Source organism: Agromyces sp. Y782 (assembly GCF_059445405.1).
In genome coordinates this window covers 853,920-908,915 of record NZ_JCAIUG010000002.1, presented here as the reverse complement: position 1 = coordinate 908,915, position 54,996 = coordinate 853,920, and the positions used below count along the sequence as shown (strand labels likewise).

General features: G+C 65.4%; 59 protein-coding genes and 1 pseudogene (1 of these 60 cut by a window edge). 27 read left to right on the top strand and 33 right to left on the bottom strand.

Annotated elements, in window-relative coordinates; genetic code table 11:
• Nucleotides 1–177: 177 nt before the first annotated feature.
• Genes ctaC through AC1C2S_RS18445 form a run of 3 tightly spaced genes read left to right on the top strand, consistent with a single transcriptional unit; the run spans nt 178 to nt 3,245 of the window.
• On the top strand, nt 178–1,071 hold the full coding sequence (ctaC, locus tag AC1C2S_RS18455) for an aa3-type cytochrome oxidase subunit II (protein ID WP_495354056.1): 894 nt from the start codon (nt 178–180) through the stop codon (nt 1,069–1,071).
• Nucleotides 1,072–1,077: 6 nt separating this feature from the next.
• Nucleotides 1,078–2,814 (top strand): aa3-type cytochrome oxidase subunit I, encoded by a 1,737-nt coding sequence (ctaD, locus tag AC1C2S_RS18450; protein ID WP_495354055.1) that lies wholly within the window; start codon nt 1,078–1,080, stop codon nt 2,812–2,814.
• Nucleotides 2,814–3,245, top strand: coding sequence for a cytochrome c oxidase subunit 4 (locus AC1C2S_RS18445; protein ID WP_495354054.1), 432 nt, complete (start codon nt 2,814–2,816; stop codon nt 3,243–3,245). Before ctaD ends, AC1C2S_RS18445 begins: the two co-directional genes overlap by 1 nt.
• Nucleotides 3,246–3,317: 72 nt before the next feature.
• On the opposite strand, the gene AC1C2S_RS18440 is transcribed toward AC1C2S_RS18445, so the two are convergent.
• From AC1C2S_RS18440 to ctaE, 5 genes are all read right to left on the bottom strand, one after another.
• Nucleotides 3,318–4,058: a methyltransferase domain-containing protein gene (locus AC1C2S_RS18440; RefSeq protein WP_495354422.1), complete on the bottom strand. Its 741-nt coding sequence runs from the start codon at nt 4,056–4,058 to the stop codon at nt 3,318–3,320.
• A gap of 203 nt (nt 4,059–4,261) precedes the next feature.
• Nucleotides 4,262–5,878 (bottom strand): cytochrome bc1 complex cytochrome b subunit, encoded by a 1,617-nt coding sequence (gene qcrB, locus AC1C2S_RS18435; RefSeq protein ID WP_495354053.1) that lies wholly within the window; start codon nt 5,876–5,878, stop codon nt 4,262–4,264.
• On the bottom strand, nt 5,875–6,951 hold the full coding sequence (gene qcrA / locus AC1C2S_RS18430) for a cytochrome bc1 complex Rieske iron-sulfur subunit (protein ID WP_495354052.1): 1,077 nt from the start codon (nt 6,949–6,951) through the stop codon (nt 5,875–5,877). Before qcrA ends, qcrB begins: the two co-directional genes overlap by 4 nt.
• Nucleotides 6,952–6,989: 38 nt before the next feature.
• A complete protein-coding gene (qcrC, locus tag AC1C2S_RS18425; RefSeq protein ID WP_495354051.1) occupies nt 6,990–7,784 on the bottom strand; it encodes a cytochrome bc1 complex diheme cytochrome c subunit in 795 nt (264 codons plus the stop codon).
• A gap of 49 nt (nt 7,785–7,833) precedes the next feature.
• Entirely contained in the window at nt 7,834–8,466 is a 633-nt protein-coding gene (ctaE, locus tag AC1C2S_RS18420) for an aa3-type cytochrome oxidase subunit III (RefSeq protein WP_495354050.1), read from the bottom strand.
• A gap of 133 nt (nt 8,467–8,599) precedes the next feature.
• Here ctaE and trpD point away from each other — a divergent pair, with 133 nt between their 5' ends.
• Entirely contained in the window at nt 8,600–9,652 is a 1,053-nt protein-coding gene (gene trpD, locus AC1C2S_RS18415; RefSeq protein WP_495354049.1) for an anthranilate phosphoribosyltransferase, read from the top strand.
• A 25-nt stretch (nt 9,653–9,677) separates the two neighbouring features.
• Here trpD and glpK read toward each other — a convergent pair whose 3' ends face one another.
• The gene (gene glpK / locus AC1C2S_RS18410; protein WP_495354048.1) at nt 9,678–11,192 is read right to left on the bottom strand and encodes a glycerol kinase GlpK; all 1,515 of its coding nucleotides are present in this window, start codon (nt 11,190–11,192) and stop codon (nt 9,678–9,680) included.
• A gap of 93 nt (nt 11,193–11,285) precedes the next feature.
• Nucleotides 11,286–12,062: an MIP/aquaporin family protein gene (locus AC1C2S_RS18405; RefSeq protein ID WP_495354047.1), complete on the bottom strand. Its 777-nt coding sequence runs from the start codon at nt 12,060–12,062 to the stop codon at nt 11,286–11,288.
• Between the two features lie 217 nt (nt 12,063–12,279).
• Here AC1C2S_RS18405 and dhaK point away from each other — a divergent pair, with 217 nt between their 5' ends.
• Genes dhaK through dhaM form a run of 3 tightly spaced genes read left to right on the top strand, consistent with a single transcriptional unit; the run spans nt 12,280 to nt 14,689 of the window.
• Entirely contained in the window at nt 12,280–13,281 is a 1,002-nt protein-coding gene (gene dhaK / locus AC1C2S_RS18400; protein WP_495354046.1) for a dihydroxyacetone kinase subunit DhaK, read from the top strand.
• Between the two features lie 24 nt (nt 13,282–13,305).
• A complete protein-coding gene (dhaL, locus tag AC1C2S_RS18395) occupies nt 13,306–13,953 on the top strand; it encodes a dihydroxyacetone kinase subunit DhaL (RefSeq protein ID WP_495354045.1) in 648 nt (215 codons plus the stop codon).
• A 1-nt stretch (nt 13,954) separates the two neighbouring features.
• Nucleotides 13,955–14,689, top strand: coding sequence for a dihydroxyacetone kinase phosphoryl donor subunit DhaM (gene dhaM / locus AC1C2S_RS18390; protein WP_495354044.1), 735 nt, complete (start codon nt 13,955–13,957; stop codon nt 14,687–14,689).
• A gap of 18 nt (nt 14,690–14,707) precedes the next feature.
• Here dhaM and AC1C2S_RS18385 read toward each other — a convergent pair whose 3' ends face one another.
• Entirely contained in the window at nt 14,708–15,472 is a 765-nt protein-coding gene (locus AC1C2S_RS18385; protein ID WP_495354043.1) for an SDR family NAD(P)-dependent oxidoreductase, read from the bottom strand.
• 89 nt (nt 15,473–15,561) lie between these two features.
• On the opposite strand from AC1C2S_RS18385, the gene AC1C2S_RS18380 reads away from it, so the two are divergent.
• Nucleotides 15,562–15,894, top strand: coding sequence for a hypothetical protein (locus AC1C2S_RS18380; protein ID WP_495354042.1), 333 nt, complete (start codon nt 15,562–15,564; stop codon nt 15,892–15,894).
• A 13-nt stretch (nt 15,895–15,907) separates the two neighbouring features.
• Here AC1C2S_RS18380 and AC1C2S_RS18375 read toward each other — a convergent pair whose 3' ends face one another.
• Both AC1C2S_RS18375 and AC1C2S_RS18370 read right to left on the bottom strand, forming a co-directional pair.
• Complete coding sequence (locus AC1C2S_RS18375; protein ID WP_495354041.1) at nt 15,908–16,117, bottom strand: hypothetical protein; 210 nt, start codon at nt 16,115–16,117, stop codon at nt 15,908–15,910.
• A gap of 3 nt (nt 16,118–16,120) precedes the next feature.
• Complete coding sequence (locus AC1C2S_RS18370; RefSeq protein ID WP_495354040.1) at nt 16,121–16,552, bottom strand: winged helix-turn-helix transcriptional regulator; 432 nt, start codon at nt 16,550–16,552, stop codon at nt 16,121–16,123.
• Nucleotides 16,553–16,634: 82 nt separating this feature from the next.
• Between AC1C2S_RS18370 and AC1C2S_RS18365 the strand changes: the two genes are divergently transcribed.
• Together AC1C2S_RS18365 and helR are read left to right on the top strand one after the other, a co-directional pair.
• A complete protein-coding gene (locus AC1C2S_RS18365) occupies nt 16,635–17,426 on the top strand; it encodes an SDR family NAD(P)-dependent oxidoreductase (RefSeq protein WP_495354039.1) in 792 nt (263 codons plus the stop codon).
• Between the two features lie 324 nt (nt 17,427–17,750).
• Nucleotides 17,751–19,916 (top strand): RNA polymerase recycling motor ATPase HelR, encoded by a 2,166-nt coding sequence (gene helR / locus AC1C2S_RS18360; RefSeq protein ID WP_495354038.1) that lies wholly within the window; start codon nt 17,751–17,753, stop codon nt 19,914–19,916.
• Between the two features lie 140 nt (nt 19,917–20,056).
• On the opposite strand, the gene AC1C2S_RS18355 is transcribed toward helR, so the two are convergent.
• Nucleotides 20,057–20,578 (bottom strand): DUF1269 domain-containing protein, encoded by a 522-nt coding sequence (locus AC1C2S_RS18355; RefSeq protein WP_495354037.1) that lies wholly within the window; start codon nt 20,576–20,578, stop codon nt 20,057–20,059.
• A 205-nt stretch (nt 20,579–20,783) separates the two neighbouring features.
• Entirely contained in the window at nt 20,784–21,128 is a 345-nt protein-coding gene (locus tag AC1C2S_RS18350; protein WP_495354036.1) for a VOC family protein, read from the bottom strand.
• Between the two features lie 59 nt (nt 21,129–21,187).
• On the opposite strand from AC1C2S_RS18350, the gene AC1C2S_RS18345 reads away from it, so the two are divergent.
• A complete protein-coding gene (locus AC1C2S_RS18345) occupies nt 21,188–21,751 on the top strand; it encodes a TetR/AcrR family transcriptional regulator (RefSeq protein ID WP_495354035.1) in 564 nt (187 codons plus the stop codon).
• Between the two features lie 18 nt (nt 21,752–21,769).
• Here the strand turns inward: AC1C2S_RS18345 and AC1C2S_RS18340 are convergent, their stop codons facing one another.
• Both AC1C2S_RS18340 and AC1C2S_RS18335 read right to left on the bottom strand, forming a co-directional pair.
• Nucleotides 21,770–22,648 (bottom strand): alpha/beta fold hydrolase, encoded by an 879-nt coding sequence (locus tag AC1C2S_RS18340; protein ID WP_495354034.1) that lies wholly within the window; start codon nt 22,646–22,648, stop codon nt 21,770–21,772.
• Between the two features lie 124 nt (nt 22,649–22,772).
• Complete coding sequence (locus AC1C2S_RS18335) at nt 22,773–23,150, bottom strand: winged helix-turn-helix transcriptional regulator (RefSeq protein ID WP_495354033.1); 378 nt, start codon at nt 23,148–23,150, stop codon at nt 22,773–22,775.
• Nucleotides 23,151–23,331: 181 nt separating this feature from the next.
• On the opposite strand from AC1C2S_RS18335, the gene AC1C2S_RS18330 reads away from it, so the two are divergent.
• Nucleotides 23,332–23,835, top strand: coding sequence for an SRPBCC domain-containing protein (locus tag AC1C2S_RS18330; protein WP_495354032.1), 504 nt, complete (start codon nt 23,332–23,334; stop codon nt 23,833–23,835).
• Between the two features lie 96 nt (nt 23,836–23,931).
• On the opposite strand, the gene AC1C2S_RS18325 is transcribed toward AC1C2S_RS18330, so the two are convergent.
• Entirely contained in the window at nt 23,932–24,501 is a 570-nt protein-coding gene (locus tag AC1C2S_RS18325) for a dihydrofolate reductase family protein (protein ID WP_495354031.1), read from the bottom strand.
• 217 nt (nt 24,502–24,718) lie between these two features.
• Here AC1C2S_RS18325 and AC1C2S_RS18320 point away from each other — a divergent pair, with 217 nt between their 5' ends.
• Nucleotides 24,719–24,862: a hypothetical protein gene (locus tag AC1C2S_RS18320; RefSeq protein ID WP_495354030.1), complete on the top strand. Its 144-nt coding sequence runs from the start codon at nt 24,719–24,721 to the stop codon at nt 24,860–24,862.
• Nucleotides 24,863–24,959: 97 nt separating this feature from the next.
• Nucleotides 24,960–25,676 carry an NADPH-dependent F420 reductase gene (locus tag AC1C2S_RS18315; RefSeq protein ID WP_495354029.1) on the top strand — a complete coding sequence of 239 codons (717 nt, stop codon included), beginning with the start codon at nt 24,960–24,962 and terminating at the stop codon, nt 25,674–25,676.
• A gap of 219 nt (nt 25,677–25,895) precedes the next feature.
• On the opposite strand, the gene AC1C2S_RS18310 is transcribed toward AC1C2S_RS18315, so the two are convergent.
• Entirely contained in the window at nt 25,896–26,291 is a 396-nt protein-coding gene (locus tag AC1C2S_RS18310; protein ID WP_495354028.1) for a hypothetical protein, read from the bottom strand.
• A gap of 670 nt (nt 26,292–26,961) precedes the next feature.
• On the opposite strand from AC1C2S_RS18310, the gene AC1C2S_RS18305 reads away from it, so the two are divergent.
• The 4 genes from AC1C2S_RS18305 (at nt 26,962) to AC1C2S_RS18290 (ending at nt 30,384) form a co-directional block, all read left to right on the top strand.
• On the top strand, nt 26,962–28,401 hold the full coding sequence (locus AC1C2S_RS18305; protein WP_495354027.1) for a threonine/serine exporter family protein: 1,440 nt from the start codon (nt 26,962–26,964) through the stop codon (nt 28,399–28,401).
• 89 nt (nt 28,402–28,490) lie between these two features.
• Entirely contained in the window at nt 28,491–28,637 is a 147-nt protein-coding gene (locus AC1C2S_RS18300) for a hypothetical protein (RefSeq protein WP_495354026.1), read from the top strand.
• Nucleotides 28,638–29,436: 799 nt separating this feature from the next.
• Nucleotides 29,437–29,880, top strand: coding sequence for a hypothetical protein (locus AC1C2S_RS18295; RefSeq protein WP_495354025.1), 444 nt, complete (start codon nt 29,437–29,439; stop codon nt 29,878–29,880).
• Between the two features lie 6 nt (nt 29,881–29,886).
• Complete coding sequence (locus AC1C2S_RS18290; protein WP_495354024.1) at nt 29,887–30,384, top strand: hypothetical protein; 498 nt, start codon at nt 29,887–29,889, stop codon at nt 30,382–30,384.
• 139 nt (nt 30,385–30,523) lie between these two features.
• Here AC1C2S_RS18290 and AC1C2S_RS18285 read toward each other — a convergent pair whose 3' ends face one another.
• The 4 genes from AC1C2S_RS18285 to AC1C2S_RS18270 all read right to left on the bottom strand — a co-directional run bounded on the left by AC1C2S_RS18285 (nt 30,524) and on the right by AC1C2S_RS18270 (nt 34,933).
• The gene (locus tag AC1C2S_RS18285; protein WP_495354023.1) at nt 30,524–31,435 is read right to left on the bottom strand and encodes a LysM peptidoglycan-binding domain-containing protein; all 912 of its coding nucleotides are present in this window, start codon (nt 31,433–31,435) and stop codon (nt 30,524–30,526) included.
• Between the two features lie 325 nt (nt 31,436–31,760).
• On the bottom strand, nt 31,761–32,828 hold the full coding sequence (locus AC1C2S_RS18280; RefSeq protein ID WP_495354022.1) for a site-specific integrase: 1,068 nt from the start codon (nt 32,826–32,828) through the stop codon (nt 31,761–31,763).
• A gap of 430 nt (nt 32,829–33,258) precedes the next feature.
• The gene (locus AC1C2S_RS18275) at nt 33,259–33,588 is read right to left on the bottom strand and encodes a helix-turn-helix domain-containing protein (protein WP_495354021.1); all 330 of its coding nucleotides are present in this window, start codon (nt 33,586–33,588) and stop codon (nt 33,259–33,261) included.
• Entirely contained in the window at nt 33,572–34,933 is a 1,362-nt protein-coding gene (locus AC1C2S_RS18270; protein WP_495354020.1) for a tyrosine-type recombinase/integrase, read from the bottom strand. The genes AC1C2S_RS18275 and AC1C2S_RS18270 overlap by 17 nt, the downstream gene beginning before the upstream one ends.
• A gap of 557 nt (nt 34,934–35,490) precedes the next feature.
• Here AC1C2S_RS18270 and AC1C2S_RS18265 point away from each other — a divergent pair.
• A complete protein-coding gene (locus AC1C2S_RS18265; RefSeq protein ID WP_495354019.1) occupies nt 35,491–36,204 on the top strand; it encodes a class I SAM-dependent methyltransferase in 714 nt (237 codons plus the stop codon).
• A gap of 157 nt (nt 36,205–36,361) precedes the next feature.
• Here AC1C2S_RS18265 and AC1C2S_RS18260 read toward each other — a convergent pair whose 3' ends face one another.
• From AC1C2S_RS18260 to AC1C2S_RS18240, 5 genes and pseudogenes are all read right to left on the bottom strand, one after another.
• Nucleotides 36,362–37,096: a hypothetical protein gene (locus tag AC1C2S_RS18260; RefSeq protein ID WP_495354018.1), complete on the bottom strand. Its 735-nt coding sequence runs from the start codon at nt 37,094–37,096 to the stop codon at nt 36,362–36,364.
• A 418-nt stretch (nt 37,097–37,514) separates the two neighbouring features.
• Nucleotides 37,515–37,946 carry a 2'-5' RNA ligase family protein gene (locus tag AC1C2S_RS18255; RefSeq protein ID WP_495354421.1) on the bottom strand — a complete coding sequence of 144 codons (432 nt, stop codon included), beginning with the start codon at nt 37,944–37,946 and terminating at the stop codon, nt 37,515–37,517.
• Nucleotides 37,947–38,144: 198 nt separating this feature from the next.
• Complete coding sequence (locus AC1C2S_RS18250; protein WP_495354017.1) at nt 38,145–38,888, bottom strand: nucleotidyltransferase domain-containing protein; 744 nt, start codon at nt 38,886–38,888, stop codon at nt 38,145–38,147.
• 9 nt (nt 38,889–38,897) lie between these two features.
• Nucleotides 38,898–40,391, bottom strand: a complete 1,494-nt coding sequence (locus AC1C2S_RS18245; RefSeq protein WP_495354016.1) for a hypothetical protein — start codon at nt 40,389–40,391, stop codon at nt 38,898–38,900.
• Nucleotides 40,388–40,969 (bottom strand): annotated as a pseudogene (locus AC1C2S_RS18240) (ABC transporter ATP-binding protein); the annotation flags it as partial. The pseudogene AC1C2S_RS18240 and the gene AC1C2S_RS18245, both read right to left, overlap by 4 nt.
• A gap of 222 nt (nt 40,970–41,191) precedes the next feature.
• On the opposite strand from AC1C2S_RS18240, the gene AC1C2S_RS18235 reads away from it, so the two are divergent.
• Nucleotides 41,192–42,346 carry an epoxide hydrolase family protein gene (locus AC1C2S_RS18235; RefSeq protein WP_495354015.1) on the top strand — a complete coding sequence of 385 codons (1,155 nt, stop codon included), beginning with the start codon at nt 41,192–41,194 and terminating at the stop codon, nt 42,344–42,346.
• Nucleotides 42,347–42,376: 30 nt separating this feature from the next.
• Here the strand turns inward: AC1C2S_RS18235 and AC1C2S_RS18230 are convergent, their stop codons facing one another.
• Complete coding sequence (locus AC1C2S_RS18230; protein ID WP_495354014.1) at nt 42,377–42,787, bottom strand: VOC family protein; 411 nt, start codon at nt 42,785–42,787, stop codon at nt 42,377–42,379.
• Nucleotides 42,788–42,791: 4 nt separating this feature from the next.
• On the bottom strand, nt 42,792–43,427 hold the full coding sequence (locus tag AC1C2S_RS18225; RefSeq protein ID WP_495354013.1) for a M23 family metallopeptidase: 636 nt from the start codon (nt 43,425–43,427) through the stop codon (nt 42,792–42,794).
• A gap of 242 nt (nt 43,428–43,669) precedes the next feature.
• Here AC1C2S_RS18225 and AC1C2S_RS18220 point away from each other — a divergent pair, with 242 nt between their 5' ends.
• Both AC1C2S_RS18220 and AC1C2S_RS18215 read left to right on the top strand, forming a co-directional pair.
• Nucleotides 43,670–44,920 carry an amidohydrolase gene (locus tag AC1C2S_RS18220; RefSeq protein WP_495354012.1) on the top strand — a complete coding sequence of 417 codons (1,251 nt, stop codon included), beginning with the start codon at nt 43,670–43,672 and terminating at the stop codon, nt 44,918–44,920.
• Nucleotides 44,921–45,352: 432 nt separating this feature from the next.
• Nucleotides 45,353–45,871 carry an FBP domain-containing protein gene (locus AC1C2S_RS18215; RefSeq protein ID WP_495354011.1) on the top strand — a complete coding sequence of 173 codons (519 nt, stop codon included), beginning with the start codon at nt 45,353–45,355 and terminating at the stop codon, nt 45,869–45,871.
• 9 nt (nt 45,872–45,880) lie between these two features.
• Here AC1C2S_RS18215 and AC1C2S_RS18210 read toward each other — a convergent pair whose 3' ends face one another.
• Nucleotides 45,881–46,219, bottom strand: coding sequence for a hypothetical protein (locus AC1C2S_RS18210; protein ID WP_495354010.1), 339 nt, complete (start codon nt 46,217–46,219; stop codon nt 45,881–45,883).
• A gap of 28 nt (nt 46,220–46,247) precedes the next feature.
• Nucleotides 46,248–46,484, bottom strand: coding sequence for a hypothetical protein (locus tag AC1C2S_RS18205; protein ID WP_495354009.1), 237 nt, complete (start codon nt 46,482–46,484; stop codon nt 46,248–46,250).
• A gap of 164 nt (nt 46,485–46,648) precedes the next feature.
• Between AC1C2S_RS18205 and AC1C2S_RS18200 the strand changes: the two genes are divergently transcribed.
• The gene (locus AC1C2S_RS18200; protein WP_495354008.1) at nt 46,649–47,257 is read left to right on the top strand and encodes an HdeD family acid-resistance protein; all 609 of its coding nucleotides are present in this window, start codon (nt 46,649–46,651) and stop codon (nt 47,255–47,257) included.
• A gap of 83 nt (nt 47,258–47,340) precedes the next feature.
• On the opposite strand, the gene AC1C2S_RS18195 is transcribed toward AC1C2S_RS18200, so the two are convergent.
• On the bottom strand, nt 47,341–48,114 hold the full coding sequence (locus AC1C2S_RS18195; RefSeq protein ID WP_495354007.1) for an SDR family oxidoreductase: 774 nt from the start codon (nt 48,112–48,114) through the stop codon (nt 47,341–47,343).
• Nucleotides 48,115–48,251: 137 nt separating this feature from the next.
• On the opposite strand from AC1C2S_RS18195, the gene AC1C2S_RS18190 reads away from it, so the two are divergent.
• The 4 genes from AC1C2S_RS18190 to AC1C2S_RS18175 all read left to right on the top strand — a co-directional run bounded on the left by AC1C2S_RS18190 (nt 48,252) and on the right by AC1C2S_RS18175 (nt 50,882).
• Nucleotides 48,252–48,725 carry an NfeD family protein gene (locus AC1C2S_RS18190; protein WP_495354006.1) on the top strand — a complete coding sequence of 158 codons (474 nt, stop codon included), beginning with the start codon at nt 48,252–48,254 and terminating at the stop codon, nt 48,723–48,725.
• On the top strand, nt 48,726–49,667 hold the full coding sequence (locus AC1C2S_RS18185; protein ID WP_495354005.1) for an SPFH domain-containing protein: 942 nt from the start codon (nt 48,726–48,728) through the stop codon (nt 49,665–49,667).
• Between the two features lie 9 nt (nt 49,668–49,676).
• Complete coding sequence (locus AC1C2S_RS18180) at nt 49,677–50,432, top strand: glycerophosphodiester phosphodiesterase family protein (RefSeq protein ID WP_495354004.1); 756 nt, start codon at nt 49,677–49,679, stop codon at nt 50,430–50,432.
• Nucleotides 50,433–50,516: 84 nt separating this feature from the next.
• The gene (locus AC1C2S_RS18175) at nt 50,517–50,882 is read left to right on the top strand and encodes an RNA polymerase-binding protein RbpA (RefSeq protein WP_495354003.1); all 366 of its coding nucleotides are present in this window, start codon (nt 50,517–50,519) and stop codon (nt 50,880–50,882) included.
• Here AC1C2S_RS18175 and lnt read toward each other — a convergent pair.
• The 3 genes in view from lnt to tatC are tightly spaced (at most 30 nt apart) and all read right to left on the bottom strand, a layout consistent with a single transcriptional unit that may run on beyond the window.
• Nucleotides 50,879–52,441: an apolipoprotein N-acyltransferase gene (gene lnt / locus AC1C2S_RS18170; protein ID WP_495354002.1), complete on the bottom strand. Its 1,563-nt coding sequence runs from the start codon at nt 52,439–52,441 to the stop codon at nt 50,879–50,881. The genes AC1C2S_RS18175 and lnt overlap by 4 nt on opposite strands.
• A 30-nt stretch (nt 52,442–52,471) precedes the next feature.
• Nucleotides 52,472–54,901 carry a DEAD/DEAH box helicase gene (locus AC1C2S_RS18165; RefSeq protein ID WP_495354001.1) on the bottom strand — a complete coding sequence of 810 codons (2,430 nt, stop codon included), beginning with the start codon at nt 54,899–54,901 and terminating at the stop codon, nt 52,472–52,474.
• Nucleotides 54,902–54,913: 12 nt separating this feature from the next.
• Nucleotides 54,914–54,996, bottom strand: the 3' portion of a protein-coding gene (gene tatC / locus AC1C2S_RS18160; protein WP_495354000.1) for a twin-arginine translocase subunit TatC. Its footprint extends 715 nt past the window's final position; only the last 83 of its 798 coding nucleotides appear in the window; the start codon falls outside the window, past its right edge; it ends in the stop codon at nt 54,914–54,916.

Genomic DNA, 54,996 nt, shown 5'->3' with positions numbered 1-54,996 from the left:
GGGAGGCCGCGAGAGCGGCCTCCCTTCGTCATTTGCGCCGGTCGAGCGGGAATTCCGTGGAACGGCGCACCCGACACCGCCGTCGGGTGCACACCCCGGGGGTCGAGTCGGAGTAGGCTAGGCAACGATCAACGCGCTTCGCTGTGAAGCGCCTTCGAGTCTCCCGAAAGGTCACCGGTGCGCCACAATCGCCGACTCCGATGGGCTGCAATTCCGATCGCAGCGTCACTCAGCCTCGTCCTCGCAGGGTGCACCCAGGCTCAGTTGAACGGATTCCTCCCCGGATTCGTTGAGGGGGAGGCGCCGGTCACGAACCATACCGATCTCGTCTCCGGACTCTGGGTCACCTCGTGGATCGTGCTGCTGATCGTCGGTGTCATCACTTGGGGTCTCACGATCTGGGCAGTCATCGCATACCGTCGCCGCAAGGGCCAGACCGGCCTGCCGGTGCAGTTGCGCTACAACATGCCGATCGAGGTGTTCTACACGATCGTCCCGCTCATCCTGGTGCTCGGATTCTTCGCCTTCACGGCGCGCGATCAGGCCGAGATCGAGCAGCGCTTCGCCGAAGACCAGATCGACGTCCAGGTCGAGGTCATCGCGAAGCAGTGGGCCTGGGACTTCAACTACGTCAAAGAAGACGTGTACTCGCCGGGCATCCAGGGCCAACTCTCCGACGAGGGTCCGAGGGGCTCACTCGTGCAGTCCGAGCTGCCGACCCTCTACCTGCCGGTCGGGGCGAACGTCGAGATCGAACTTGAATCCCGTGACGTCATCCACTCGTTCTGGGTTGTCGACTTCCTCTACAAGAAAGACATGTATCCGGGCAAGACGAACTACATGTCGTTCGTGCCCGAACGTGAGGGCACCTACGCCGGCAAATGCGCCGAGCTCTGCGGCGAGTACCACTCGCTCATGCTCTTCAACGTCGAGGTCGTCTCTCAGAGCGAGTACGACGACTACATCGAGTCGCTTCGCGACGCCGGCCAAGAGGGCCAGTTGTCCAGCGAGTACGACCGTAATCAGAACCTGCCCGGAACGGGCGCGCCCGAACTGAAAGAGGAGCACTAAGCCGCGATGAGCACCACGACCGCACCGGCTCGCCCCTCAGCGAGCGCGCTTCCGTTCGGCTCTTCCAAGGTCGAACACAAGGGCAACATCCTCGTCAAGTGGATCACGTCCACCGACCACAAGGTCATCGGGTACATGTACCTGATCACCGCGTTCATCTACTTCTGCATCGCCGGCGTGATGGCGCTGATCATCAGGGCGCAGCTCTTCGAGCCGGGCCTCGAGATCATCCAGACCCGTGAGCAGTACAACCAGCTGTTCACGATGCACGGCACGATCATGCTGCTGATGTTCGCCACCCCGCTGTTCGCGGGCTTCGCGAACGTGATCATGCCACTCCAGATCGGTGCTCCCGATGTGGCGTTCCCGCGACTGAACGCATTCGCGTACTGGCTCTTCAACTTCGGTTCGCTGATGGCCGTCGCGGGCTTCTTCACTCCGCAGGGCGCTGCGTCGTTCGGATGGTTCGCCTACCAACCACTCGCCTCGACGACGTTCTCACCAGGCGTCGGCGGCAACCTCTGGATGCTCGGCCTCGGCCTCTCCGGATTCGGCACGATTCTCGGTGCGGTCAACTTCATCACCACGATCATCACGATGCGCGCGCCCGGCATGACCATGTTCCGCATGCCGATCTTCACGTGGAACACGCTCGTCACGTCGATCCTCGTACTGATGGCCTTCCCGGTGCTCGCCGCGGCGATCCTGGCCGCCGGCGCCGACCGTATCTTCGGTGCTCACGTGTTCGATCCAGCCAACGGTGGCGTCATCCTCTGGCAACACCTCTTCTGGTTCTTCGGCCATCCAGAGGTGTACATCATCGCCCTGCCGTTCTTCGGCATCGTCTCCGAAATCTTCCCGGTGTTCAGCCGAAAGCCGATCTTCGGATACAAGACGCTCATCTATGCGACGATCGCGATCGCTGCGCTCTCGGTCACGGTGTGGGCGCACCACATGTACGTCACGGGCTCGGTGCTGCTGCCGTTCTTCGCCTTGATGACGATGCTCATCGCAGTGCCGACCGGCGTGAAGATCTTCAACTGGATCGGCACGATGTGGCGAGGCTCGATCACGTTCGAGACGCCGCTCATCTGGTCGCTCGGCTTCCTGATCACGTTCGTCTTCGGCGGTCTCACGGGCGTGATCCTCGCGTCGCCACCGCTGGACTTCCACGTCTCCGACACGTACTTCGTCGTCGCCCACTTCCACTACGTCGTCTTCGGCACCGTCGTGTTCGCGATGTTCGCCGGCTTCTACTTCTGGTGGCCGAAGTGGACCGGCAAGATGCTGAACGAGACGCTCGGCAAGTGGCACTTCTGGCTGCTGTTCATCGGCTTCCACACGACGTTCCTCATCCAGCACTGGCTGGGTGTCGTCGCGATGCCACGACGGTACTACTCGTATCTGCCGGAAGACAACATCACGTGGATGAACCAGCTGTCGACGATCGGTGCCGGCATCCTGGCGGTCTCGATGATCCCGTTCCTCCTGAACGTCTACATCACGGCTCGACGCGCACCGAAGGTGACCGTCAACGATCCATGGGGGTACGGTGGTTCGCTCGAATGGGCAACCAGCTGCCCGCCGCCGCGGCACAACTTCACGTCGATCCCACGCATCCGTTCGGAGCGACCCGCGTTCGACCTGAACCACCCCGAGGCCGGCATCCCGGTCGGCATCGGGCCCGCGAAGGATGCCCCGCAGGCGCCCACGTATGATGCCGCGTCGGAGGAGATCAAGTAATGCGCGCGAACGCCAATCTCTTCTGGATCCTCACGGTCTTCCTCCTGCTGGTGGCGGGAACATACATCGGGTGGAGCTGGGCTGACAACGCTTCGCATGGACGCGACCACCCAGAATGGGCCGGTTCCGTCGCCCTCACGCTGACTGCCGTGCTGAGCGCGTTCATCGCCTTCTACCTCGGCCGAGTGCACAAGGCGCAGGGAGCAGAACTGCCCGAAGACCGCCTCGACGCGAACATCGACGACGGCGACGCGGAGCTCGGCTTCTTCAGCCCCTGGAGCTGGTGGCCGATCATGTTGGCCGGCGCTGCCGCCCTGATGTTCCTCGGCCTCGCCATCGGGGTCTGGATCTCGTTCATCGCCGTCGGGCTCGGTGTCATCAGCCTGGTCGGTTGGGTCTACGAGTACTACCGCGGGAACTTCGCTCGCTGATATCGTCCGACGCTCTGAGACAGCCCCCGTGCCCTTGCGGCCACGGGGGCTGTTTCCTTCGCTCGGTTTCGATCAGTCGGCGATGGGGCCGCGCGTCGCGGCAGCAGATGCCGCGCGGAGGAATGCGACGACGTCGACCGAGACCGTCACGGTCATGGCCTCGGGCGCCCCGACATCGCCTGGGGCTGCACGATGGTGCGCCGCGGGTCCCATGTCGACCAGCAGGTTCCGCATCGCAGAGTCCGTGGCGAGCTCGTACTCGACCCGTGTCGTGGTGACCAGGTCGAATCCGACGCTGCTGAATTGACCGATCACCAACTCCGCCTTGCCGTCGGGTACGTCGAGTGCGGCCCCGAGTCGACGGAGCTCGACGAAATGCGACGCCGTCGGCACGACGACGACGAGCGCGCCGTTCACACGCACGATGCGAGCGAACTCGGCGGGGTTTCGGGGTGCGAACACGTTGATGGCGGCATCGGCGGATGCATCACGGATCGGGAGTGGGCGCCAGAGATCGACCACGACGCCTGTCGCTTCTGGCACGTGACGCATGGCCATACGCACCGCCGTCGGCGATCTATCGGCTAGCAGCACTGAGGTGGTGCCGATGGACTCAGCGAGTCGCCGTGCATAATATCCGGTACCGCAGCCGAGATCGGCGATCCGAATCGCCTGCCCTGAGCCACCCACGGCCGTGTTGGGTTCTGGATGGCCCGGTCGATCACCAAGAGCCAACCGGGTCGCGTCGACGATGGCAGACGCGATCGGGTCGTACGCCCCGGACTCCAGCAGCGACGATCGAGCCTCGAGCATGCCGCGATCGTCGCCCATCGTGCGCGGCGCTCGAGGGGGGAGGAGTGTGACGCCGCCGCGCTTGGAGAGGTCGAACCGGTGTCCGCTCACGCAACCGAGCACAGCATCGGCGACGGTTCCGAGGTCCTGCATGCAGTTCGGGCACCGCAGCCAAGTCGAATCGATCGACATGGCGCGGTGCCCGAATCCGTCTACTGGTTTTCTCAGTGGTGGGTGTCGTGCCCGGCCTCGAGCTCGCCCTTCGTGACCGGCGCGATGCGGTCTTCGAAGAACCAGCGCGAGAGTGCCGCGCGCGTGCGCTGACCGAAGGTGATCTTGCCACGAGCGTTCGGGCGCAGCATGAGCGGCTCGTACGTCTCTTGGCTCACGAGCCTCCAGCGGTCGTACTCGTCGAGCGGCTGGTGCACCTCGATGAACTCGCCGCCGGGCAGCTTCACGATGCGACCCGACTCATAGCCGTGCAGCACGATCTCGCGATCCTTCTTCTGCAGGGCGATGCACACGCGCTTCGTGATGAAGAACGCGATGAACGGCCCGATGATCACCGCGGCTTGGAGGGCGTGGATCACACCCTCCATGGTGAGAGAGAAGTGCGTGGCCAGGATGTCGGAGCTTGCTGCGGCCCACAGGCCGGCGTAGAACGTCACGCCTGCCGCACCGATGGCGGTACGCGTGGGGGCGTTCCGCGGACGATCGGCGATGTGGTGCTCTCGCTTGTCGCCCTTCACCCAGGCCTCGATGAACGGGTAGATCAGCGCCAGCACGATGAAGATGCCGATGGCGATGAGCGGGACGAGGATGTTGAACGACCACGTGCGGTCGAGCCAGACGAACTCCCAACCCGGCGGGATGAGACGGAGGGCGCCGTCGGCGAAGCCGATGTACCAGTCGGGCTGTGTACCGGCCGAGACGGGCGACGGGTCGTAGGGGCCGTAGTTCCAGATCGGGTTGATCGTGAACAGCGCCGCGATGAGGGCGACCACGCCCCAGATGATGAACATGAAGCCGCCGGCCTTCGCCGCGTAGATCGGCAGGATGGGCGGGCCGACGGAGTTGGTCGGTTCTCGACCGGGACCGGCGAACTGCGTGTGCTTGTGGATGAACACGTACACGACGTGAACCGCGATGAGCGCGACGACGAGTGCCGGAAGCAACAGGATGTGCAGCGTATAGAGGCGTCCGACGATGGCATCGCCGGGGAACTCGCCGCCGAAGAAGAGGAACGAAGCCCACGTGCCCACGAGCGGCATGCCCTTGAGAATGCCGTCGATGATGCGGAGTCCGTTGCCGGAGAGCAGATCGTCGGGGAGGGAGTAGCCCGTGAATCCTTCGGCCATCGCGAGGATGAAGAGGATGAAGCCGAACACCCAGTTGATCTCACGGGGCTTGCGGAACGCGCCGGTGAAGAACACGCGCAGCATGTGCAAGCCGATGGCGGCCACGAACAGCAGAGCCGCCCAGTGGTGCATCTGACGAACGAAGAGCCCGCCTCGGATGTCGAACGAGATGTCGAGCGTCGATGCCATGGCCACCGACATCTCGACGCCCTTCAGGGGAACGTACGAGCCGTTGTAGTGCACCTCGGCCATCGACGCCTGGAAGAAGAACGTCAAGAAGGTACCGGAGATGAGAATGACGATGAAGCTGAAGAGCGCGACCTCGCCGAGGAGGAAGGACCAATGGTCGGGGAAGGCCTTGCGCCCGAGACCCTTGATCGCGACGGCGATGCCCGTGCGGTCGTTGACGTACTCGGATGCCTCTGCCGTGAATGAGCGCTTGACAGGCGCAGGCGAGGGCGTTCGCGTCGATACGGTGCTCAATGGCGCTCCCAGAAGCTCGGGCCGACGGGTTCGGTGAAGTCGCTCCGCGCGATGAGATAACCCTCGTCATCGACCGCGATCGGAAGCTGAGGAAGGGGTCGGGCCGCGGGGCCGAAGATGACCTCGCAGTTGTTCGCCACATCGAACTGCGACTGGTGGCACGGGCAAAGCAGGTGATGCGTGTGCTGCTCATACAGTGCGACGGGGCATCCGACGTGCGTGCAGATCTTCGAGTACGCGACGATGCCGTCGTACGCCCAGGACTCACGGCCCGGGGCCGGATGCAGCTCACTCGGCTCGAGCCGCATGAGCAGTACCGCGGCTTTCGCCTTCTCATCGAGTCTGCCGTGCTCGAGATCGTTGAGTCCTTCGGGGATCACATGGAACGCGCTGCCGATCGTGACGTCGCCGGCCTTGATCGGCACGCCGGAAGGGTCGAGCGCGAGGCGAGTACCCTTCGCCCACATCGTGTGGCTGAGGAGCTCGACCGGGAGTTGATCCTGTGGCGCCAGCCCGCGGAACAGCACGATCGCCGGCAACGGGAACACGAGGAGTGCACCGATGAGGCTGTTCCGAATGACGGAGCGGCGAGAGAAGCCCGACTCCTCGTCGGCCTCGCGGAACACCTCGATGGCGCCCAGCTTCGTGGCCTCGCTCCCACCGATCGGGTGACGGGTGTCGACCGACTCGGGGGAGGTCATGAGCGACTTGCCCCAGTGCACCGCACCGAAACCGATTGCGAGAAGTGCGAGGGTGGCGCCCAAGCCGAAGAACAGGTTGTTGAGACGTACTGCACCGACGTCGTTCGACTCGATGGGGAAGAGCATGTACGCGGCGATGGCCCACACGCTGCCGATCACCGAGAGGTAGAAGAGCGTATAGACCGTTCGCTGGGCTCGGTTCTCGCGCTTCGGGTTCTCATCGGTGACGCGAGCGCGGTGCGGCTCGAATCCGGGATTCTCGAACCCGTCGTGCGGGATGACCGCTGTGCCGGGCGATCCGGCGTATTCGTGCGCGGCGTGCGACGAGTCGGCAGCGACGAGCTCTTCGCCGCTGTGGTCGTCCTGTGCCATGGTTCTCCTTCTTCAGCTACTTCAGTGCTGGGCGTGCGCTAGTTGGATTTCGCCGTGATCCACACGGTGATCGCGACGATCGCGCCGAGACCGAAGATCCAGATGAACAGGCCCTCTGCGACCGGTCCGAGCGAGCCGAGCTCGATTCCGCCGGGCGAGCGATTGTCTTGCACGTACTTGAGGTACGTGATCACGTCGCGCTTGTCTTCCGGCGAGATGTTCAGGTCGTTGAAGACCGGCATGTTCTGGGGGCCGGTGACCATGGCCTCGTAGATGTGCACGCCCGAGACATCCGTCAGCGGGGGAGCGAACTTTCCCTCGGTGAGGGCGCCACCCGCGCCGGCCACGTTGTGGCACATCGCGCAGTTGATGCGGAAGAGCTCCGCGCCGTTGGCTGCGTCGCCGCCGCCATTGGTGAGGTGATCGTCGGGGATGTCGGGACCGGGGCCGAGCGAAGCGACGTAGTAGGCGAGCTGCTTGACCTGATCGTCGGTGAACTGCACCGGCTTCTGCTGCGCCTGCGGACCCTGCATCTGCATCGGCATGCGGCCGGTGCCGACCTGGAAGTCGACGGCGGCGGCACCGACGCCGACGAGGCTCGGTCCGGTGTCGCTGCCCTGCGCCTCGAGTCCATGGCAGGTGGCGCAGTTGGCCTGGAAGAGCTTCTTGCCCTGTTCGATGGTCTGCTGCGAGTCGGGGTCGATCTCGGCCTGCGCGATGGTGCCGCTGCTGAGGGCCGCGTACGCGCCACCGGTGAAGACGAGGCCGAGCGCGAGGAGCGCGACGGTGGCGAGCGGGTGCCGGCGTCCGGTGCGTCGCTTCTGGCGAGTCATGGGTAACTTCCTGTTCACGGGCATGCTGTGCTGACGCTCCTGATGCGGCTTACTTGAGGACGTAGATGACGAGGAACAGTCCGATCCAGACGACGTCGACGAAGTGCCAGTAGTACGAGACGACGATCGCACTCGTCGCCTCGCGGTGACCGAAGTTCTTGACCGCGAAGACGCGGCCGATCACGAAGAGGAAGGCGAGCAAGCCACCGGTGACGTGCAGGGCATGGAAGCCGGTGGTGATGTAGAACGCCGAGCCGTAGGCGTTGGAGTCGATCGCAATTCCCTCGGAGACGAGGGTGGCGTACTCCCAGACCTGGCCGGCGACGAAGACGGCACCCATCGCGTACGTGAGGAAGAACCACTCGACCATGCCCCACTGCTTGGGCTTCCACCCGGTGGCGTATGGCTGCATGCGCTCCGCGGCGAAAACGCCGAACTGGCACGTGACTGATGACAACACCAGGATCAGCGTGTTCACCAACGCGTACGGCACGTTCAGCCGGCCTGCCTCGAAGTCCCAGAGTTCGGGAGATGTCGACCGCAGCGTGAAGTAGATCGCGAAGAGTCCCGCGAAGAACATGACCTCGCTGCCGAGCCAGACGATCGTGCCCACCGCAACGGTGTTCGGTCGTTTGATCAGGGGCGCGCTCGCCTGATGAGTGATTGAGGTGCTCGTCACCATCCCATTATGGCTGAAACGAGGCCTGAGTTTTCGTCATCCGGGGGAGTCGTGTCGGGTCGACACGGTAAGGCGACCCTAAATCGAGCTGGGTGAAGGCCGCGAATCCGCCGTGAATCACGCATAGGATCGACGCATGCCCGCACGACAGCACTGGCCAGACATCCTGAATTCCCTCCTCGAGGGCACCGATCTCAGCGTTTCGGATGCCGCGTGGTGCATGGAGCAGGTCATGACCGGCGCGGTCAGCGAAGCGCAACTCGCTGCGTTTCTCGTCGCACTCCGAGTGAAGGGGGAGACGGTCGACGAGATCGTCGGGTTCCGCGACGCGATTCTCGAACACGCCGTGCCGCTGCCGGTGGATCCGATGGCGCTCGACATCGTCGGCACCGGTGGCGACCGCTTCGGTACCGTCAACGTCTCGACGATGGCGTCGATCGTCGCCGCGGCATCCGGAGTGCCGGTCATCAAGCACGGCAACCGGGCGGCGAGTTCCTCATCCGGATCCTCCGACGTGCTCGCGGCCCTCGGGCTCGACCTCGCGCTGCCCGCCGAGCGTGTCGCCGCCGTGCTCGGCGAGGCGGGCATCACCTTCGCCTACGCCGCCGCGTTCCACCCGGGCTTCCGCCACGCCGGGCGGGTTCGCGCCGAGCTCGGCGTGCCGACGGTCTTCAACTTCCTGGGGCCGCTCGCGAACCCGGCGCGCCCCGAAGCATCCGCCGTCGGCGTCGCTCACCTCGATCGCGTACCGCTCATCGTCGGCGTCTTCCAGACCCGCGGCGCGACCGCGCTCGTATTCCGGGGCGATGACGGTCTCGACGAGCTGACGACTACCGGGCACAGTCACCTCTGGGAGGTCTCCCTCGGCACGGTCAAGGAACACGATCTCGACCCGCGCGACCTGGGGATTCCGCGGGCGACGATCGATCAGCTCGAGGGCGGCGACGCCGAACACAACGCGGGAGTCGTCAACGAGCTTCTCTCGGGCGTTCGCGGACCCGTGCGCGACATCGTCGTGCTGAATGCCGCTGCAGGGCTCGTCGCCTTCGATCTCGCGAAGGATCCGGCCCAGGTGCAGCGTGCGATCCTCGATCGTTTCCGCGACAAGATGGCGGTCGCCGAAGAAGCGATCGACAGCGGCGCGGGTGCCCGCAAGCTCGAACAGTGGATCGCGGCGACGAAGGCCTGAGCGAGGCATCCGTCGCCGCGACTGCTCAATTCACGTCTTCGTCGACCCAATCGAAGGTCTTCGTGACGGCCTTCTTCCAGAGCCGGATTTGACGGTCCCGCTCGGCGGGATCCATCTTCGGCTCCCAACGGGAGTCCTCTTGCCAGTTCGCGCGCAGTTCGTCGAGGCTCGACCAGAAGCCGACTGCGAGCCCTGCTGCGTAGGCGGCACCGAGCGCCGTTGTCTCGGCGACCACCGGGCGAACGACCGGAACGCCGAGGATGTCGGCCTGGAACTGCATGAGCGTGTTGTTGGCGATCATGCCGCCGTCGACCTTGAGTTCTGTCAGGTCGACGCCCGAATCGGCATTCACCGCTTCAAGCACCTCGCGGGTCTGGAAGGCCGTCGCCTCGAGTGCCGCGCGGGCGATGTGACCCTTGTTCACGAAGCGGGTGAGGCCGACGAGCGCGCCACGGGCGTCGGGGCGCCAGTACGGCGCGAACAGGCCCGAGAATGCCGGCACGAAGTACGCACCGCCGTTGTCGTCGACCGACTTCGCAAGTCGCTCCACGTCGGGCGCGCTCGAAATCAGTCCGAGATTGTCGCGAAGCCACTGAATCAGCGAACCCGTCACCGCGATCGAGCCCTCGAGCGCGTAGTGCGGGGCCGCGTCTCCGAGCTTGTAGCCGAGCGTCGTCAGCAAGCCGTTCTTCGAGTGGACGATCTCTTCGCCGGTGTTGAAGATCAGGAAGTTGCCGGTGCCGTAGGTGTTCTTGGACTCGCCGGTGTCGAACGCGGCCTGACCGAACGTCGCAGCCTGCTGGTCGCCGAGGATGCCGGCGACGGGAACCTCGCGGAGCAGGCTCGACGGCTCTGCGACGCCGTAGACCTCGGAGGACGACTTGATCTCGGGGAGCATCGAGCGGGGCACTCCGAAGGCGGCGAGGATCTCGTCATCCCACGCGAGGGTCTCGAGATCCATGAACATCGTGCGGCTCGCGTTCGTGACATCCGTTGCGTGCACACCACCGTCAGGGCCACCCGTGAGATTCCAGAGCACCCAGGAGTCGGTCGTGCCGAAGAGCAGGTCACCGGCTTCGGCCTTCTCACGCGCACCCGGCACGTTTTCGAGAATCCACACGATCTTCGTACCCGAGAAGTACGTCGCCAGCGGCAATCCCACCTGCTGCTTGAAGCGCTCGACCCCGCCGTCGGCCGCGAGCCGGTCGACGATCGACTGCGTGCGCGTGTCTTGCCAGACGATCGCGTTGTAGACCGGCTCGCCGGTGTTCTTGTCCCACACGACGGCGGTCTCGCGCTGGTTCGTGATGCCCACCGCCGCGATGTCGTGCCGGGTCAGATCGGCCTTGCCGAGGGCCTGCCCGATGACCTCCCGGGTGTTGCGCCAGATCTCGACCGGGTCGTGCTCGACCCATCCCGCCTTCGGGAAGATCTGCTCGTGCTCGAGCTGGCCGGTCGAGACGATCGATCCGGCCTTGTCGAAGATGATCGCGCGCGACGAGGTCGTGCCCTGATCGATCGCGAGGATGTAGTCGGCCATTCGGTTCTCTCATTCTGCTCAGCCGGCGGGCGCCGGCGGTCGTTCTGATGGATGACCTCGGGGGCCGGTCCGATGGACCGGCCCCCGAAGCGCTCAGCTGATGAGGGGGAGCAGCGGGATCGCCGCCCATCCGGCGATCAGGCCGCCGATGATCGGCCCGAACACCGGCACCCACGAGTACGACCAATCGCTGGCGCCCTTGCCCTTGATCGGAAGGATCGCGTGCGCGATCCGGGGACCGAGGTCACGGGCCGGGTTGATCGCGTACCCCGTCGGACCACCGAGCGAGACGCCGATACCGATCACGAGGAGCGCCACTGGGAGTGCGCCGAGTGCGGCCAGACCGCCGTCGCCCTGGCGACCGCCGCCGAAACCGATCACGACGAAGACCAGAACGAAGGTGCCGATGATCTCGGTGATCAGGTTCCACGCGTAGTTGCGGATGCCCGGGCCGGTCGAGAAGACACCCAGCTTCGACGCCGGTTGCGGCTCCTCGTCGAAGTGCTGCTTGTACGCGAGCCAGACGAACACGGCACCGATGATGGCACCGATCAGTTGCGCACCGATGTAGGCGATCACCGAGAGGAAGTCCACCGGCACGGTGATACCGAGGCCGGCATTGCCGAACTCCGTGGCACCGTTCGCGACGAGCCCGAGGGTGACCGCAGGGTTGATGTGCGCGCCCGACGCATACGACACGATGACGCCGGCGAAGACCGCGAGGCCCCAGCCGAACGTCACCATGAGGAATCCGCCGTTGAAACCCTTCGTCTTGGCGAGGGCGACGTTGGCCACCACCCCGCAGCCGAGGAGCACGAGCATCGCCGTTCCGACGAGCTCGCTGAGGAACAGCACTCCGAGATTGTCCACGTTGACCATCCATCCTTTTCGCCGAGCCCGGTGGGCTTCGCCCAGGGGCGGAACACTGCCCACGATACTCAGACCGGCCGCACCGCGGAATGGGGGTGTGAGATTTCACACGGCCTCTTACGGTCGACGGCGCGACGGGCGTAGGTTTGCGAGGAGTGCTGCGTCGACGTTGATGCACGTCTGCACGGCGTCCGTCAGCTGAGTGGAAGGGATGTCCGTGAAAAAGATCATCAACGATCCGAAGCGGGTCGTCGAAGAGTCGGTCGCGGGGTTCGGACTCGCCCATGCCGATCTCGTGCGAGTCCAGTTCGATCCGATATTCGTCGTACGGGCCGACGCCCCGATCGCAGGCAAGGTCGGCATCGTGAGCGGCGGCGGCAGTGGGCATGAACCCCTTCACGCGGGCTTCGTCGGCTTCGGCATGCTCGATGCCGCCGTGCCCGGTGCGGTGTTCACGTCTCCGACTCCAGACCCGATCCTCGCCGCGACCAAAGCCGTCGACGGGGGAGCGGGTGTACTCCACATCGTGAAGAACTACACGGGTGACGTGCTGAACTTCGAGACCGCCGCAGACCTGGCATCCGCCGACGGCATCGACGTGCGCGCCGTCATCACCAACGACGACGTCGCCGTCAAGGACTCGCTGTACACGGCGGGCCGGCGAGGGGTCGCCGGCACCGTGCTCGTCGAGAAGATCGCGGGAGCGGCGGCCGAACGGGGCGACTCCCTCGATGAAGTCGCCGTCATCGCCGAGCGGGTGAACGCCGGTGCACGGTCGATGGGGCTCGCGTTGACACCCTGCATCGTGCCGCACGCCGGTGAACCGAGCTTCACGCTCGCTGAAGACGAGATCGAAATCGGCATCGGAATCCATGGCGAGCCGGGGCGAGCGCGCATCAAACTCGAACCCGCCGACCGACTCGTCGACCGGTTGCTCGAGCCGATCCTCGAAGACCTGCCGTACGAGCGAGGCGAACGCGCACTGCTGTTCGTCAACGGCATGGGCGGCACGCCGCAGATCGAGTTGTACCTCGCGTACCGACGTGCGGCAGAGGTGCTCGAAGAACGCGGCATCGAGGTCGCCCGATCGCTCGTGGGCAACTTCATCACGGCGCTCGAGATGCACGGCATGTCGATCACGCTGCTGAAGCTCGACGACGAGATGGTCGAATTGTGGGATGCTCCGGTGCAGACTGCCGCACTGCGGTGGGGACGATGAAGACGGATCGAAGGGGGAATTTCGGTGGGATTGGACATCACCTGGGCTGTGGACTGGGTCAGACGAAGCGCGCAGGTCATCTCGGAGCATCGAGTCGAGCTGATCACGCTCGATCGTGAGATCGGTGACGGCGATCATGGCGAGAACATGGATCGCGGATTCCAGGCGGTGCTGCCGAAACTCGACGACCTGGCTGCCGGATCCACACCCGGTGACGTGCTGAAGCTCGTGGCGACGACCCTGATCTCGACGGTCGGCGGCGCCGCCGGTCCGCTCTACGGCACCGCCTACCTGAAGGCGGCGGCAGCCGCGGGCGGTGCGGTCTCACTGGATGGCCCGGCCATCGCCGCGATCCTCGCAGCGGCGCGCGACGGGGTGGTGTCACGCGGCAAGGCCGAGTCCGGCGACAAGACGATGGTCGACGCATGGACGCCGGCCGTCGATGCAGCGGCGGCCGCCGCGGCCGCCGGTACGGACGCCGCCGGTGTGTTCGCCGCCGCGGCCGACGCGGCCGAGGCCGGTGCGGCGGCGACCGAGCCGCTCATCGCCCGAAAAGGCAGGGCGAGCTATCTCGGCGAACGCTCTGCCGGCCACCGCGACCCGGGCGCCGAATCGAGCGCACTGCTGCTCCGAGCCGCCGCGGATGCGGCTGCGGCCTCAGCGGGGGCGTGAGGTGGGCACCACCGGCAAAGTCGGCGTCGTCTTCGTCTCGCATTCGTCCGCCATCGCCGATGGGCTCGTCGAACTCGCCCGGCAGATGGCGCCGACGGCCACACTCGTCGCGGCGGGCGGCACCGAAGACGGTCGCATCGGCACGAGCTTCGATCGAGTGACTGCGGGCATCGCGGAGGCCGATGCGGGCATCGGAGTCGTGGTGTTGTGCGACCTCGGCTCAGCGATCCTCACGGCCGAAACCGCCCTCGATTTTCTCGACGACGAACAGCGGGCGCGCGTGCGCATCGCCGACGCGCCGCTCGTCGAGGGCGGGGTGGCCGCGGCGGTTGCAGCGGAGTCGGGGGACGCGATCGACGTCGTCGTCGCGGCTGCCGAGTCCGCGCGGGCGACCGCGGGTGGGGTCGCCGCCGAGTCGGCCGGCGGCGCGCGCTCGGCCGAACGAGCGGGTGCTGCGGGCGGCGGCCAGCACGCGGCATCCGGCTATGCCCGAACCATCAGTCTCGTGAACTCCGACGGACTGCACGCCCGGCCCGCGGCGGAACTCGTGAAGCTCGCGAGCACGTTCGCACAGAAGGTCACCGTCAACGGCACCGACGCGAAGAGTCTGCTCGGCATCATGTCGCTCGGGCTCACGAAAGGTGCCCAGGTCGAGATCGCGAGTGAAGACCCCGACGCACGAGCAGCCGTCGATGCGATCGCCGAGCTCGCCGAATCGGGCTTCGGCGAAGCGTGATGCGGCCCGTCGTCCGGCTCAATTGCCGCCGGCGACCCTGATGTCGGCACCCGAGGTGTACGCCGCATCGGCGGAGAACAGGTAGGCGACGGCGCCGGCGATTTCATGCGGCTCTCCCGGGCGGCGCATGGGGATGTTGCCGGCCCGCTCGTCGGGCGCATTGGGCCTCCCGGCTGCAGCATGGATCTCGGTGCGTGTGGTACCGGGGGAGACCGTGTTGACCCGCACTCCCACCGGTCCGAACTCCTTCGATGCGCCCGTCGTCAGCGCGTTCAACGCGGCTTTGCTCATGGAGTACGGGATGTAGGTGTTCGGTGCACCAGACGTCGCAGCGCCCGAGGAGATGTTCACGACGCATCCGCCCGCCCCGCCGCGGTCGGTCGCCATGTGGGCGATCGCCGCTCTCGTGAGCACGATCGGCGCGAGCAAATTGACCCGGAAGAGCAGCTCGCTCTCTTCGATCGTCGCATCGAGGAACCCGCCGATGAGCCCGGTGATCCCCGCGTTGTTGACGAGCCCCGTCACTCGACCGAACTCGGTGATCGCCGCAGGCACCACGGTCGCCGCGGCATCGAGGTCGGCAAGATCGACCCGCAACAGGAGCACGCGAGCACCGGAAGCCGCGCATCGGCGAGCGATCGCGTCGGCCGCGTCTCGGCGCTCACGGTACGTGAGCACCAGATCGTGACCGTCGGCGGCGAGGCGCTCGGCGATCGCGGCACCGATGCCGCGGCTCGCACCGGTGATGATCGTGACCGGGCGTGTAGTTGCGGCATCCGTCATGCATTCAGCCTATGCGCGCTCGACGGCGCGTTTTCGACGGCGCGTTTTCGACGGTGGCGGTGGTCGACGAGCAGGCGTACCATCTGGCCATGGCACGTGACGACGCGAGCCGCCCCGACGGCAACGCATTCACCCACTTCTTCGACCGTATCGACCGGGCGTTGCTGCCCGCGTTCGGCCCACCGCCGGTGGTGGAAGAGGGGTCGGATCCTCAAATACCCGCCGGCGAGCGGGCATGTCCGATCTGCGGGCATCCGATGTTCGAGCACGTCATCGACCACTCGACCGCGAACACGGTGCTGGTCTGCCCGACCGACCAGCGCCTGCCCGAACCCGAGGTCGAGGGCCCCTACAACGAGCTCGGCATGCCGGCATCCGGAAAGCGACTCGAGAAGTTCGCCGAGCGCAATACGTCGCTCTGAGCACCCGAGTCGGCTAGGTACCTGCTGGGTCGATCGCGTCGTACCCCGGGTGCACCCCCGGTGCGAGCCCGGCACCGTCGGCGATGCGTTGCAGCATTGCGACGAGTGATTTCCGCTCCGTCGGAGCGAGTACGCCCACGCGTTCGTCGAGGCTTTCGTACGACTTGGAGAACGCTGTCGATCTGTGGGAGTCGAGTGCCGCCATGGTCGATCTGCCGCGCATCGGCTACCGCCGCCGGGCGACGACGTCGACAACGCCGATCTGAACGTCATCGACGGCGCGTCGCAGTTGAAGCTCCACGATCTGTCCGTCGGATTCGTCTCGGAACTCGACCGGGCCGGGTTGGAGCCACGTGTCGCCCCACACGGTCAACGCGATGATGACCGACTTCAGCTCGAGCCCCTTGCGGGTCAGCTGATACTCCGCCTGGGCAGACGTCTTCGGCTGCAGACGCTCCATGAGGCCGTCGGCCACGAACGTGTCGAGGCGCTTCGACAGGATGTTCGTCGCGATGCCGAGGCTCTTCTGGAATTGAGAGAAGCGCGTGAAACCGCGGAACATCGCATCTCGCAGGATCAGGAGGCTCCAGCGTTCGCCGACGAGCTCAAGCGCTCGAGCGGCGGAACAATCCTGATTCTCGTAGAGATGTCCAAGCATGTAGTCAACGTAGGCCCTTGACTTGCATCACGCAAGCAGATAGCTTGCTCGGTGCAAGCTGCCGGTGCAGAGCGGGGGAGCGATGATGCTGGAGAACAAGGTCGCCGTGATCTACGGAGCGGGCGGCGGCATCGGGAGCGCTGTCGCGCGTGCATTCGCGCGTGAAGGGGCGACGCTCTTCCTCACCGGCCGCCACCGCGGGCCAGTCGAGACCGTCGCCGCCGAAATCGTCTCCGCAGGTGGCTCCGCCGAGGCGATGGAAGTCGACGCTCTCGATGAGCAGGCCGTGGACGGGCACCTCGAGTCGGTGATCGCGGCGGCAGGCCGCGTTGACATCTCGTTCAACGCCGTCGGAATTCCGAATGCGAAGATTCTGGGCGTCCCGCTCGCCGAGCTGGATGCCGCGCAGTTCTCTTTGCCGATCACGAGCTACTCGTTGTCGTACTTCCTGACCGCACGCCTGGCAGCTCGGCGGATGGTCACGAACAAATCAGGCGTGATCATGACGGTCACCGCGACTCACTCCCGAATGGGTATCCCCTTGGTCGGCGGGTACGGCCCGGCGATGGCGGCTAAGGAGGCACTCACACGGGACCTCTCGGCAGAACTCGCGCCGCACGGCATTCGCGTGATCGGCCTGCGACCACAGGCGATGCCTGAGACACCCACGATCAGGGAAGCCTATGAGCCGCGCGCCGAGGCATCGGGATTGAGCTGGACGCAGTGGCAGGGGCTGCTCGCGAGCAGGACCCACCCGCGGCGGCTCATGACGCTCACGGAGATGGCGAACGTAGCGGCCTTCATGGCTTCCGATCTCGCGAGCGGGATGACGGGGACAACCGTCAACCTGACCATGGGGAGCCTGGACGACTAGCGAGCGATCGTCGCACGGCTGGCCACAGGTCTCAGAAGAGGGCGTGGGACTACTCACCCCGCCACGTTAAATCTATAGCGGAGAGGGGGGCTTGCGGCAAGACCCCGGGTATCCCGCAGACTGGTCGGCCGAGGCCGGAGTCTGCGGGATAGGGGAGTCAAGGGATGCGTGTGCGGTTGTCGAAGAGTGGTTTGTCCGGGGGCCGTCGAACCGCGAGTGGGACTCGCTGGGCTGCGGCGGTGTGCACCGTGGGGCGAGGGCACGGGCGGCACGCGCGGTGTCTCGATCTGCTCGACGCGCACACCGGTGAAGGGAACCGATGACATGAGCCTGACGACAAGCGCGTTCAACCTTCCCGACCGCCTCACGGCCAAGGCCGTCCCACCGTTGATCGTCGACGACGAGCAACACTTCGCGACGATCGCGGAGAGCCTCGAGCACTCGATCGCCGACATCTCCGACCGTCTCGACGCCGTGCGCAGGCAACCCGGTCGGGCGGGGCAGGAGGCGTTGGATCGGGACCTGGAGATACACCGCCTGACCGCTCGTCTGCGCACACTGCGCCGTTTCGGTCTGGACGTATGCCTCGGGCGCATGGTCAGCGCGGACAACCCCGCACCCGTGTACGTCGGACGACTCGGTCTCTCGGACAGCGCAGGCCGCCAACTGCTGATCGACTGGCGTTCCCCTGCCGCCGAGCCGTTCTTCGGAGCGACGCACGCCAACCCGATGGGTTTGGTGAGTCGCCGCAGGTATCGCTGGGCTCGCGGCCGGGTCAGTGACTATTGGGATGAGGTGTTCACCTCTGACGGATTCGAAGGGAACGCTGCGCTCGACGATCAGTCCGCCTTCATCGCCAGCCTCGGCAGCAGCCGGTCCGCTCGGATGCGGGACGTGCTCGCCACCATTCAAGCCGATCAGGACGCCATCATCCGCGCGGGATCCCGTGGGGCACTCGTCGTCGACGGTGGCCCGGGCACGGGGAAGACCGTCGTCGCCCTGCATCGCACCGCCTACCTTCTCTTCTCAGACCCTCGGCTCGGGCACCGTCGAGGTGGCGTTTTGTTCGTCGGTCCCCATCAGGCGTACCTGGCATACGTCGCCGACGTCCTTCCCAGCCTCGGAGAGGAGGGCGTACAGATCTGCACCTTGCGGGATCTCGTTGTCGAGGGGCCTGAGTCGACGATCGAGATCGACCAGCATGTCGCCCGCCTGAAGTCGTCAGCCGACCTGGTGAAGGCGGTCGAGGCCGCCGTCAGGCACTACGAGCGGCCGCCCACCACGGGAATGGTGATCGAAACCCACTGGTCGGACATCTGGCTGGACGCCGGCGATTGGGCCGAGGCATTCGAGGCGCCGGAACCAGGCACTCCACACAACGAGGCGCGCGATCAGGTGTGGGACGAGCTGCTCACGATCCTGATGGACAACGACGAGGACGTTTCGGCTGACCTGCTCCGTCGGTCACTCGAGCAGAACAGCGAGCTGCGCTCGACTTTCAACCGAGCGTGGCCGCTGCTCGATGCGGCCGGCGTCGTCGGTGACCTGTGGTCTGTCCCTGCGTACCTGAGGAAGTGCGCCCCATGGCTCGACGACGACGAGATCCAGGCACTGCAGCGCGCAGATGCCCGCGCTTGGACGGTGGCCGATCTACCGCTACTGGACGCGGCGCGGCAGCGGATCGGCGACCCGAAGGCGTCGCAGCGCAAGCGTCGTGATGCTGCCATCCTCGCCGCCGAGCGTGATGAGATGGCCCGGGTCGTCGATCACCTGATCGCGACCGACGACTCCGAGATGCAGTTGATGTCGATGCTACGTGGACAGGACGCGCAGAACGCGCTGGTCGACGAGGCCGTGCTGCTGGCGACCGATCCGGACGTGCTCGCCGGTCCGTTCGCGCACATCGTCGTCGATGAGGCTCAGGAATTGACGGATGCCGAGTGGCAGATGCTGCTGCTCCGCTGCCCGTCGCGCAGCTTCACCATCGTCGGCGACCGCGCCCAGGCACGACACGGATTCACGGAGTCCTGGCAGGAGCGGCTCGAACGGATCGGACTCCACCGGATCACCCAGTCGGCCCTGACCATCAACTACCGCACGCCGTCCGAGGTGATGGAGGAAGCCGAGCCCATCATCCGAGCCGTCTTGCCAGACGCCAATGTGCCGACCTCGATTCGCAGCAGCGGCGTCGCAGTCGAACACGAATCCACGTCGAACCTGAGCGCGATCCTCAGCAACTGGCTTGCCACGCATGCCGACGGGATCGCGTGCGTCATCGGTACGGGCGAGGTCGATGTCGACGCGTTCGGGGCGACGTCCCGAGTCCGGTCACTGACCCCTGAACTTTCGAAGGGACTCGAATTCGACCTGGTCATTCTCATCGACCCGGAGGATTTCGGCACGGGCATCGAAGGAGCGGTCGACCGATATGTCGCGATGACCAGAGCCACCCAGCGACTCGTCATCCTCACGAGTCCCGGTCGACGCTAGCGACGGCGGCCGGGACTCACCTGGGTGCATCCATGCGCTACTCGGCGTCGATCGATTGATCCACGACGAGAACACTCTGAACAGGAAGAGGCCCGGCTCAGATTCCTCTGAGCCGGGCCCGTCGTCTCGCGGAGTGGGAGTTAGCTTCCTGCGCCCACTTCGCTTGCAGCGGCCTTGACTGCTGCGTCGAGCTCGGACTTCTTCACCTTGGTCAGCTGCTTGGCAACGTGCTTCTCGGCCTTCAGCTCTACCTTGTTGAGTGCATCTTCGACGTTGCTGGCGCCGGCAACGACCAGCGCTGCCTGGCCTGAGTCGATGAGATCGCCGAGTTCCTTGACCTCGGCGCGGGACACACCGCGCCAGAGGTGGCCGCTCGCTGCGCCGATCGCGCCACCGACAATCGCAGTGCCAATGATGGCCGGCGGGAAGAGGAGACCAACCACCGCGCCGGCGACTGCGCCACCCCAACCGCCGTGCCGAGTTGCCATCTCGTCCTTGTTGACGTGCACCTTTCCTTCGGCGTCCTTCGTAATCACTGCCGCATCGTAGGTGCCGACGGTGCCTGAATGGTGCAACTCCTTGACGATGTCGTAATCGGCCCGAGCGGCAAGTTCGCTCGGGTACGTGCCGATGTAGAGGAAGATTCCGTCGTTGTCAGCCATGTTGATCTCCAATCATTTTGACCCCGATTTCAGAAATGAAGCTTCTTCGTGGACCCCGATTTCAGAATGAGGTTCCTTCATAAAATCACGTTGCAGCCATCACGTCACCCCCTTGCCCGAAGCGTTGGTATGCCGTATGGGCGCCGTTCAGGCCGCTGCCGTACCGAGAATCGGGACGAGGTACGCGGGGAAGGGAACGAAGGCGCTACTCGGCGTCGATCGATTGATCCATGATGTAGATCGTCTGACCACCGGCATCCTTGTAGACGGCATTGAAGCCGCCGGGGATCTCGGCTGGCTCCTCGACGACCTGCAGCGCATCGGGACGCGCGTTGTGGAAGGCCTGCACGCTTTCGACCACGAACAGCGGCCCGAACGGCGCACCCGGATCGTTGGAGTCGAGCATCAGCTGAACGTCGGTGCCGGGGAGGGTGAGTGCAACCGTCGTGTCGCCCTCGCGCCACACCTCTTCGCAGCCGAAGACGTTTCGGTAGAGAGCGAGAGAACCTTCCAAGTTCGCGGTGGGGGCGAAGAGGAATTCGAGCTTCATGAGGTGTTCCTTTCGTGTCGTAACTGGCATTACTCACAGCGTAACGGCATTATGTTGTCATGCGCGAGTGGATTCCTGTTTCGACATCCCCGAAGGGGCGGCTGGCGCTGACTGCCGTCCGCGCATTCGGGGCACGGCCGTTCGATGTGGTCACCGTCGGGGAGCTCGCCGCAGATGCCGGAGTGACGACCGGCGCGATCTACCACCACTTCGAGAGCAAGCTCGGCCTATACCTGTTCGTGCGCCGCGATGTCGAGCTTCGACTGCTCGACCGAATGGAGGGCGCAGCGAGCGCCACCGGGGGAGGCCCCGAGGCAGTGAAGGCGGCACTGCTGGTCGGGTTCGACTTCGCGGTCGGCCACGACTTCGAACGACTCCTCGGCGAACCACCTGCCGGATCGGCTGACGACGCATTGGTGGAGTTGCTGACGACGCTCAGTCAACCGGCCCGGCCACCGATGGGTCGAATGATCGGTGCTGCCTGGAGGGCCGCAGTGCTGGCGGTTGCCGAGGGGATGGATGCCGATCAGGCTCGCAGCGCACTGATCGCACTGGATATTCGCGTCGCCGAGAACGTTGCCGATGGTCGAGGGATGACGGCGAACCGAGACGTGGAGCGCTGACCGCGCGCCACCGCATGGTCAAGGAGTGCTGGTGGCGAATGCCTCGATGAGGATGTCCGCGAGCGGCTGCGGCGCCTCTTGCGCGACGTAGTGGCCGACGTCGTCCAGCTGGATGGCGGTCGCTTCCTGCACCGTGACGCCGCGGAATGCTGCGTGGGTGAACCCACCGCCCCGCGAGCCGACGGTTGTCACTGGCACCCGCAGCGGTGCATCCTGTGCGAGGTTGCGCAGCTCTTGACCCTCCGTGAGCATGCCTCGGTAGAGGCCCGCAGCGCCCGAGAATCCGCCGGGCCTGCCGTAGGTGCGGGCGAACTCCGTGACGTCTTCGGGGCCGACTGCAACGGGGGAGACGCCGTAGAACGGGTACAGGTACTCTCCGACGAAAGCGCGGGCTTGCTTCTCGAACAGCAGGCCGGCGACGCCGGGGGATGCCAGCGCGCCGATGTACCAGACACCGCCGTGAGTGACATCCGCAAGCGCTTCAGCGCCGAAGCCCGCCAGGCCGGACTCGATCGCGGTGAGGCTGATGAGGTCTTCAGGATGGGTGGCGGCGAGTCGGTAGACCACACCGCCACTGACGTCTTGCCCGACGACGTGCATCGCTCCCACGGACAGATGCTCGATCAGCGCGTGCAGATCTTCAGCGGCGACCGCGCCCGAGTAGTTCTCCTCGGCGACATCCGAATCACCGAAACCGCGGAGGTCGACAGCGTAGATGCGGTGACGGGCAGCGAGAAGTGGGATGAGTTTATGGAAGGCCCACCACGTTTCTGGAAATCCGTGGACCAGGAGGACGGGCGTGCCATGGTCTCCGGCGGTGACGTAATGCAGTCGCGTCCCGTTCAACGCCGCGGTTTCGTGCCGGACGCCGCCGATGGTTGCTTGGTCGTGATTCATGCGCGCCTCCCGGCCGGCTTCGAGGACTGAGGCAACCAGATTGTCACAAGTCGCACAGATAGGCAACCAGATTGTCGATACGACTCACTCGCGCTTCTGTTGCCGCAGCGATGCGCCGTACCGCCTAGTTGGAGGAGTCGAAGGCGGATCGGTTGTGCATGATCGTTTGCTGGTTCGTTCGTACCCAGCCAACCATTTGATCGACCGCTTGGCTCAGCGAATGCCCGAGTTCGGTCAGCTCGTACTCGACGCGGGGCGGTACTTCAGCGTATGCGGTGCGAGTGACGAGTCCGTCCCGTGCCAGCGCCTGAAGGGTGTGGCCGAGCATGCGTTGTGAAATGCCGATGACGGCCCCATGTAGCGCAGTGAATCGCATTGGCCCGTCGACCAGCGTCGTGACGATCAGCAACGTCCACTTGTCACCGACCCGCGAGCACGTCGCGCACCACTTCGATGGTCTCGACACAGGCAGGTGCAATTCCTTGGGTTTCGAGATCGTCACGGAGAGCGGACTTCATCCAATTCGTCCTTCCAGGTGCGTTGCTGACTTCACAGTGCGTATGAAACGAGGGAAGCAGATGCGGTGAACGGCTGTTTCCTACCGATAGTAACCACTGGGCGATTTGAGAAAGAGAGAGAGTTGGCCGAGATGACAGACACATACTGCACCCGCTTCCGATCAGGTGACGGAAGAGCTGGCTTCGGATGTCAGACACGAGACGTTCAGCATCACGCGAAGCTTCGACGTTGATCGGGCAACGGCCTTCACGGCGTTTGCGGATGATCGGGTCCGCCGGCGGTGGATTCGACTGCCGGGCACGGGGGCCAGCTACGATCACGACTTCCGTGTCGGCGGGGGAGAGGATGCCAGGAGCACCTTTGTCCTGCCCGACGGTCAGGCCGAGGATCTGCGAAATCGATCCCGCTACCTCGACATCGTTCTCGACCACCGAATCGTGTTCGTCTATGAAGCGAGAGTCGACGACGTGACCCGGTGGGCATCGTTGGTGACGGTGGCATTCGCCGATGGCGAAACCGGAGGAAGCACGCTGACTTGGACCGAGCAGGTTGTATTTCTCGCCCGCACGGGCGACGGCAGCGCCGACCTGCCTCATCTGCGCACCGGGACGGCGCTGCGCCTCAACGGCCTTCCTGTCGCCCTCAACGAGGTTCGGCCGGAACCGTGACCAGAATCGGCATCATCCTTGGCGCAACCCGTCCCGGCCGCGTCGGCCCGCAGATCGCATCGTGTTGCGGGCGGCCAACGTGCCCGGGCAATCGCGTCACGCCGTAACTCGCGTGGGCCGGTATCGCACGGCGACCGCCCCCGACCGGAACTCATGGCGGTCCACGAGCTCGAGCTGGATGCGCTCACGCAGACCGGCGAGCAACGTCGGCCCGTGTCCGGCAAGCACCGGCTGCACAAGGAACTCGTACTCGTCGATCAGTCCCAGATCTGCCAACGCCAGGGGGAGCGTCACGCCACCGACCCACAGGCCCTCGCCTGGCTCCTGCTTGAGCCGCTGAACCGCTTGCGCCAAGTCGCCTCGCACCAGCTCGGCATGCCAATCGACCCCGCTCAGCGCGCTCGACACGACGTGCTTCTTCGCCCGGTCGATGGCCTCGGCGAACGGGATCTGCCACTCATCCATCCCGTCAGGCCACGTGCCCGCGGCCGGCTTCCGCCACGCCGACGCCATCATCTCGTAGGTCACCCGGCCGAAGAGCAGGGCATCGGCTCGCTCCATCTCAGCCGTCCAGTAGCGCATCGACTCCTCGTCCGGGGGGAGCCCCGCCTCGTGATGGCAGCAGCCGTCGAGCGTGACGTTGATCGAGTATCGAAGTGGTCTCATCTCGTTGCTCTCCTTTGATGCGCGCCCCGAGTTCACCGGACCGGTACTGAGACGACCGCCGGCGCCATTTCTCATCGGTGCCCCGATCGCACCCACTTTAGGGCGATCCGCTTGCGTGCGCGGGGGAGGCGATTGCAGCTTTCGCAAACCGGCAATGTGACTTCTGATGGTGAAGTCCCTTTACCGGATTTCCACAAAGCTCGCTCACGCTTGACACGTGAAGGTTCCCGAAGCGGTTGCCGTCAACAGCAAGGTCATAGTCGATGTCTCCGGCGAGGCGTACCTCGACTACGAACTCGAGATCAACGCCATGATGAGCCGCGACGAGATCCCCTCGTCCGAGCGGACGCCCTCGTCATAGGGGATAAGGGAATCATCGCGACTGAGGTCGGGTTCAAGCCTAAGGAGTGTCGCTCGGCTGGCACCCAGACCGTTGAACATTATCGAAGGGAATGAGCATGACGACATTGGGAATCATTGGAAGTGGGAACATTGGATCGGCGGTCGCTCGACTCGCCGTTGCGTCGGGTATGAACGTGGTCCTTGCGAACTCCCGCGGACCTGAGACCCTCCGTGACCTCGTTACCGAGCTCGGACCACTCGCCAAGGCTGGCACAGTCGAAGAAGCGGCCAGCAGCGGAGAGGCGATTGTGCTCTCCATTCCACTACTCGCGATCAAGGACCTACCTGCCGGACTGCTCCGCGACAAACTTGTGCTGGACACTAGCAACTATTACCCGTTCCGCGACGGCCGGGTCACGCAACTCGATACCGAGACCGTGACTGCAAGCGAGCTGGTGCACGGATGGCTCGTGGGAGCCCGCTATGTCAAAGCATTCGGCAATATCCTCGCCCACCACATCCCCCTCCTTTCACGGCCCAGCGGTGCCGCCGACCGCTCCGCCCTCCCCATCGCGTCCGACGACGACGAAGCAAAGCGTGAAGCGGCGGCACTCATTGACCGGCTCGGCTTCGACACTGTCGACGCCGGCACGCTCTCCGACAGCTGGAAGTTCGAACCCGAGTCCGGAGGCTTCACACGCATCTACCTCGCGGATTCGAACACTCCCGATGACCAGCTTCTTTCCTCCGAACCCGGCCCGACACCAGCAGATCAGGTCAACGCCGCACTAGCATCGGCCACTCGTGTGAAGGTCGCCGACCGCGTCTTCTGAGATTCTCGCACTCTCTCTGCGCGATGAGATCGCGGTGTGGGTTGTGCCTCGACGATCATCGCAAGTGGTCAGGTCTACTTGTTTGCCGATCCCTCAACGGGCTAGCGCAGCCCCAGTTGGCGAGCTCGAGCGCGCCACAACATCCTGCGTTCTTTGCAGGTTGTAGATCTACTGATGGTGAAGTCTCTAACCGAATTTGCACAACGCTCCGCCGGCGGATCAGGGCAAGCAGTTGGTGTTGTTGATGCCGAGCTGAAACAGGTCCCCTGCCCACAGGAGCTGTGCAATGCCGATGCCGATCGCTGAGGCGATCACGAGGGCAGCGGCAGCGTAGGTGAGACCGCGCCACCGGTAGCTCCTCCATCCGAGTGCCACGAGCGCGATCAGCCCTACGAGGTGAAGGAGGATCAGTGGAATGCCGCCGAAGAGCTCGGCGAACCCTGCCTTGGTCGTGCCAGCTGCGAGCGCCTTGCATTGCTCGGTCTGCGCTTCGAACTGAGCGAAGCCGTACCAAACCCATGCGACTGTGGCTCCCAACGGCCCGAGAGTGGCTACGGTCCAGAAGCCAACCCGCGCTGAATGCGACGAGGTCGTGGGCACCAGCAGCTGAGTCATACCGCGAGGATATCCGTGTTCTGGCATACTGCGACGTCGCCCAACTGACTGTGGAGCTATCGCGTACCCGCCCGATGCTAGAGGCAGTTTCCGTGCTCCACTGCAGCGTAGCTCCCTAAACTGCATGCTGGCGAACACTTCGAAGATGGGTGATGGGCTGCTGCCCGCCGACGGAGGGGAGTGGGCGCCGGTTACTACGGGGGAGTCGGGAGCCAAGGTGCTCCATGACATTGACGGGGCGTGGTTCGCGAAACTTGTTGCTACTGAAGGGACAGACGACTTGGCGGCTGAGCGGGACCGCATCGCGTATGCAGAGGGTTACCTGCTGCCTGATCACCCATCAGAGCGAGCCATCGAAGTAGCAGAGTAACAAGAGAAGGCCAGCCCTCCAGCGGCTGGCCTTCTTCTTTCGTCGCCGCGTAGGCAGAGCCACCCGTTCTCACGTAGCCGTGCTTCAAACCGCAGGTAGACATGTGGCGAGGGAGGAAACGTGGTCAACTGTCCGGTTCAGCACCCAACTCTGGTCAAGCCGGGGGAGTGACAGCTGCGGCCGCGCCGTCCAATTGCCCTCCAGCGTGCCATAGGGCCGAGCGTGCGCGTTCTCCGGCGATGCCGTCCCGACAGTCCCGCTGATCGTGCCGCACCCACCCGGCCGCTCTACAGTGTGCAGATGATCGCGAAGTTCGCACCGGATCCGATCGCCCCCGTGCTCGAGCGATTCGGCGAGTCCACCGTGCCGACGTTCGTCGCCCTCGCCGTGCTGCTCGCGGGGGCCGTCGTGCTCTTCGCATTGCGCCGCCGCGCCGAACGCGACCTGGCCACGAGCGCTCGCTCCGCGGTGGGCACTGGAGCGGTGCCGGTACCATCGGCCGGCGAACCCGACCCGGCGGCAGCGCTCGCCGCGACGGAGGCGGTCGGCGCCGCCATGACCGACGCCGGGTACTCGGTCATGACGGTGCGCAACGCCCTCGACGACATCGCGCGCGTGAACGGCCTCCCGGCGAGCCAGGTCGTGGTGTTCCCGACCGCGCTCCTCGTGTCGGCTCGTGACGAGGGCCAGGAGGGGGAGGAGGGGGAGGAGCGTACCGGTGCCGTCCTCAGCGGCGAGGGCCGCCTGCTCCTCTGCCAGATCGACGAGGTGCAGCGAACCGTGGATGCCGCGCGCACGGGCCTGCTCGACCCCGCCTCGACGATCGCCCGCATCCGCTGGGTGCGCGAGATGAAGCCGCCGTACGGGCGGGTGCTGCGCGTGCTCGGGTACGTACTGCTCAGCGCCGGACTTTCGGCGATGCTCGGAGCGTCGTGGCTGGGCATCGGCGTCGCGGCCGCGCTGGGCGCCGTCGTCGGCACGCTCCTTCTCATCGGCGAGCGGCTGCCAAACCGATACGGCGCACTCATCACCGTGACCGTGGCGTTCAGCGTCGCGCTCGTCGTGTTCGTGCTGATGCGCGCCGGATTCGGCCCCGGACTCCTGGCCGCGCTGATCGGGCCACTGGTCGTGCTGCTGCCGGGCGTGCTGCTGACGACCGCGGCGCTCGAACTGTCGACTGGCCAGATGATCGCGGGCGCTGGCCGCCTCGCCGCAGGCGGCATGCAGCTCGTGCTCATCGCGGCGGGCATCGTCAGTGCGGGCGCGCTCGTCGGCGTGCCCGACCTCGAGTTCACCGAGAATCCCGAGGCGCTCGGCCCGGTCGCACCCTGGGTCGCCGTCGCCGTCTTCGGCGTGGGGATCGCCGTGCATCAATGCGCCCCGCCCCGCGCCATGCTCTGGATGATGTTCGTGCTCTACATCGCCTACGCCGCGCAGGTCATCGGCGGCGTTGTGCTCGGCGGCGTGCTGTCGGCCTTCGTCGGTGCGCTCGTCGTCACGCCCGTGACGGCGCTCGTCGCCCGGCAGCCCACCGGCCCGGCCGCGATGGTGAGCTTCATCCCCGCGTTCTGGCTGCTCGTGCCCGGCGCGCTGGGCCTCGTCGGCGTGGCGGAGGTGCTCGGCGGGGACGCCGGTGGCACCGCCTCGCTGGTCGCCACGCTCGCGACGATGATCGCGATCTCGCTCGGCGTGCTCGCCGGGTCGATCGTGTCGGATCGGATGCGGCGACCGCCGCTCTGACCGAAGCGGTTCTCGCATGCCGGTACCGTGGTGACGGCGTTCGCGAGGTACTTGTCGATGTGCGCTTGGCCGAAGGCGGAGACGTTAACGTGCTCCTCCTCGAGCCAGATGAGAAACTTGCCGGCTTCGGCGATGCACTGCCGGGCGCCGCGGTGCGTGATGTCCATGTCGGTGTGTCCGACACGCTCGCGCAGGCGACTGAGGTGATGCCGAGTCGCGTACCGCTCGATCAGTGACGCGATCTCAGGGTGGTCTCGTAGTTGCTCGAGGCGCGCGGCCAGCCATCGTTCGAAGGTGGCGAGGTAGTGGTCGTCAGGGGCGACCATCAGCCGATCGTGGATGAGGATCTCGCGGAGGTGACCGACCGCGGTTGGATTGGGGAGGGCGTCGAACGCCTCAGGAGCAAGTCGAGTTCCCGGGTTCCGATCTTGCCCAGCAGGTCTCTGAGTCGTCACTGAAATAGCTGGGCAGGTCGGAAATGATAGGCGTCGTTGCAAACCCACCGGGCACAACGGGTGACGTTGTCGATGCGGCACTCAGGTTGGAATATGCCTGATCACGTCAGAGAAAGATGGGGGAGCGGCATCATTGGTGCGCTTTCAACAAAGTGCAGAACCTGACCTTTGCCTCTCTTATACTGGTGAGAACCAATATTCGACCTGACGGTGTTCGCCCACCTCGTGATGGTGGTGGCCGTCTGGCGGGCCGGCAGGTCAGGGAGACAGCGTGTGGTTGACAGACGGGAGCGTTTCCCGCCTCATTCCCTCGTGTGCTTCGGGATCTTTCTTCGAGCGCATCTTCCGTGTCTCTCCGTCGCGCACATATATTGGTGCGGGACCTGTGCCTGCCCTCAATAGAAAGCTGCCGATGAGCCCAAAGTCGCGCCCGATCAATCCCGCGCAGCCGAAGTTCCGACTTGCCACTCGATCCACGTCAAATCTGGAGAATCGCGATCCGGGGACGGCGAGACGCGCAGCGAACCGACACGGTCGGAAGCGGAGCGGACTGCTGTTGGCTTCCGTTTCCGTGTGCGGGATGCTGCTGTTGTCGGGTTGTTCCGGCTGGGTTGCCGCGGACGCTTCAACGCCACCGAGCCCAACTGTCGATGCGAAGGGGGACGCACAACTCTCGGCCGACGCCGCATCAACGATGCCGGAATCCGATGCGGCTCACTTGTGTGGCCAGGTGAGCGCGCTGGAGGGCATCCGGTATCGCTCCGACTGGGAGCACGAGCAAGGCCTGATCGACGATGCCGCTTATGCGTCGCGGGTTGCGGCGATCGAGGACGGTTGGAAGTACATGGTCCTCGGAAGCACTGATGTGTCAGCGGCGATCAAGGCTGCGCAGAGCGCGGCTTCCGCCGGCGGCACCGGCTACGACAACACGGAGTTCCAAGCCGCTGTCGGCGATATCGCGGGCGCGTGTGACGCGGCCGACTCGCTCGTTTCGGTCAGCGCGCTGCCGGGGCAGGGCGGCTGAGACCGGATGCCCACCGCGAAGGCATCAGGACTTCCGTCGATGGTCGATGTTCAGTCGGAGAACGTGCGCGGGGCGAAGTGTCTCGGGTGGACCGGGGCTGGCGCGCTTGTCTCTGCTGCCGCGTTCAGTTTCCTGTGGGGCATCATCTTCGTGAGCATGCTCGCCTCGGAGGTCCCCACGGGAAACGATTCACTGGCTGGTGTGTTCGGAACGGTCGCGATCCTCGTCGGCCTTGGGTTGTCGTCCTGGGCGTCGTGGACACTCAACGTGTATCGAGCGGTGGGAATCGGATGGGCGATCCTGCTTCCGCTTGCGGTGAGCATCGGATGGGCCGCCGTCACGTTGGGTGCGGCCCAGAATGCCACCTTTGTCTCTGCCCTCGGTCATCTCCCGGGGATCTTGGCGCTCTTTGCGGCAAGTGGAATGACCGTACCCGTCGGACTCGGGTTCACGCTCGTGTACTTCGTTCTCAAGATCCGACTGCGGTCACGCACTCTCAGATGACGTGAGTCGGGTGCTCCACGTGGCGTAGCCCCGCTTCACGGGGATCCCGGACTGGTGCGCTGGATCAGTTCGGAGTGACGAATGCCCACCCAAGTGCCACGATGTTCTCGCGTACTGTCAAGCTGCGGCCGGGTTCTGGTCATCGATTGGTGACTTCGACGCGGAGTCCGCGGTTCTCACGTGAGAGGTTGAGCGTGACGTCGGCGAGGATGAGTCGGCTCGCGGTCCGGTCCGGGTTCAGCCATGCGAGCTGGGTCTGTGTAATGCCGAGTCTGGCGGTGACGGCCCAGGCTGTGTCTCCGGGGACGACTGTGTATGAGAGCGGGGTCGCGTCGTCTGCGAGGGCGACGGTTCCGTTCGCGGCCTTGGCTGCGCCGTGATCGACGACGTTCAGCGGTGGGTTCATGTCTGGGAGGTCCCAGGTCAGCGGGGCGGTGGCGACCACGTTCTGGAATCCGTCTGCTCCGTAGATGACGGCCGTTCGTAGGTATGTCGGGTCGTTCGTTTCGAATCCGCCGTAGCCGTCGCCCGGGGTCGTGAAGGTCTGGTCGGATGTCGCTCGCAAGACGTCGTACCGGTAGTAGCTGTACGCCTGTGCAAGAGCTCCGTCGCTCGCAGAGTCGGGCAGGCTGTTGAGTTCTAGCGTCGAATCCGGGGGCGGGGCGGGCGACAGGTTCGCGAGGGTGATCTCCATACCGTTATCGCGTTCGGTCGTTCTGATCTCGATGCGCCCGGTCACCCCGCGCGCATCGAAGGTGCCGGTGGCAATGACCGTGCCGAGGGGCAGATCCGTGACGCGCGGCAGCGGCTGGGCCGTGTCGTCTCGCGGCGATGCCGTGGGACCAGAGGTTGGAGCCGGGGTGATGGTCGGCGAACTTGACGGATCCTGCTGGGCCGCCGAACCCCTCGCCGGCCAAGCAGGGAAGAGCAGCAGAAACAACACGTACGCGATGGCGATTGCCGCCAGGACGGTCACAGCGATGGTCGTCCAGAAGGCCGGGCGGCGCAGCAGCGGCGGCTTCCCTGTCGCGGGAGTCTGCTCGGAGGTCATTCAGAAAAGATAGCGGTCCCGTGAGCGTGGTGATCGAACACCTGCACGCGGCCTACGCCGCGAGATAGCCGTCCAACCACGAGACTTTGCAGACGATCGGTGATCGGGTGCGATCGAGCCCCAGTTTTATCTGGCGTGGTCATCATTTGGTTGCCGTTGAGCGCAGTTTGTCATCAACTCCGTCCGACGAAGACCCGCAGGAGAGTCGGAGCGCGGGGTCGGCTCCGCCGGGGTGGATGCAGACGGCTTCGACGACTGCATTCCAAGCGGTGAGGGCGACGGGGCGCCGGCGGAGAGTCCCGCGAGTACAGCTGGGCCCCGTCCATCAGCCTCCGCGCGCTATCCGGGCCGAGTTGAATGCTGCGTAGCGTTCAAAGCTCTTGCCGATGTGTTGCTCGTGGAGTGTGGTTGCTGCGTAGCTGTAGCCGAGGGCATCGGCGACGAGTGGTGCCGGCATCTCTTTGACGAGTTGGTCGAGGGCGCCGTTGCGTGCGGCAAGCACGTTGATTCCTTGGTCGGTCATTCGGTTTCGGAGGTGGCCTTGGGTGAGGTGTGTGCCGGCGCGCCCACCGGGGAAGAGGTAGGGGTTATTAGCTGGCGTCTGAGTTCGTGTTCGGGCTCGTTTGGCGATGTGGGTGCGAAGCAAGCTGGCGAACGGTTCGGGTACCTCGACCGGTTCGTCGGCGAAGCGGATGTGGAGACGCCCGTCGATGGTCGAGAGTGCGTCGGCGCGAAGCCCGACGACGCGTACTACAGGTTGCGCGAAGAGGAGGACGAGCATCGCGGCGCAGCGGCCGGCAATCGTGTCGACGTCGTCGACCAGGCACGCGCGAATCCAGTCGAGTCGCTCTTCGGCTGTGAGTCGGCGTGTGGATCGGGCTGCCCGTTTGGGTACTACGACCTGGGGGCCGAGTCGTTTGTCGACGGCGAAGACGAGAAATGAGCGCACGGTGAAGTGCGTTGTCGGACCGTCGGCGAGCCATTGGTCGACGTCTGCCTGTGTGCATGCTGCAATGCCGCGCCCGCGATCGGTGGCGAGCCAGGTCAGGAAGTTGATGGCGACGGTGACTTCTTGTTTTGCGTTGTGCACGGCGGCGTGGCTGTTGCTGTGGTCCGAACTGGCGTTTCGGATGCGGCGGAGATGGTGCCAGGTCGCGAACCGCTCGACGGGCTTCTTGATGGAAGGTTCGAGCGGCGTGAGTTTCTGTTCGAGCCAGTGTTCGAATCGGCTGATGGCCTCGTCCCGCTGAGGCAGGAGCTTCAGGTCGACCAGGATCGCGCGGAGATGCTGCACCGCGTTGGTGCGGGGGAGCGCGTCGAGCGTCTCATGGCTGAGCGTGGTCGTGTGGTCACCGAGGTGGGTGAGCAGGTCCTGGACTCGCGGGTTGCGCATCCAGGTGTGGATGCTCTCTGGTCGGCTTACTGAGACGAGGCGGTTCCTCAGAGCGGTGAGTTCGCGCGTCTTCGTGCTGTCGTTGGGTCTGAGGAGCTCGTTGAGATCGGACTCGAGGCCGCATTGGATGCACTGGCGGGTGCGGAACGGTGGGCGTTCGTTGCCGCAGGTGGAGCATTCGTATCGTTGGGTGATGCCGGCGCATTCGACGCAGATCGGCTGGCCGGCGTCGTTTCGGCCAGGGAGCATCCGGTCGCTGCGGCAATCGGGGCATTGACCGCGGGTGTGGGTGGCGTCGTAGTGGCAGATCCCGCAGATGGCGCCGTCGGGCCAGTGCACGGCGATCTTCGCGCAGGCACGGCCACATCGGTCGCAGTTGAATCGTCCTGTCGTACGCGGCCGGCCGCGGGGACGGCGGGCGGGTTGCGGGTCAGTCATCGTCGATGTGTACGCGTGCCCGTCGAGGGCGGACTTGTGAGTTGAGGTCGATGACGGGGGCGTTGACGGACTTCTTGATTTGGTTGTCTGCGGCGTGCGTGACGACCAGGTCTGCGGGAGTGCAGTGGAAGATGTCGCAGAGCGCGGCGAGGATCTGCAGCGAGATTCGCTCTGGCCGCTGGGTGACGAGCCGGTATACCTGCGAGGGGGAGAGGTTGATGTCGCGCTCTTTGAGGTGGGATGCCAGGTCGGTGGTGTTGTGCATCCCGTTTCTGGCCATGAGCTCAGCGAGGGTCCATTCGTAGCTAACGGTGCGTTTCATCGTCTTGGTCCTTGTCGTCGTTTCCGCGCTGGAGTGCGGCGCTGAGCGTTCCGTCGAGCGTCGCGCGAAGGATTTTGGTGCGGTAGTCGCTCGAGACGCCGGTGTAGATGCTCGTCGTCGACGCGTATTCGTGACCGACTTGCTCTTGCACGAATCGAGCGTCCCAACCATCTTCGATGTGATGAGTCACGTAGGAGCGGCGCAGGGAGTGGAAGTCGAGTTCTGGGCCGAATCCGAGGTCATCCCGGTACCGGCGGAACCGGGCACTCAGTGCGGCTTGGGAGACGAGGGATCCGCGCTCGGTCGTGAAGAGGTCGAGGCCGCCGTCTGAGAGTTGTTGGTGGCCGCGTTCGATCCATTCCTCGAGGATCGGGGTAGACCAGGGGAGGGTCGCGAGCACGTTCCGCTGCTTGTGCCCAGAGCGTCTCATCGCCTTCCCGAATCTGACATTCAGGTGCCCGAAGCCCTTGAACTCCGGAGCATATGGGTTCCTGCTGAAGTCGACGGTCTGGAGGTGGCGCACCTCGTTTCGGCGCAGGCCGTAGGCGTAGGCAACTTTCAAGACCACGCTGTCGCGAAACGCCGGCAACCATCCCTTGCGGTGCCATCGCGCGATGCTGTCGACTTCATCGTCAGCACGGTCGAAGAGCAACTGCAGCTCCTCGCGCGTGAACGGGCGCTTGCCGCCGCCGTGCTCAGCATCTTGCACGTGTGTCGCGGTATTCCACTCATGGCAGATCTGCGTCGGGTGAGTGCCGAAGTACTGGAGGCACCATCGATCCCAGCCGTAGCCAGAGTCCGAGACGTAATCGCAGAACAGACTGATTGCGTTCTGGTAGGAGCGGATTGTCGAGCGCTTGTTCTGATGGAGAACGCGTCGATCAGCGAAGAACTCATCGGCGTGGGTCGGCGTCCAGTTCCATGGGTACTCATTCGTCGCAGCGAGGAAGCGGTCGACGAGCCGTTCGCGCTGCTCGATCGTCTGGAACGAGAGGTTGCGACTCAGTTGCTGGTTTCGCCACCCATTGAGCATGTCGCGGACGGTCTGTTCCTCAGGATGGAGCATGCGAGGAACGTCCTCGCGAACCACCCGGCCACGGTCATCTACCAACATACGGCCCCTCCAATCTCGTGCATTCGATGGCTGATTCTTGCATCTGATGAACGATTCGCGCAAGCATTGACCAATATGGGTTGCCGGGCGCGGGTGATCAATGCCGAACTGAACCTCGGAGCTCGCGCCAACTCCAGCGCCACTCGCGGAAACGTGCTGATCAGACGCGGCATTCGTCGGCAGCAGTGCAACCGGCCCGACGGGGAAGTGGATGGAATACGAATCGTGCATCTGTTGCAATAATGCCTCTTCATTCGGACATAATGTGCATTATCGGCCACAGAGGCCCGGGTTTGAAAGAGGCTCTCATTCCATGGAGCATGAGAGTCATTTCAGCACCACACAGGGGTACCCGGTGCCGGGAAAGCACAACACTTGTTGCTGCGTTGTCGTGAAGTGCAAGGAGGGCAATCAATGAGGATTAGTCGCGTTCTGGCAATTGTCGCGGGTTACCTTCTCAACGGTTCACTGCTTGCCGCATGCTCTGTGGACCCGGACCCGCCGCTCACACCACTCTCGACCGCCTTCGGCATCACCGCCCAGTCTGCCGAGGCGTACTCCCGGACAGCGGGTCCGCGATATGCGCGCTATGCCGCACTGACCCGGTCGACTTGAAGCGCTCTGGCTATCGCCATCGCCATCGCCATCGCCAGCATCAGCGCACGGGAGGCCGCGGAGGTCTCGGAGGAAGACTCCGCCTGCACCCGATCACGCGGGTTCTCGTACCAAGACTGCGTTGACTGGCCGGAATCCCTGAGGACTCGCAAGCGCCTCTATAGGATCCAACCGTGGCGGATGATGATTGGCAACGGATTGCGGCGGACTATGAAGCTGCGCGGTCGAGCAGTGTGTCATTGGACACGATGATCGAATGGCCTGCGCAGCAACGGATGATCGGTCCCGTGAAGGGCGAGCGCGTGCTCGATCTAGGATGCGGTAGCGGCGCCAAGGCGATCTGGTTTGCGCGGCAGGGAGCGAGACGTGTCGTTGGCATCGACATCGCCGACGCCTTCCTCGACGTTCCTTTCGGTCTTGACCTCGAATTCATGGTCGGCGACCTCAGCGAGGTTCGGTCGCTGCTCGGCGGCGAGCTGTTCGATGTCGTCACGATTCTGCAAGCCATCGGTTATGCAAGTGATGAGTGGGCGCTCATGCGCGAGTTGGCGCAAGTCGTTGAGCCAGGTGGGCGACTCATTGTCGCTCGATCGCACCCGATCCGCTTCGCGGTCGAGCGCTCAAAGGCGGAGCAGGTGCCTCTCGGAGTTGCATACAGATCGGCCACGCCGTTCACCTACCCCGCGACTTGGGGCACCGGAACGGTCACGCACCGCACGTTCACGTTCGCCGACACCTTGCAGCCGGCGCTGGACGCGGGCTTCATCCTCGAACGAATCGAGGAGCCAGAACCGACGGAGGAACTTCGGCGGATCGGCCCGGAACGAGCGGCCTGGATGGACGATCACGTGGGTGTCGTCATCTACGGGCTTCGGAACGGTCAGTAGCAGCTCACCACCCTGTTATCCAGCCTCGAACCCCGGCCCTTCGGGTACGAGCCTCTGCCCTCGAACACGCGTCTCCACCGGCTGTTGAACGGCCGGGCAACCGGCCGCCTGCGTGCCAGAAACGTTGCCCAGCGATCTGGTCGCGGAACGCTCATGCTCACCAGCGGAGGCCGCGCGTTGAAGGCGACAGGTTCAACGTGATACCAGTGAGCAGGAGCCGCGTCTTCAATCGATCGACGTTCAACCATTCGAGGTCGCGCAAGCTGATATCGAATCGTGTCGTGAGACCATCCGGCGTATCCCCAGCAGCAACTCGATACCCGCCCAGCGAGCCGTCGGCGGCGAGAACGACTTCGCCGCGTGCCCCTTCGGATTCCCCCTTGTCGACGACGTCGGGTTCTGCGAAGGTGCCGGGAAGGTGCCACGTGAGCTGAGCTGTTGCGAACACCCATCCGAAGCCGACGGGTGATCCCTCTTCAGCCACCCAGATTACTGCGGTCCGCATATACCTCGGATCGGCCGATTCGAAGCCTCCGTACCCAGGAGGTGGGCTGGCGAACGTCTGCTCGGGAGCAGTCTGGAGCTTCTCGTATCGGTAATAGCTGAAACCGCTTCGAAACTCATCCTCGCTCGCAGTCGCAGGCAGCGCGTTCAATTCGATGGATGCCCCCGTGGGTGGCAGTGGTTGCATCCCCGTCAGGGTGACGTCGAACCCGTGTGCTGCACCGTTGGTCCTGATCTCGATGCGCCCTGCAGCCCCGCCTCTCCCGAAGTCGCCTTCGGCGATGAGCGTGCCTGATTCGACGTCAGACAGGAGAGGCTCCCGCGCAGGCGATATGGGATCGGTCTCGGCGGCATCCGATTCGACTGGAGCTGTCGTCGGCTCCGACACCTGCGCCGCTGGGGCGCTCGAGCACCCGGCGAGGCTGATCACGAGCAGCACCGCTGTCGCCAGGAAACTCCCACCTGATCGCGCCGTCGACTGCATCATCGCAGCACTCTATCGGTGCGCAGGAGACGACGGCGACGCGGTTCTCAAGATCGGACTTTGTGGCCGGCCTTCGTCTCGTCGAACAGAACGTTCCCCGTGAGATCGCCGTGGACGATACCCGGCGGGTCTGAGACGAACCGGCGTGCTGCGAGCAGATCAGCGAGAGACGGCTCGCCGTCGAACTCGGGGAAAGTCGCCCATGGCCTAATCCTGCCCACGCGCCCTGCGCGATCATCGACTCGAGTTGTTATGCAATCGTCGTCGACGGGGCAATGGACGCGTGGAGAACTCGACGCACATTCCGGCCAACAACTTCACGCTATCGGTTGCTGCCGAGGGTCAACCGCTCGACGACGTGCCAAGATCCGGGCTCCGTCGACCCTGCCATAAGGCTGAAGGACGTCACCCTCGACCTGAGTGGAAGCTGAGGGCGGATCGCATCGACAGCCGCGCGCAAGAGGTCCACCTCGCCTCCTTCGCCGATCGTGACATGAGGGACTACTTCGTCGACTGCGCCGGCGTACGGAGGGCACTCCGGAAACGCGTCCGTCATCTGCAGAATCAGGCGCGCGAACGGGTCCGGATTCGAGGGTGCGAGCCAGACCACCCGATCGGCGAACCAGCCGAAGCCGTCGAACTCGGCATCGAATGGATCTGCGCTCGTCGCGACCTCGACGAGCTTCGAAAGAATCGCGTGATCCACCTGTGCGGGCCGCAGGAACGGGTAGAGCAAGGTGAGATGCGCTGGCATCCCCCAGCGCCGCGACGGATCGAGCGCATACCGGGACTCGTCGAGGACCTCGTCCAACTCCCGTAGCTCAACAACGATCGCGCTCTCTCGCCTCTCGTCAGTCATAGAGCCATCATTGCCGACGTCACAGCTGGCGAGCGTGCGCCCACCACCGATAGTCCGGGCGAGCCGACTGGCTCGGCAACAACGGCGCCGTCATCAGGCTCGCCGCCCGCGGACATGGCCCTCTTGGAGTCGGCCGCCGCAGCGGGCCAGCACGTCGTCGGCGATCACCTGCAGCGGGTCGGTGCTGCGCCCAGAATCGTTCGCCCAACCGACGAGGCGGCTGGCATCGGGATCGTCGAACTCGTCGAGGCGGCGGAGCTGCCATTTGGCCGCGCCTTGCCAGCGACCATTGTTGCCGAGAAGCAATTCTGCGGTCTTCAGAAACACATCCGATGCGATCAGATACGCCTCCCCCGCGCGCCGCGCGTCCTTGAGGTCATCGATCGCGGCACTGAGTGCGTACCTGCGGTCTGCCGATTCCCCTTCGGTGAAGGGTTCTGGGCCGTAGGCGAAGCGTTCGCGAGCCTGGTGTTGCAGATCCGTGACGACGTCACCATCGGTGAGCGGAATGCCATTCGCCCACATGTCGATCGCCACTGCCCGGCGCTGTTGCGCCTCCCGGTCGAACCACTCGCGAAGAGATTCGCCGTCGTAGACGAACGACTCGATCAGGCATCCGTCGAGGCTGGTCGTTTCGGCGTAGTTTGCGCGGCGGTCCGAGTGCAGAATGACGATGTCGAGGTCTGAAGTCTCGGTCGCCTTGCCAGAGGCAGCGCTGCCGGCGAGAGCTGCAGCTGCCGCGTCAGGGTGCGCATTGCGGATGAATCGGCGTGCCACGTCGAGCGCTGCTTCATGAGACTCGAACTCCACAGTTCCTCCTTGAGGTTTGTTGAGCATAGCCGGATGCTACGACCGGTGGCGCCAGCGGTTGATCCCGACTCCGATGAGGGTGCCGGCCACGGCGACGAGGAGAACGGGTGCCTCGAACGCGAGCGCTGCGGCGGTTCCTGCAAGTGCCGCGAGGAGCGGGCCGTCCAGGGCCCATGTCAGTTGGACGACCGCGCTGAGATCACCCATGGGTGTCGGGATCGGGGTGAGCAGGGCTGGCGGGAACGGCCCCTTCAACGCGTTGCCAACGCGGGCGATCAGGCCGAGCAATCCGAGAACGAGTGAGGTGATGATCGGTACGCCGGGGGCGATTCCGGCGACGATCGAGCACGCGACGACCACCGCGAGCAGCACGATGACAGTCACGGTGAGCGGAAGGAGCATGTGGTTTGCGAGCAGATGCAGGTCGCTGATCCCGTAGAGGGGGAAGTCTGACGCGACACTCGCGGCGTGCCGGATTCCGTCGGTGAGTGGGCCGAGCCCGGCGAAGAGGATCAGGCCGGCGGCCGCGCCGAGCAGCCAGCCCGGTGCGGCCGGCGCGAACGCAAGCGTGAGAAGCACTCCAGCACTCGCGAGGGCGATTATGCCGACGACCAGTCGGCCCGGCGTGCGGGTGACCCCGATCGCATCACGGATCAGGAAGATCATCGGCAGTCGATGCATCGGTCGGACAGCGCAGATGCGCCGACCGATGTGCGGTCTTCCCTGGTAGATCGTCGCGGCTGCGCTGAAGTCCATGACCGTCGCGTGGCTCGTCGCGGAGTTCCAGCGCGCGGCTTGCTCTGCCAGGGCCGCTGACTCGAGCCGGTTCATCAGGCCAGGAACTGCGGCGACGAGAGCGACGACGAGAGCGGCCAGAGCGAAGAGGCTGTCTGACGAGCCGCTCCCGGGATAGGCGAGCCCGACCCATCCCCATGGAGTGAACGGCTGCATGACCGGGACGGCACCCGTCGTCGCCCCGAGCGTCAGAAGAACCAGAGCGACGGGCACAGCAGCGCGCGGGAACGCTTGACCGGTGAGCCAGGCAACAGTGGCGATGACCCCGACGAGCGTGCCGAACGCGGTGAAGATCACGACGCTGATCGGGTCGGCCAGCCCGTGGCTCAACAAGCTGCCGCCGACCAGCCCGGCGACGATCGTCATCAGCGCGGTGACGAGCGCCCCGGCCCGCAGCAACGGGCCCCGAAACGTGTCAGACCGTGGCAGGTCGCTGGTGGCGAGGGCATAGGTCAGGAACGGGGCCAGCAATGCCGGGCCACGGTTCCGGCCGATCAGCAGCGCGCACGCCCACAGCGTCGCGACGACGAGCACCGTCACTCCGGATGCGGCAGGCGAGGCGAAGGCGGCGACCGCCTCGGGACTCGTCGCGCTCAGCCACACGCCACGGCCGACCGGGGCGACGGCGACCCCGGCGACCATGAGGATCGTGTAGATCACGAACGCGCGATCACCTGCTGTGCGGATGTTGCGCGCCCGCCAGATCCTGATGGCGACCCCGGCTCGCGCGCTCATGCAGCCGTATCCAGCAGTAGCGTGCGATCAGCCAGTTCGTGCGCGAGCACCGGGTTGTGCGTGGCGACCACGAGGGTCGCGCCGTCATCACGTCGAGCACGCAAAGCGCGGGTCACGGAGGCGACGTGCTCCGGGTCCAGCCGCTGCTCCGGTTCGTCGAGGATCAGAACCTCGAACGGCCTGGCCAGCACCAGCGCGAGGCCTGCCAACTGGGTCTGGCCCGATGACAGCTCGTGTGGGAACCGCTCCCCCAGCGCGTCGAGCTTCAACTCCGCGAGGACGCTGTGCGCGACCTCAACGGGCGCGGACGAATCGTCAGCCCACGTGGTTGCGACCAGAGTGACGTGATCGATCACCGTGAGGTCAGGCGCCATCGGCGGTAGCCCGATCATTGCGGCGACACGTCGACGGAAGCGACGGTCGCGCTCGACCACCGTGGCACCGCCAATGCGCACACTCCCGCTCGACGGCTTCCGTGCCCCTGCCAGCACTCGCAGCAAAGTCGATTTTCCGGCCCCGTTCCTGCCGCGCACGACCAGCGCTTCACCGCGCTGCGCCGTCGCCGAGACGGGCGCCAGGAGCGTCACGTCGCCCGCGATGACGCCGACTTCGTCCACTTCGATCATCCGCCCATCCTCTCAGGGCGGAGTTGATCAGTGGGCGATACCACACCGAGCGGCGGACCAACGTCTCCGATCTGAATCGCGTCTTGCGAGCCGGATCATCCTTCGGATCCGTGCCTGGTAGCCGTTTCCTTCTTTAGGACAGAAACAGTCCACAAGGCTCGATACGTTCGTTCCATGACCTCTGAAAACACCGACATTCGTCCTTTCCGCATCGAGATCCCGCAGGCCGAACTCGACGCACTGAACGCCCGACTGGCAGGCGCCCGCTGGCCCGACGAGCTGCCGGGCGTCGGGTGGAGCTACGGCGTACCGGCCGGCTACCTGCAGGGACTGGCCGAGTACTGGCGCACCTCCTTCGACTGGCGTACGCAGGAGGCGAAGCTCAACGAGTTCCCGCAGTTCACGACCACGATCGATGGGCAGAACATCCACTTCCTGCATGTGCGCTCCCCCGAGCCGAATGCGATGCCGCTGATCCTCACCCACGGCTGGCCGGGCTCGATCGTGGAGTTCATGAAGGTCATCGGGCCGCTCACCGACCCTCGGGCGCACGGCGGCGACCCGGCCGACGCGTTCCACATCGTCGCCCCGTCCATGCCCGGCTTCGGATTCTCCGGACCGACCCACGAGACCGGCTGGGACATGTCGCGAATCGCGCGCGCCTGGGCGGAACTGATGAGCCGGCTCGGCTACGAGCAATACGGCGCGCAGGGCACCGACACCGGCGCGGTGATCTCACCGATGCTCGGAGCCATCGACTCCGAGCACATCGTGGGCGTCCACGTCAACGGCAGCCTCGGCTTCCCCAGCGGAGATCCGGCAGAGCTCGCCGGCATGAACGAGGCCGAGCTGGCCCGACTGGCCGACATGCAACGACAACTGCAGGAGGGCTCCGGCTACGCCGTGATCCAATCGACCCGCCCGCAGACGATCGGCTTCGGCCTCGCCGACTCCCCCGTCGGCCAACTCGCTTGGATCGTCGAGCGATTCAAGGAGTGGACCGACCCGGCGTTCGAACTTCCCGACGAAGCCGTCGATCGCGACCAGTTGCTCACCAACTTCAGCGTGTACTGGTTCACGAACACCGCAACCTCCGCCGCACGACTCTACAAAGAAGGCCAGGCGAGCTGGGGCAACCAGACGCAACGCTCAGAAGTACCCTCGGGGGTCGCAGTGTTCCCCGGTGACGTCGGAATCCGTTCCATCGCCGAACGCGACCACAACGTCGTGCACTGGTCCGAGTTCGAGCACGGCGGCCACTTCCCAGCCATGGAAGTCCCCGAGCTGCTGGTCGGCGACGTGCGTACGTTCTTCCGCGCTCTCCGGTAGGCCTCATGACAGGCGGTGACCGCTGAGCGCCTATCGAAGCTCTTGAATTCGGATGAGGTTGCCCGCGGGATCCCGAACGGCGCAGTCGCGAACTCCGTAGGTCTGTTCAGTCGGCTCCTGGACGATCTCTGCGTTTCCGGTCACCAGCCGTGCGAATGCACTATCGAGATCGGGCGTGGCGAGGAGGATGCCGGCGTACGTTCCCTTGGCCATCATCTCGACGATGGTGCCGCGCTCGTCGTCGGTGACTCCCGGATCGGCGGCGGGCGGCTCCAGCACGATCGACGTGCCGGGCTGATCGGCCGGGCCGACTGTGATCCAGCGCATACCGTCGTACCGGATGTCGCTGCGGACCTCGAAACCGAGGATGTCGCGGTAGAAGACCAACGAGGCGTCGGGGTCATCGTGCGGAAGGAAGCTCGAGTGGATGGTGATGTCCATGACGTCACGATAGTTGTCGATCAAGTCCGCCGCTTCTCGGATCCTGCCCGATCCGCGCTGCTTCGACGATGGACCGTTCACCTGGTATGCCGACTTCCCGAATCAGCGGGCGATGCACCCCATGTGGCCACTCTCGATAGTTCCGAAACGACATCGGAACGCCCTGGGCGACGGAGAAGTCATCGCTGTCCATCACTTGCATGTGCAGGTGCGGCTCGGTCGAGTTTCCGGAGTTTCCGCATTCGGCGATCGGTTGTCCAGCCGTCACCGCGTCGCCGACCGCGACACGCATCGAACCGCTTCGCAGATGGGCAAGGGCCACGAACACACCGCGTTCGGGCAGCGTGATCGTCAGAGAGTTCCCCGCGATCGCGTGCACCCCTTCCCGAAGGCGGCCGGCCTGACCCAGCATGTACGGCAGCAGCGCCAACTGCGACCGCCGCCCGACGTGATCGATCTCGCCATCGTGCACGTCGACGACGACCCCGTCGGCTGGTGCCAGGATCGGCTGCCCGAAGGCGAAGAATCGTTCTGCCGGTTCGGTCGCGAGGAACGTGCGCCAGTCACGGTGCTCCCCCGTGCGTCGGCGATGATCGACCGCGACGAAGTCGATGGCGTAGCGCTCGCCGAAGAGATCCACGCCGTGACTCGGCACCCGCCGCGCAGGACTGTTCTGCGCCATCCAGGTTCCAGTGAACGGCAGTGAGAGCACGGTCTCCAGCCTCATCGAGCCCGTGCAGCCGACACATCCGTCATGTCGCAAGCCTATTCGGCACCATCGCCATTCCCCCGCGCCCGACGTCACAGGGTCTAGCGGCCGTCGAATAAACCTCATATCCTGCAGGCAGGGAAGTCGCTGAACGTTCAGGGGGAACGACGCTCATGGGTACAACCGCACACGACAACATCAACATCGATCCGGCACTGGCCGATCTCTACAAGGACATCCACAGTCATCCGGAGCTCGGTTTCCAAGAGCATCGCACCGCCGACATGGTGGCGAAGCGGTTGACGTCTCTCGGGTTCGACGTCACGACCGGTATCGGCAAGACCGGGGTGGCCGGGGTGTTGAAGAACGGTGCGGGGCCAACGGCGCTGCTGCGCGCGGACATGGACGCGCTGCCGGTCAAGGAGGACACCGGCCTCGACTATGCCAGCACGGTGACGGCGACTGACGAGAACGGCAAAGTCGTTCCCGTGGCACACGCCTGCGGGCACGACCTGCACACGACCTGCCTGCTCGGTGCAGCCGAGATCCTCTCGTCCGACACCTCTAGCTGGGCCGGCACGCTGGTGCTCGTCTTCCAGCCGGCAGAAGAACTCGGCGCCGGTGCACAGGCCATGGTCGACGACGGACTCTACGAGAAGGTCCCGAAGCCCGACATCGTGCTCGGTCAGCACGTGGCCCCACTACCGGCCGGCAAGATCGCCGGACACGCGGGCGCTTCGTATGCCAGCTCGGATTCGTTGCTCGTGCGCCTGATCGGCAAAGGGGCGCACGGATCGAGGCCAGAGAACTCGATCGACCCGGTGGTGATGGCGGCCTCGACCATACTGCGGCTCCAGACCATCGTGTCGCGAGAGGTTCCGAGCACCGATGTCGCGGTCGTCACGGTCGGCTCGATCCACTCAGGGGATGCTGCAAACGTCATCCCCGGCGAGGCCGAACTGCAGCTGAACATCCGCACCCTCGACACGAAAGTGCGCCAGCACATCCTCGATAGCGTCGACCGCATCGTCAAAGGCGAAGCCACGACCGCCGGCGCTACTGAACAGCCGACGATCACCGAGATCGAGCGGTTCCCGGTCGTGGTGAATGACGCGGCCGCGCTCGGCAAGACACTCCAGGCGTTCGCGGCGTGGCTCGGACCGGACAAGATCCTCGACCCCGGCGCAGGAGCCGGAAGCGAGGATGTCGGCGTCCTCGCGACGAGCGCGAATGCACCGTTGTCGTACTGGCTCCTCGGCGGCACCGACCCGTCGCTGTTCACCACCGGAGACATGAACGACCCCGCGCTGCTCAAAGTTCCGTCCAACCACTCACCGCACTACGCACCGGTCATCGAACCGACCCTCACGATCGGAGTAACGGCGCTCGTCACCGCCGCGAGGACGTGGCTCCCGTCCCAGTGATGCGGCCGGGGCATCCGGCACTCATCGCTCAGCTTCGCTTGTCGATTCCTGAGCAGTCAAGACGGCCCTTCGGTCATCGCATCAGCCTGACCGAGCCGTCGCGACGTCGAGTGCCCCGGCACAGGGGCTTGAACGCGACTCGATCCGATACCACTGGAACCTCGCGACGTACATCTGCGTCAGTTATGCTGGCGACGTGTCGTGCTCATTCGTCGAATCGCCCTCAGGGCGTCAGGAGGTCGTCGGCGTCTCTCTCGCCGGCACGAGGTAGCCGCCTCCCTTCGTCGACCACCTCGCCTCTCGCGCGAGGAATCAGCACTTCGTGAGGCCCCGACTGTACGCGCCGTCGCTCACCGGAGAGCCACCTCACTCAACCTCGGGCATTGACCCGATGACGCACGCCGGCCAAGGCCGGAACGATTGGTCACCTTCATGCTTCCCTTGACGGAACAACACATCCGCAACTCATTCATCAACGCCTCTCGCAAAGAGATCAGCGACATGGCGCTCCCCCTCGAGTTCGCCGCGATCGAATGGGATCGTCTGGACTACTTCGGCTGGCGCGATCGCAAGTCACCGCGCCGGGCGTACATCGCTGTCAGAGTCGACGACTCCCCGGTTACTCTGATCCTCCGTCAGTCCGACGCGCTGCCCCGCACTCGAGCGCAATGTTCATGGTGTCAAGACGTGAACCTCACGAATGACGTCGCGTTCTACGGCGCGAGGCGCGCCGGGCAGGCGGGCCGCAAAGGTGACGCCGTCGGCACCCTGATCTGCGCGGACTTCGGCTGCTCGGTGAACGTGCGGAAGCGCCCGTCGCTCGCGTACGTCGGGTTCGACGTCGACGCTGCTCGAGAGAAGCGCATCGTCGGTCTCAGGGGGCGGGCCCAGGGCTTTGTCCGCGAGGTGCTCAACGGCGCCGACCTGACGTCGACCAACGGTGACGACTGACCGATCCGGTCACGGTCTGCTGTGCGACTCTGTTGCCGCGAGCACACGGAGTCGTGCGACGTCGCGCCGGTACATCGCAGCGTGCGCGCGAAAGTCCGTGCGGCCGGTCTCGGCCGCACGGACATCCGTGAAGCCTGCGAGCTCCTCGAGGCGCTCTGCTGCGACGGCGAGCACAGCGGATGCCTCGTGGCCGGCGCCGTACACCCCGATCAGCCTGTGCAGGCGTTCTCTCCGGCTCTCTCCCCCGGCGGCCGCGAGTTCGTCGAACCCTTCGGCGTCCTCGGCGAAAGGCACGAGGCGGTACGCGAGGTACGCCAGATCCCAGATGCGCGGACCCGGTGAGGCCATGTCGAAATCGATCAGTCCGACGACGCGGTCACCGGAGCACGGTCGGGTCCGCATCGGCGAGCATCGAACCTGGGAGAAAGCTGAGCACTTCCCGGCCTTCGTCGTCGCTCCCCCGAGGCTCGGGCACTTCCGTGACGCCCCGTGCCCGGATGGTGTCGAGCAGAGCGTGCACCGACGGAGTCCACGGTCCGGCCACCCGGCGCACCGTGTCGCCCACCCGCACCACCGGCTCCATGTTGCCGCCGCTCAGCACTTCTTCTCTCACGGATCAATGATCGCACCGGCCGACGCCGGGATCGCGGGCGAGCCCGCCTGCAGCACACCGTCACGCCGAGACTTCCGACGACTCGCGGTTTCACATCCAACACTCAGCCGACAGGCGGCCGTAGCCTGACCCTGCACAGGACCCGCCACCAGAAAGGACACATCATGTCTACGTCGCAGCCCAGTGGGCTATTCGCGTCATTCTCGCTCGACGCTTCCTCGCTGACGAAGTCGGCGATCAACACCATTCGCGCGACGCTCGGCATCAGCGGTGCCGTCGCGCTCATCTTCGGCCTGCTGATCACGTTCTGGCCGAAGAACTCCGCCGTGGTCATCACGGTGCTGTTCGGCATCTACTTCCTGATCGCCGGCATCGCCTATCTCGGGCTCGGCATCTTCTCGAAGGGGATCTCGGGCGGCGCACGGGCGCTCGACATCATCCTCGGTGTGCTCTTCGTGATCGGCGGCATCATCGTGCTATCGAGCCCGAGCGAGTCGGCAGTCTTCCTCGGCATCTTCCTCGGCATCCTCGTCGGCATCCTGTGGATCGTCGAAGGCGTCGTCGCACTCGCCCAGTCCAGTGACGCCGGTTCGAAGGGGTGGGCGATCTTCTTCGGCATCCTGAGCATCGTCGCCGGCATCGTGCTGTTGTTCTCGCCGTTGTGGGGCGCTGTCGTGCTCTTCATCATCGCGGGCATCAGCCTGATCGTGCTCGGCATCGTGCAGATCGTGCGCGCCTTCACCTTCGGACGCGGCGTCACCGCCGCGGCATAGCCCGAGCGAACCGAAGGCCGGCCGAAGCAACTGCTTCGGCCGGCCTTCCGCCGTCTCAGGTGAGCGAGTTCGAGCGGGTGCGGTCAGGCATCGCCTTCGCGAGCGAAGCCCGAAGTGTCGCCGACGTACCGGGTGTTCTCCGCGGGTACAGGGTCGACCGCGGCCGATGCGACCTCGGCGGCGAACTCCGCGACGTTGAAGAGCCGCCCGGCGTCTTGCTTTCGCGCTTCGATCGCGCCGGGGTTGGCTCGCTCGAGCAGCGTCGCCGTGATGGTGCCCTCGATCATGTCGCCCGAGACGACGACGAACTCGACTCCGGCGGCCTCGAGTTCGGGCAGCTTCGCCCGCAGGGCGTCTTCGCCGGCCCTCTTGGAGAGCGCGACCGCCTCGTATTCGGGCATGGTCGGCGTGGTGCGGATGAAGTGCGCCTGGTGGCTCGTGACGAAGACGACTCGGGCGCCGGCAGCGAGATGGGGCAGCGCGCCCTCGACGACGTTCACCTGCGCATCGCGGTTCAAGCGCATCGCATAGTCCTCGCCCATTCCTGTCTCCATGCCGCCGGAGGCATTGAGCACGAGGATGTCGATCGGGCCGAGCTCCGCGACCGCACGATCGAACATCGAGGCGACGGATGCCGCGTCGGTCAGGTCTGCCGCGATCGCGATCGCAGTGCCGCCTGCCGCCGAGATCTCGGCCACGACCTTCTCGGCCCGGGGCGCCTTGCTGCGGTAGTTCACGACGACGGATGCTCCGGCTGCAGCGAGGTACCGGGCGGTGTCGGCGCCGATTCCACGCGAAGAGCCGGTCACGAGGGCGACGCGGCCGTCGAGCGAACCGGGGGCGAGCGGGTTGGTCACAGTGGTACTCCTCGAGGCTGAACGGACTTGATCCGCGGCGGAACAGGCGAACCGAGACTATCAACTCCGCCGGCTGATCCCCGTGGAGTCATGCGCACTGATAGTTTCGGTACAGGCCGCGTGCGAAGGAGAACGAATTGGATGTCCTGACCCAGTACGCGTGGATCGTCTGGCTGGTGTTGATCCTGGCATTCGCGACCATCGAGGTCTTCACTCTTGAGATGACGTTCCTGATGCTCGCACTCGGCAGCGTTGCCGGGCTCCTCTCCGGGCTCTTCGGCATTCCGTGGTGGGCGCAGTTCATCATCGCGGCACTCGTCGCGATCGCGCTGATCCTGACGCTGCGGCCCTCCTTACTCCGAATGCTGCGCCGCGGCGGCGACCCTGCGCGGAGTAACATCGACGCGCTCATCGGCGCCGACGGTCAGGTCGTGCGCACGGTGACCGCAGCGGGTGGGCAGGTGCGCCTGCGGAACGGTGATGTCTGGACGGCGCGATTGTCGCCCATCACCGAGCAGTCGGATGTCGCGGTCGGCGAGCGTGTGCTCGTCACGGGTATTGACGGGGCGACGGCCGTCGTCGTCCCGATTGAGAGGAGCACTGGAGCTTAGATGGATATTTCCAGCATCGTCGTGACGGTCATCGTCATTGCGATCGTCATCTTCGTCATCGTCGTCTTGTCGAAGTCGATCCGCATCATTCCGCAGGCGTACTCCGGCGTGGTCGAGCGGCTGGGGCGGTACCACAAGACGCTCAGCCCGGGCTTGAACGTCCTCGTGCCGTTCATCGATCGGCTTCGCCCGCTCGTCGACATGCGCGAGACGGTCGTCTCCTTCCCGCCGCAGCCGGTCATCACCGAAGACAACCTCGTTGTCTCGATCGATACGGTCGTCTACTTCCAGGTGACCGATGCGCGAGCAGCGACCTACGAGATCGCCAACTACCTCGGTGCGGTCGAGCAGCTCACCACCACGACCCTTCGTAACGTCGTCGGCGGGCTGAACCTCGAAGAGGCGCTCACCTCGCGCGACAACATCAATGGCCAACTGCGCATCGTGCTCGATGAGGCGACCGGCAAATGGGGCATTCGCGTGGGCCGCGTCGAACTGAAGGCGATCGACCCGCCCCACTCCATCCAGGATTCGATGGAGAAGCAGATGCGCGCCGAGCGTGACCGCCGCGCGCTCATCCTCACCGCCGAGGGCACCAAGCAGTCCGCGATCCTCACCGCCGAGGGTGCTCGTCAGGCCGCCATCCTCTCAGCGGAGGGTGATGCGAAGGCCGCGGTGCTCCGCGCTCAGGGCGAGGCCGAAGCGATCCTCACGGTCTTCGATGCCATTCACAAGGGCGACCCCGACCCGAAGCTCCTCGCATACCAGTACCTGCAGACACTCCCCCAGATCGCACAGGGCGAGTCGAACAAGCTCTGGATCGTGCCGAGCGAACTCACCGAAGCGTTGAAGGGCATCGGCAAGGCGTTCACGCCCACCGCCCCGGCCGGGCCGGCCGGTTCTGCTCCGGATGCCTCTGGGACCACCGGTCAGCGTCTCTGACCCGAATCCGTGGCCTCCGCGTACTTCGAGCCGTCGAGGCCGCGTGTGCTCGCGCACCGCGGCCTCTCGCTCGATGCCCCCGAGAACACGCTGCTCGCCTTCGCGAAGGCGGTTACGATCGGCTGCGAGTACATCGAGACCGACGTGCACCTGACGCACGACGGCACCGCTGTGGTGGCGCACGACCCGACCCTCGAGCGTGTCGCGGGTCGCCGGGTCGAGGTGGTGAAGCTCACGATGCCCGAGTTGCGACGCATCGATCTCGGCAGCGCCCAGGGCTTCTGCTCGCTCGAGGAAGCGCTCGATGCGTTCCCCGAGACGCGGTTCAACATCGATGTGAAGGTCGAGGGTGCGGTCGCACCAGCCGTCGAAGCGGTTCGCCGACTGCGGGCGGCACCGCGTGTTCTGCTCACGAGCTTCTCTGAAGCGCGCCGCCGACGGCTCGCCGCTCAGGTACCCGAAGCGGTCACCTCGGCGGGCGCCGCCGGCGTCATCCGCGTTCGTCTCGCCTCGCTCTCGGGTTCGACGAAGGCCCTCACCCGATCTCTCCGGGGTGCCCGAGCGCTGCAGGTGCCTGAGCGCACCGGCCCCCTGCGACTCGTGACCGAACGGTTCGTCGCGGCCGTGCACCGCGCAGGCGCCGAGGTGCACGTGTGGACCGTCAACGAGGCACCCGACATGCAAAGATTGCTCGATCTCGGCGTCGACGGTCTGGTGACCGACCGTGCAGACATCGCATTGCCGCTCATCGTCGCTCGAAACTGAGAATTCCCCGCTAAACGTCAGGCTGCGGAAAGGGAACGCCCAGCTTGATCGTTTAGACATGTAGACGAGAGAGAGGAGTACGCCATGGCGGACAGGAGCCTACGGGGAATGCGCATCGGCGCACAGAGCCTGCAGAGTGAAGACGGTGTGGTGTTCGCTGCCCGAGCCGAATACGCCTATCGCTGCGAGACGTGCGGTCGCGAGACCGTGATGACCTTCTCCACCGAGGCCGAGCTGCCCGAGTCGTGGGAGTGCAAGCACTGCGGAGCATCCGCAACGCTGCTCGTGGACTCGAAGCCGGTCGAGATCGACCGCTCGGGCGAGAAGGTGGCGCGCACCCACTGGGACATGCTGCTCGAGCGCCGCACTCGTGCCGAGCTCGAGGAACTGCTCGAAGATCGCCTCAACTACCTGCGCGCCCGCCGCGGCCAGCAGAAGATCGGCGCTTAGACCGCACTCGTTGCACCGTGCTCATCGTCGCCGTCGCGAGATCGGCGGCGAGCGATGAGTCCCGCGGCGATGAGCGCCGCCAATGACCCGAGCGTGATCACGAGCGGAACACTGCCGCCGAGCACCACTGACGGGGTGAGTCCGTCGCGCAACTCGACGTCGGTGACCATGGCACCGGGCTCATCGGCCGGGAGCGAGTCGATCGTGCGCCCCGTCGGGTCGATCACCTGACTCGTGCCGACGGTCGAGATGTTCACAACCGATCGGCCCGTTTCGATCGCACGGAGTCGCGCGATCGCAAGCTGCTGCTGGTTCTCATCGGTGCCGCGGAAATCCGCGTTGTTCGTCTGGAGCATGTAGAGCTGCGCGCCGTCGCGTGCACCCTCCCAGATCACTTCGTCGTAGATGACGTCGAAGCAGATCGCGAGCCCGGTGACCGCCTCGCCGAGATCGAACACGGGCGCGTTCGTGCCGGGCGTGTAACCGCGCTGGATGAGCCCAGTGAGATCGCCGGCGATCGCATCGAAGAACCAGCGATCGGGGATGTACTCGCCGAACGGTACGGGGTTGCGCTTGTCGAATTGATCGACGGCGCCCTCGTCGGCACGCCAGAGCAGCGATGAGTTGAAGTAGAGCTCTTCGCTCGTCGTCACCGTGTTCAACACGATCGGCGCATCGAGACGTTCGGAGAGCCCATCGAAGATGCGTGCAACGGACTCACTTCGCGTCGGGTCGATATCGGAGCCTCCCTCGGGCCAGAGCAGCACGTCGATGCCCGGTTCATCGAGGATCGGCTCGGTCGCTGCGAGCTGTGCGGCCAAGACGTCGCCGGGCTCACGCTCGTCGAAGTATCCCGCAGGACCGTCGCCCTGCACGCTCGCCACCCGGATCTCGCCGGCGGGCGTCGTCGGCCAAGCCGGCACGAGCACCGCGACGGCGACGAGGGTCACCGTCGGCACCGCGAAGCTCAGGCGGCGCCAGCCTGCCAGCCGGACCCATTCGATGATGCCCGACACGAGCGCGACCATCAGGAACCCGAGCCCGGTCGAGCCCACCCATGACACGACTTGGGCGAACGGGCTCTCCGACTGGCTGAGGGCGGCGCGACCCCACGGGAATCCGCCATAGGGGAAACTCCCGGTCACTGCTTCGCGCACGCACCAGAGGCCGGCCACGAGCAACGGCAGCGCGATGAGCCTCACCCATGGCGAGGTACTCACGCGTGGCATCCATCGGTACGCGAGCGCGATCAGCACGCCGCCGCCCGCGACGAAGAGCGACTCGAGCACCGAGAGCGCGAGCCAGGGCACAGGACCGAGATAGAGCGCCGTCCACGACACCTGCAACAGGTAGAACGTGATCCCGAACGCGAAGCCGACGAGGGCGGCGCCCCAGGCGGATCGACCGATCAGGCCGATCAGGCCGAGCCCGATGCCGAGGAAAGCAGCCGGCCAGATGCTCGCGCCCGGAAAACCGAGATCGTAAGTGAACCCGCCCGCGATCGCGGCGAGCACCGCACCCCAGAGCGGAAGCAGGGGGCGTACTGCGTTCTCTGGCACCAGCTCAGCCTAGGCGACGACGAAGGTGGCTCAGGCGACGGTGCCGTACGCCACGACGCCCCGCCGCACGGCGTCGATGGCCGCTCGTGCGGTGGCGCCGAGTTCGGCATCGGCGACGATCGAGATCTGGTCGAGCAGGTCGACCACTTGCTTCGCGAGACGCACGAAATCACCCGCGGCGAGCTCGGTGTCGCCGAGCACGGTTCCGAGCCCGGTGCCGCGCGCCCACGAGTGCATCGCCGAGGCGAGCGCGGGTGAGGGCACCTCGCTGCCGGGGAGTCGATGCTCGCGCTCCAGGTCATCGAGCACGCTCCACGTGTCGGCCGTGCGTTCGAACGCCTCACGGAACCGCCCACGCGGCAGTCGATACTCGACACCGCTGTCGTCACGCCGCGGCTCGTAGACGAGGGCGGCGGCCATCGCGGCCAGCCCTGCTTCGTCGAGACCATCCCAGAGACCGCGCCGCAGGCACTCCGCCACGAGCAAGTCGCGCTCACCGTAGATGCGCTTCAGGATGCGCCCGGAGGAAGTGGAGACGAGTGCGCCGTCGCTGTCACGTTCGAGATAGCCGAGCGACTCGAGCACTTCGGTGACCCGGTCGAAGCGCTTTGCGACCTGACCCGTGCGGGTGCGGATCTGGCGTGAGAGCTGCTCGTGCTCCTGCTTCAGCCGCCACCAACGCTCCGCCCAACGCGCGTGCGACTCGCGCTCGGCACAGCCGTGGCACGGGTGCGCCCGCATCGCCTTTCGGGCGGATACGAGCTCACGCTGCATCCGCTCGCGTTGCCCGTGCGTCGGATTGCCCTTCGATGTCTGACGTTCGATCTCGCCGATGCGACGGCGAAGTGCCGCGTACTCGCCGAAATCGCCGAGGTGGCAGGTCATCGCCTGCTCGAAGCCCGCCATCGACTCCTCTTGCTTGCGCAGGGTGCGCGCGAGATCGACGACGGCGCGGTCGGCCTGGAACTGTGCGAACGAGAGCTCGAGGATCTGTCGGGTGCGTTCCCGACCGAACTGGTCGATCAGGTTCACGGCCATGTTGTACGTCGGCCGGAAGCTCGAGTTGAGCGGGTAGCTGCGACGCGACGCCAATGAGGCGACCGCCTCGGGGTCGAGACCGTCGACCCATTGGATGACGGAGTGTCCCTCGACGTCGATGCCCCGGCGGCCGGCGCGCCCCGTCAGCTGGGTGTACTCCCCCGGTGTGATCGGCACACGCGCCTCGCCGTTGAACTTCTCGAGCTTCTCGAGCACCACCGATCGGGCGGGCATGTTGACGCCGAGGGCGAGCGTCTCGGTTGCGAAGACGATCTTCAGCAGCTTCAGCTGGAAGAGCTCTTCGACGATCTCCTTGAACGCGGGCAGCATGCCGGCATGGTGGGCTGCGACGCCGCGCTCGAGACCCTCGAGCCACTCCCAGTACCCGAGCACCGCGAGGTCTTCGTCACGCAGCACGCGCGCCCGCATTTCGACGATCTGCCTGATCTCGGCGCGCTCGGCCGAGTCGGTGAGCCGGATGCCGCTGCGCAGCACTTGCCGCACCGCCTGGTCGCACCCGGCGCGCGAGAAGATGAACGAGATCGCGGGCAACAGGTTTTTGCCCTGCAGGAGGGCGACGACCTCCGCCCGGTCGGCGCGACCGTTGCCGCGCGCTTCGCGATGGTATCGGCCACGGTCGCCGCCGCGCTGCCCACGCGTCGACCGGCCGGAGATCGACCGACCGCCGGCTCGGGCGAGCTGTTTCAGTTCAGGGTTCACCCGATGGGTCGCCGCCTGGCCCGACGAATCGAAGAGGTCGAGCAGCTTCGACTTGACGAGCACGTGCTGCTCGAGCGGCACCGGCCGCTCTTCGGAGACGATGACGTCGGTGTCCCCGCGCACCGCTTGCAACCAGTCGCCGAACTCTTCTGCGTTGGAGACGGTCGCCGAGAGCGAGACGAGGCGCACCGCCTCGGGCAAGTGGATGATGACCTCCTCCCACACCGCTCCGCGGAAGCGGTCTGCGAGGTAGTGCACCTCGTCCATCACGACGTACGCGAGTCGGTCGAGCAGCGGCGAGTCGGCGTAGAGCATGTTCCGCAGCACCTCGGTCGTCATGACGACGATGCGAGCTCCGGAGTTGATGTTCGTGTCGCCTGTGAGCAGACCCACGGACTCGGCACCCCAGGTCTCGACGAACTCCTGGTACTTCTGGTTCGAGAGCGCCTTGATGGGGGTCGTGTAGAAGACCTTCGCACCGGGCTCCTGCATCGCGAGGAACACCGAGAACTCGGCCACCACCGTCTTGCCCGCGCCGGTGGGAGCCGCGACGAGCACGCTTCGACCCTCGTCGAGCGCACCGCACGAGGCGAGCTGGAACGGATCGAGATCGAAGCGGAGACCCGAGACGAACTCGGCGAGGCGGGGCTGGCGGTGCTGCCGGCGAGACTGCGCGTAACGCTCGGCCGGCGAGGGGCTCATCACCCCTTCAGCCTAGACAGCCGCGCCGAATTCGGCCTCGTTGCGGCGCGCGACACGACGATCGTGCAGATGCGCGATGAACCATGCGGCGAAGT

Bases quoted from the DNA above. Each gene is read 5' to 3' on its own strand.
- ctaD (WP_495354055.1), top strand. From the start codon at position 1,078: ATGAGCACCACGACCGCACCGGCTCGCCCCTCAGCGAGCGCGCTTCCG.
- AC1C2S_RS18445 (WP_495354054.1), top strand. From the start codon at position 2,814: ATGCGCGCGAACGCCAATCTCTTCTGGATCCTCACGGTCTTCCTCCTG.
- AC1C2S_RS18440 (WP_495354422.1), bottom strand. From the start codon at position 4,058: ATGCTCGAGGCTCGATCGTCGCTGCTGGAGTCCGGGGCGTACGACCCG.
- qcrA (WP_495354052.1), bottom strand. From the start codon at position 6,951: ATGGCACAGGACGACCACAGCGGCGAAGAGCTCGTCGCTGCCGACTCG.
- qcrC (WP_495354051.1), bottom strand. From the start codon at position 7,784: ATGACTCGCCAGAAGCGACGCACCGGACGCCGGCACCCGCTCGCCACC.
- ctaE (WP_495354050.1), bottom strand. From the start codon at position 8,466: ATGGTGACGAGCACCTCAATCACTCATCAGGCGAGCGCGCCCCTGATC.
- trpD (WP_495354049.1), top strand. From the start codon at position 8,600: ATGCCCGCACGACAGCACTGGCCAGACATCCTGAATTCCCTCCTCGAG.
- glpK (WP_495354048.1), bottom strand. From the start codon at position 11,192: ATGGCCGACTACATCCTCGCGATCGATCAGGGCACGACCTCGTCGCGC.
- AC1C2S_RS18385 (WP_495354043.1), bottom strand. From the start codon at position 15,472: ATGACGGATGCCGCAACTACACGCCCGGTCACGATCATCACCGGTGCG.
- AC1C2S_RS18380 (WP_495354042.1), top strand. From the start codon at position 15,562: ATGGCACGTGACGACGCGAGCCGCCCCGACGGCAACGCATTCACCCAC.
- AC1C2S_RS18375 (WP_495354041.1), bottom strand. From the start codon at position 16,117: ATGCGCGGCAGATCGACCATGGCGGCACTCGACTCCCACAGATCGACA.
- AC1C2S_RS18370 (WP_495354040.1), bottom strand. From the start codon at position 16,552: ATGCTTGGACATCTCTACGAGAATCAGGATTGTTCCGCCGCTCGAGCG.
- AC1C2S_RS18365 (WP_495354039.1), top strand. From the start codon at position 16,635: ATGATGCTGGAGAACAAGGTCGCCGTGATCTACGGAGCGGGCGGCGGC.
- helR (WP_495354038.1), top strand. From the start codon at position 17,751: ATGAGCCTGACGACAAGCGCGTTCAACCTTCCCGACCGCCTCACGGCC.
- AC1C2S_RS18355 (WP_495354037.1), bottom strand. From the start codon at position 20,578: ATGGCTGACAACGACGGAATCTTCCTCTACATCGGCACGTACCCGAGC.
- AC1C2S_RS18350 (WP_495354036.1), bottom strand. From the start codon at position 21,128: ATGAAGCTCGAATTCCTCTTCGCCCCCACCGCGAACTTGGAAGGTTCT.
- AC1C2S_RS18345 (WP_495354035.1), top strand. From the start codon at position 21,188: ATGCGCGAGTGGATTCCTGTTTCGACATCCCCGAAGGGGCGGCTGGCG.
- AC1C2S_RS18340 (WP_495354034.1), bottom strand. From the start codon at position 22,648: ATGAATCACGACCAAGCAACCATCGGCGGCGTCCGGCACGAAACCGCG.
- AC1C2S_RS18325 (WP_495354031.1), bottom strand. From the start codon at position 24,501: ATGAGACCACTTCGATACTCGATCAACGTCACGCTCGACGGCTGCTGC.
- AC1C2S_RS18315 (WP_495354029.1), top strand. From the start codon at position 24,960: ATGACGACATTGGGAATCATTGGAAGTGGGAACATTGGATCGGCGGTC.
- AC1C2S_RS18310 (WP_495354028.1), bottom strand. From the start codon at position 26,291: ATGACTCAGCTGCTGGTGCCCACGACCTCGTCGCATTCAGCGCGGGTT.
- AC1C2S_RS18305 (WP_495354027.1), top strand. From the start codon at position 26,962: ATGATCGCGAAGTTCGCACCGGATCCGATCGCCCCCGTGCTCGAGCGA.
- AC1C2S_RS18295 (WP_495354025.1), top strand. From the start codon at position 29,437: ATGCTGCTGTTGTCGGGTTGTTCCGGCTGGGTTGCCGCGGACGCTTCA.
- AC1C2S_RS18290 (WP_495354024.1), top strand. From the start codon at position 29,887: ATGCCCACCGCGAAGGCATCAGGACTTCCGTCGATGGTCGATGTTCAG.
- AC1C2S_RS18285 (WP_495354023.1), bottom strand. From the start codon at position 31,435: ATGACCTCCGAGCAGACTCCCGCGACAGGGAAGCCGCCGCTGCTGCGC.
- AC1C2S_RS18280 (WP_495354022.1), bottom strand. From the start codon at position 32,828: ATGCGCAACCCGCGAGTCCAGGACCTGCTCACCCACCTCGGTGACCAC.
- AC1C2S_RS18275 (WP_495354021.1), bottom strand. From the start codon at position 33,588: ATGAAACGCACCGTTAGCTACGAATGGACCCTCGCTGAGCTCATGGCC.
- AC1C2S_RS18270 (WP_495354020.1), bottom strand. From the start codon at position 34,933: ATGCACGATTCGTATTCCATCCACTTCCCCGTCGGGCCGGTTGCACTG.
- AC1C2S_RS18255 (WP_495354421.1), bottom strand. From the start codon at position 37,946: ATGCCAGCGCATCTCACCTTGCTCTACCCGTTCCTGCGGCCCGCACAG.
- AC1C2S_RS18250 (WP_495354017.1), bottom strand. From the start codon at position 38,888: ATGCTCAACAAACCTCAAGGAGGAACTGTGGAGTTCGAGTCTCATGAA.
- AC1C2S_RS18245 (WP_495354016.1), bottom strand. From the start codon at position 40,391: ATGAGCGCGCGAGCCGGGGTCGCCATCAGGATCTGGCGGGCGCGCAAC.
- AC1C2S_RS18235 (WP_495354015.1), top strand. From the start codon at position 41,192: ATGACCTCTGAAAACACCGACATTCGTCCTTTCCGCATCGAGATCCCG.
- AC1C2S_RS18230 (WP_495354014.1), bottom strand. From the start codon at position 42,787: ATGGACATCACCATCCACTCGAGCTTCCTTCCGCACGATGACCCCGAC.
- AC1C2S_RS18220 (WP_495354012.1), top strand. From the start codon at position 43,670: ATGGGTACAACCGCACACGACAACATCAACATCGATCCGGCACTGGCC.
- AC1C2S_RS18215 (WP_495354011.1), top strand. From the start codon at position 45,353: ATGCTTCCCTTGACGGAACAACACATCCGCAACTCATTCATCAACGCC.
- AC1C2S_RS18210 (WP_495354010.1), bottom strand. From the start codon at position 46,219: ATGGCCTCACCGGGTCCGCGCATCTGGGATCTGGCGTACCTCGCGTAC.
- AC1C2S_RS18200 (WP_495354008.1), top strand. From the start codon at position 46,649: ATGTCTACGTCGCAGCCCAGTGGGCTATTCGCGTCATTCTCGCTCGAC.
- AC1C2S_RS18185 (WP_495354005.1), top strand. From the start codon at position 48,726: ATGGATATTTCCAGCATCGTCGTGACGGTCATCGTCATTGCGATCGTC.
- AC1C2S_RS18175 (WP_495354003.1), top strand. From the start codon at position 50,517: ATGGCGGACAGGAGCCTACGGGGAATGCGCATCGGCGCACAGAGCCTG.
- AC1C2S_RS18165 (WP_495354001.1), bottom strand. From the start codon at position 54,901: ATGAGCCCCTCGCCGGCCGAGCGTTACGCGCAGTCTCGCCGGCAGCAC.